Origin of the sequence: Sphingobacterium sp. xlx-96 (assembly GCF_011007365.1) — a bacterium.
GTDB classification, from domain to species: Bacteria; Bacteroidota; Bacteroidia; order Sphingobacteriales; family Sphingobacteriaceae; genus Sphingobacterium; species Sphingobacterium luzhongxinii.
Genome location: NZ_WFKM01000004.1, coordinates 57,672 through 115,172, shown reverse-complemented (window position 1 = coordinate 115,172; position 57,501 = coordinate 57,672). Strand labels below are relative to the sequence as shown.

The 57,501-nt window shown below is 39.3% G+C and carries 57 protein-coding genes and 1 tRNA gene (2 of these 58 running past the window's edge); 37 read left to right on the top strand and 21 right to left on the bottom strand.

All coding sequences use genetic code 11. The features are described 5' to 3' along the window. The 13 genes in view from G7B20_RS08845 to G7B20_RS08785 are tightly spaced (at most 31 nt apart) and all read right to left on the bottom strand, a layout consistent with a single transcriptional unit that may run on beyond the window. Positions 1-25, bottom strand: the 5' end (the start) of a protein-coding gene (locus G7B20_RS08845) for a HesA/MoeB/ThiF family protein (RefSeq protein ID WP_164110375.1). Its footprint begins 1,046 nt before the window's first position; the window shows 25 of its 1,071 coding nt (coding positions 1-25); its start codon is at positions 23-25; its stop codon lies beyond the left edge, outside the window. A gap of 12 nt (positions 26-37) precedes the next feature. Beyond that, positions 38-265 (bottom strand): MoaD/ThiS family protein, encoded by a 228-nt coding sequence (locus tag G7B20_RS08840; protein WP_164110373.1) that lies wholly within the window; start codon positions 263-265, stop codon positions 38-40. Next, complete coding sequence (locus tag G7B20_RS08835) at positions 243-806, bottom strand: molybdenum cofactor guanylyltransferase (RefSeq protein WP_164110370.1); 564 nt, start codon at positions 804-806, stop codon at positions 243-245. Before G7B20_RS08835 ends, G7B20_RS08840 begins: the two co-directional genes overlap by 23 nt. Positions 807-823: 17 nt before the next feature. After that, complete coding sequence (locus G7B20_RS08830; protein WP_164110368.1) at positions 824-1,549, bottom strand: TSUP family transporter; 726 nt, start codon at positions 1,547-1,549, stop codon at positions 824-826. A 6-nt stretch (positions 1,550-1,555) separates the two neighbouring features. Further along, a complete protein-coding gene (glp, locus tag G7B20_RS08825) occupies positions 1,556-2,728 on the bottom strand; it encodes a gephyrin-like molybdotransferase Glp (RefSeq protein ID WP_164110366.1) in 1,173 nt (390 codons plus the stop codon). 12 nt (positions 2,729-2,740) lie between these two features. Further along, complete coding sequence (locus tag G7B20_RS08820) at positions 2,741-3,406, bottom strand: molybdopterin-dependent oxidoreductase (protein ID WP_164110364.1); 666 nt, start codon at positions 3,404-3,406, stop codon at positions 2,741-2,743. 18 nt (positions 3,407-3,424) lie between these two features. After that, positions 3,425-3,730 carry a winged helix-turn-helix domain-containing protein gene (locus G7B20_RS08815; protein ID WP_164110362.1) on the bottom strand — a complete coding sequence of 102 codons (306 nt, stop codon included), beginning with the start codon at positions 3,728-3,730 and terminating at the stop codon, positions 3,425-3,427. A 9-nt stretch (positions 3,731-3,739) separates the two neighbouring features. Continuing rightward, the gene (gene moaA / locus G7B20_RS08810) at positions 3,740-4,717 is read right to left on the bottom strand and encodes a GTP 3',8-cyclase MoaA (RefSeq protein ID WP_164110360.1); all 978 of its coding nucleotides are present in this window, start codon (positions 4,715-4,717) and stop codon (positions 3,740-3,742) included. After that, the gene (locus G7B20_RS08805) at positions 4,718-4,957 is read right to left on the bottom strand and encodes a DUF6755 family protein (protein ID WP_164110358.1); all 240 of its coding nucleotides are present in this window, start codon (positions 4,955-4,957) and stop codon (positions 4,718-4,720) included. Beyond that, the gene (locus tag G7B20_RS08800) at positions 4,954-5,454 is read right to left on the bottom strand and encodes a Rieske (2Fe-2S) protein (RefSeq protein WP_164110356.1); all 501 of its coding nucleotides are present in this window, start codon (positions 5,452-5,454) and stop codon (positions 4,954-4,956) included. The genes G7B20_RS08805 and G7B20_RS08800 overlap by 4 nt, the downstream gene beginning before the upstream one ends. 25 nt (positions 5,455-5,479) lie before the next feature. Continuing rightward, positions 5,480-6,046, bottom strand: coding sequence for a 4Fe-4S dicluster domain-containing protein (locus G7B20_RS08795; protein WP_164110354.1), 567 nt, complete (start codon positions 6,044-6,046; stop codon positions 5,480-5,482). 11 nt (positions 6,047-6,057) lie between these two features. Beyond that, the gene (locus tag G7B20_RS08790; RefSeq protein WP_164110352.1) at positions 6,058-8,274 is read right to left on the bottom strand and encodes a molybdopterin oxidoreductase family protein; all 2,217 of its coding nucleotides are present in this window, start codon (positions 8,272-8,274) and stop codon (positions 6,058-6,060) included. 31 nt (positions 8,275-8,305) lie between these two features. Next, a complete protein-coding gene (locus G7B20_RS08785) occupies positions 8,306-9,370 on the bottom strand; it encodes an MFS transporter (RefSeq protein WP_164110350.1) in 1,065 nt (354 codons plus the stop codon). 145 nt (positions 9,371-9,515) lie between these two features. Between G7B20_RS08785 and G7B20_RS08780 the strand changes: the two genes are divergently transcribed. The 6 genes from G7B20_RS08780 to trxB all read left to right on the top strand — a co-directional run bounded on the left by G7B20_RS08780 (position 9,516) and on the right by trxB (position 16,208). After that, the gene (locus G7B20_RS08780) at positions 9,516-10,988 is read left to right on the top strand and encodes an MFS transporter (protein WP_164110348.1); all 1,473 of its coding nucleotides are present in this window, start codon (positions 9,516-9,518) and stop codon (positions 10,986-10,988) included. Between the two features lie 28 nt (positions 10,989-11,016). Next, the gene (locus G7B20_RS08775) at positions 11,017-12,348 is read left to right on the top strand and encodes an MFS transporter (protein WP_164110345.1); all 1,332 of its coding nucleotides are present in this window, start codon (positions 11,017-11,019) and stop codon (positions 12,346-12,348) included. A 45-nt stretch (positions 12,349-12,393) separates the two neighbouring features. Further along, entirely contained in the window at positions 12,394-13,680 is a 1,287-nt protein-coding gene (locus G7B20_RS08770) for an alginate export family protein (RefSeq protein ID WP_164110343.1), read from the top strand. 11 nt (positions 13,681-13,691) lie between these two features. Beyond that, positions 13,692-14,165, top strand: a complete 474-nt coding sequence (locus G7B20_RS08765; RefSeq protein ID WP_317164261.1) for an RrF2 family transcriptional regulator — start codon at positions 13,692-13,694, stop codon at positions 14,163-14,165. A 121-nt stretch (positions 14,166-14,286) separates the two neighbouring features. Further along, entirely contained in the window at positions 14,287-15,228 is a 942-nt protein-coding gene (locus tag G7B20_RS08760) for a 3'-5' exonuclease (RefSeq protein WP_164110339.1), read from the top strand. Positions 15,229-15,245: 17 nt separating this feature from the next. Beyond that, complete coding sequence (gene trxB / locus G7B20_RS08755; RefSeq protein WP_164110337.1) at positions 15,246-16,208, top strand: thioredoxin-disulfide reductase; 963 nt, start codon at positions 15,246-15,248, stop codon at positions 16,206-16,208. Between the two features lie 56 nt (positions 16,209-16,264). On the opposite strand, the gene G7B20_RS08750 is transcribed toward trxB, so the two are convergent. The 3 genes from G7B20_RS08750 to clpB form a co-directional block, all read right to left on the bottom strand. Continuing rightward, complete coding sequence (locus G7B20_RS08750) at positions 16,265-16,675, bottom strand: hypothetical protein (RefSeq protein WP_164110335.1); 411 nt, start codon at positions 16,673-16,675, stop codon at positions 16,265-16,267. A gap of 29 nt (positions 16,676-16,704) precedes the next feature. Further along, the gene (locus tag G7B20_RS08745; RefSeq protein WP_164110333.1) at positions 16,705-17,070 is read right to left on the bottom strand and encodes a DUF4180 domain-containing protein; all 366 of its coding nucleotides are present in this window, start codon (positions 17,068-17,070) and stop codon (positions 16,705-16,707) included. Between the two features lie 112 nt (positions 17,071-17,182). After that, entirely contained in the window at positions 17,183-19,792 is a 2,610-nt protein-coding gene (clpB, locus tag G7B20_RS08740) for an ATP-dependent chaperone ClpB (RefSeq protein WP_164110330.1), read from the bottom strand. Between the two features lie 296 nt (positions 19,793-20,088). Between clpB and G7B20_RS08735 the strand changes: the two genes are divergently transcribed. From G7B20_RS08735 to G7B20_RS08710, 6 genes are all read left to right on the top strand, one after another. Then, a tRNA-Thr gene (locus G7B20_RS08735) sits at positions 20,089-20,161 on the top strand. Positions 20,162-20,387: 226 nt separating this feature from the next. Next, positions 20,388-21,089 carry an ABC transporter ATP-binding protein gene (locus tag G7B20_RS08730; RefSeq protein WP_164110328.1) on the top strand — a complete coding sequence of 234 codons (702 nt, stop codon included), beginning with the start codon at positions 20,388-20,390 and terminating at the stop codon, positions 21,087-21,089. After that, entirely contained in the window at positions 21,082-22,329 is a 1,248-nt protein-coding gene (locus tag G7B20_RS08725; RefSeq protein WP_164110325.1) for an ABC transporter permease, read from the top strand. Before G7B20_RS08730 ends, G7B20_RS08725 begins: the two co-directional genes overlap by 8 nt. 1 nt (position 22,330) lies before the next feature. After that, positions 22,331-23,599 carry an ABC transporter permease gene (locus G7B20_RS08720; RefSeq protein ID WP_164110323.1) on the top strand — a complete coding sequence of 423 codons (1,269 nt, stop codon included), beginning with the start codon at positions 22,331-22,333 and terminating at the stop codon, positions 23,597-23,599. A 51-nt stretch (positions 23,600-23,650) separates the two neighbouring features. Then, positions 23,651-24,748 (top strand): efflux RND transporter periplasmic adaptor subunit, encoded by a 1,098-nt coding sequence (locus G7B20_RS08715; protein ID WP_164110321.1) that lies wholly within the window; start codon positions 23,651-23,653, stop codon positions 24,746-24,748. A gap of 55 nt (positions 24,749-24,803) precedes the next feature. Beyond that, a complete protein-coding gene (locus G7B20_RS08710; protein ID WP_164110318.1) occupies positions 24,804-26,174 on the top strand; it encodes a TolC family protein in 1,371 nt (456 codons plus the stop codon). Positions 26,175-26,220: 46 nt separating this feature from the next. Here G7B20_RS08710 and G7B20_RS08705 read toward each other — a convergent pair whose 3' ends face one another. Continuing rightward, positions 26,221-28,137 carry an ABC-F family ATP-binding cassette domain-containing protein gene (locus G7B20_RS08705; protein ID WP_164110316.1) on the bottom strand — a complete coding sequence of 639 codons (1,917 nt, stop codon included), beginning with the start codon at positions 28,135-28,137 and terminating at the stop codon, positions 26,221-26,223. Positions 28,138-28,341: 204 nt separating this feature from the next. Between G7B20_RS08705 and G7B20_RS08700 the strand changes: the two genes are divergently transcribed. From G7B20_RS08700 to G7B20_RS08685, 4 genes are all read left to right on the top strand, one after another. Then, positions 28,342-29,376 (top strand): quinone-dependent dihydroorotate dehydrogenase, encoded by a 1,035-nt coding sequence (locus tag G7B20_RS08700; RefSeq protein WP_164110314.1) that lies wholly within the window; start codon positions 28,342-28,344, stop codon positions 29,374-29,376. Positions 29,377-29,458: 82 nt separating this feature from the next. Beyond that, positions 29,459-30,334, top strand: coding sequence for an OmpA family protein (locus tag G7B20_RS08695; protein ID WP_164110589.1), 876 nt, complete (start codon positions 29,459-29,461; stop codon positions 30,332-30,334). 112 nt (positions 30,335-30,446) lie between these two features. After that, on the top strand, positions 30,447-31,205 hold the full coding sequence (locus G7B20_RS08690) for a hypothetical protein (RefSeq protein WP_240452739.1): 759 nt from the start codon (positions 30,447-30,449) through the stop codon (positions 31,203-31,205). After that, positions 31,202-31,816 (top strand): hypothetical protein, encoded by a 615-nt coding sequence (locus G7B20_RS08685; RefSeq protein ID WP_164110312.1) that lies wholly within the window; start codon positions 31,202-31,204, stop codon positions 31,814-31,816. Before G7B20_RS08690 ends, G7B20_RS08685 begins: the two co-directional genes overlap by 4 nt. Positions 31,817-31,839: 23 nt before the next feature. On the opposite strand, the gene G7B20_RS08680 is transcribed toward G7B20_RS08685, so the two are convergent. Beyond that, entirely contained in the window at positions 31,840-32,973 is a 1,134-nt protein-coding gene (locus G7B20_RS08680) for an acyloxyacyl hydrolase (RefSeq protein ID WP_240452738.1), read from the bottom strand. 71 nt (positions 32,974-33,044) lie between these two features. Between G7B20_RS08680 and G7B20_RS08675 the strand changes: the two genes are divergently transcribed. From G7B20_RS08675 to G7B20_RS08625, 11 genes are all read left to right on the top strand, one after another. After that, a complete protein-coding gene (locus G7B20_RS08675; RefSeq protein ID WP_164110310.1) occupies positions 33,045-33,959 on the top strand; it encodes an AEC family transporter in 915 nt (304 codons plus the stop codon). 97 nt (positions 33,960-34,056) lie between these two features. Further along, the gene (locus tag G7B20_RS08670; protein ID WP_164110308.1) at positions 34,057-35,025 is read left to right on the top strand and encodes a formylglycine-generating enzyme family protein; all 969 of its coding nucleotides are present in this window, start codon (positions 34,057-34,059) and stop codon (positions 35,023-35,025) included. Positions 35,026-35,059: 34 nt separating this feature from the next. Beyond that, positions 35,060-36,373 (top strand): Gfo/Idh/MocA family protein, encoded by a 1,314-nt coding sequence (locus G7B20_RS08665; protein WP_164110306.1) that lies wholly within the window; start codon positions 35,060-35,062, stop codon positions 36,371-36,373. Positions 36,374-36,383: 10 nt separating this feature from the next. Then, on the top strand, positions 36,384-37,415 hold the full coding sequence (locus G7B20_RS08660) for an FAD:protein FMN transferase (protein ID WP_164110304.1): 1,032 nt from the start codon (positions 36,384-36,386) through the stop codon (positions 37,413-37,415). A gap of 31 nt (positions 37,416-37,446) precedes the next feature. Beyond that, entirely contained in the window at positions 37,447-38,364 is a 918-nt protein-coding gene (locus tag G7B20_RS08655) for a hydroxypyruvate isomerase family protein (RefSeq protein ID WP_164110302.1), read from the top strand. A gap of 127 nt (positions 38,365-38,491) precedes the next feature. Beyond that, positions 38,492-39,739, top strand: coding sequence for a nucleoside permease (locus G7B20_RS08650; protein ID WP_164110300.1), 1,248 nt, complete (start codon positions 38,492-38,494; stop codon positions 39,737-39,739). A gap of 43 nt (positions 39,740-39,782) precedes the next feature. Further along, positions 39,783-41,471: a GMC oxidoreductase gene (locus G7B20_RS08645; protein WP_164110298.1), complete on the top strand. Its 1,689-nt coding sequence runs from the start codon at positions 39,783-39,785 to the stop codon at positions 41,469-41,471. 21 nt (positions 41,472-41,492) lie between these two features. Next, positions 41,493-42,917 (top strand): Gfo/Idh/MocA family protein, encoded by a 1,425-nt coding sequence (locus G7B20_RS08640; protein WP_164110296.1) that lies wholly within the window; start codon positions 41,493-41,495, stop codon positions 42,915-42,917. 10 nt (positions 42,918-42,927) lie between these two features. After that, on the top strand, positions 42,928-43,557 hold the full coding sequence (locus tag G7B20_RS08635; RefSeq protein WP_164110294.1) for a gluconate 2-dehydrogenase subunit 3 family protein: 630 nt from the start codon (positions 42,928-42,930) through the stop codon (positions 43,555-43,557). 129 nt (positions 43,558-43,686) lie between these two features. Then, positions 43,687-44,250, top strand: coding sequence for a DUF1003 domain-containing protein (locus tag G7B20_RS08630; RefSeq protein WP_164110292.1), 564 nt, complete (start codon positions 43,687-43,689; stop codon positions 44,248-44,250). Between the two features lie 5 nt (positions 44,251-44,255). Beyond that, positions 44,256-44,543: a hypothetical protein gene (locus G7B20_RS08625; protein ID WP_164110290.1), complete on the top strand. Its 288-nt coding sequence runs from the start codon at positions 44,256-44,258 to the stop codon at positions 44,541-44,543. A gap of 413 nt (positions 44,544-44,956) precedes the next feature. Here G7B20_RS08625 and G7B20_RS08620 read toward each other — a convergent pair whose 3' ends face one another. Then, on the bottom strand, positions 44,957-46,588 hold the full coding sequence (locus G7B20_RS08620; protein ID WP_164110288.1) for an ABC-F family ATP-binding cassette domain-containing protein: 1,632 nt from the start codon (positions 46,586-46,588) through the stop codon (positions 44,957-44,959). Between the two features lie 399 nt (positions 46,589-46,987). Here G7B20_RS08620 and G7B20_RS08615 point away from each other — a divergent pair, with 399 nt between their 5' ends. After that, positions 46,988-47,308 carry a hypothetical protein gene (locus tag G7B20_RS08615; protein ID WP_164110286.1) on the top strand — a complete coding sequence of 107 codons (321 nt, stop codon included), beginning with the start codon at positions 46,988-46,990 and terminating at the stop codon, positions 47,306-47,308. Positions 47,309-47,539: 231 nt separating this feature from the next. Here G7B20_RS08615 and G7B20_RS08610 read toward each other — a convergent pair whose 3' ends face one another. Then, the gene (locus tag G7B20_RS08610; RefSeq protein WP_164110283.1) at positions 47,540-48,028 is read right to left on the bottom strand and encodes a hypothetical protein; all 489 of its coding nucleotides are present in this window, start codon (positions 48,026-48,028) and stop codon (positions 47,540-47,542) included. Positions 48,029-48,494: 466 nt separating this feature from the next. On the opposite strand from G7B20_RS08610, the gene G7B20_RS08605 reads away from it, so the two are divergent. The 8 genes from G7B20_RS08605 to G7B20_RS08570 all read left to right on the top strand — a co-directional run bounded on the left by G7B20_RS08605 (position 48,495) and on the right by G7B20_RS08570 (position 56,209). Next, positions 48,495-49,358 carry a substrate-binding domain-containing protein gene (locus tag G7B20_RS08605; protein WP_240452737.1) on the top strand — a complete coding sequence of 288 codons (864 nt, stop codon included), beginning with the start codon at positions 48,495-48,497 and terminating at the stop codon, positions 49,356-49,358. A 31-nt stretch (positions 49,359-49,389) separates the two neighbouring features. Then, positions 49,390-50,280, top strand: a complete 891-nt coding sequence (gene pstC, locus G7B20_RS08600) for a phosphate ABC transporter permease subunit PstC (protein ID WP_164110282.1) — start codon at positions 49,390-49,392, stop codon at positions 50,278-50,280. Beyond that, positions 50,270-51,127: a phosphate ABC transporter permease PstA gene (gene pstA, locus G7B20_RS08595; RefSeq protein WP_164110280.1), complete on the top strand. Its 858-nt coding sequence runs from the start codon at positions 50,270-50,272 to the stop codon at positions 51,125-51,127. Before pstC ends, pstA begins: the two co-directional genes overlap by 11 nt. Next, positions 51,117-51,863 (top strand): phosphate ABC transporter ATP-binding protein PstB, encoded by a 747-nt coding sequence (gene pstB, locus G7B20_RS08590; protein ID WP_164110278.1) that lies wholly within the window; start codon positions 51,117-51,119, stop codon positions 51,861-51,863. Before pstA ends, pstB begins: the two co-directional genes overlap by 11 nt. Positions 51,864-52,436: 573 nt before the next feature. Continuing rightward, positions 52,437-54,170, top strand: coding sequence for an amidohydrolase (locus G7B20_RS08585; protein ID WP_164110276.1), 1,734 nt, complete (start codon positions 52,437-52,439; stop codon positions 54,168-54,170). Beyond that, positions 54,167-55,126: a transporter gene (locus tag G7B20_RS08580; RefSeq protein ID WP_164110274.1), complete on the top strand. Its 960-nt coding sequence runs from the start codon at positions 54,167-54,169 to the stop codon at positions 55,124-55,126. The genes G7B20_RS08585 and G7B20_RS08580 overlap by 4 nt, the downstream gene beginning before the upstream one ends. A 498-nt stretch (positions 55,127-55,624) precedes the next feature. After that, the gene (locus G7B20_RS08575; RefSeq protein ID WP_164110272.1) at positions 55,625-55,861 is read left to right on the top strand and encodes a hypothetical protein; all 237 of its coding nucleotides are present in this window, start codon (positions 55,625-55,627) and stop codon (positions 55,859-55,861) included. Between the two features lie 153 nt (positions 55,862-56,014). Continuing rightward, positions 56,015-56,209 carry a hypothetical protein gene (locus G7B20_RS08570; protein WP_164110270.1) on the top strand — a complete coding sequence of 65 codons (195 nt, stop codon included), beginning with the start codon at positions 56,015-56,017 and terminating at the stop codon, positions 56,207-56,209. A 71-nt stretch (positions 56,210-56,280) separates the two neighbouring features. Here G7B20_RS08570 and G7B20_RS08565 read toward each other — a convergent pair whose 3' ends face one another. Continuing rightward, positions 56,281-56,646 (bottom strand): winged helix-turn-helix transcriptional regulator, encoded by a 366-nt coding sequence (locus tag G7B20_RS08565; protein ID WP_164110268.1) that lies wholly within the window; start codon positions 56,644-56,646, stop codon positions 56,281-56,283. A 194-nt stretch (positions 56,647-56,840) separates the two neighbouring features. Between G7B20_RS08565 and G7B20_RS08560 the strand changes: the two genes are divergently transcribed. Beyond that, on the top strand, positions 56,841-57,501 hold the 5' portion of the coding sequence (locus G7B20_RS08560) for a YceI family protein (RefSeq protein ID WP_164110266.1). It continues 17 nt past the right edge of the window; 661 of the gene's 678 nt are visible here — the first part of the coding sequence; its start codon is at positions 56,841-56,843; its stop codon lies beyond the right edge, outside the window.

Here is a 57,501-nt window from a genome sequence, read left to right as displayed (position 1 = left end):
TTATTTGTCTGGAATATCGTTGCATATCTTCTTAATTTTATCCTCCCGAAAACGGGGGCAAAAGAGCTATGGTTTTGGGCTGTTCTATAAGGGTTTCTACATCGTTAGCCAACTCGCCATCTATTGCAATCGTATAGCTTATGGTGGAGAGTGTCAGAAAATTTTCTTCCAATATTTTCTTCAATTCGGATAATGTGAGCGGAAATGGAATTTCAATATTCCTGTCGATAATTTCCGTAATTTTACCAAAGGTTTGAATTTTCATTTTGTAACAGTTGTTCTGCCGAAAACAAATCTTCCGGGGTGTTGAGGTTTAGTCTTTCTAATGGATTCATTTCTATAGATAAAGCTTGTAAAGCTACAGTTTCCAAAAAATCAAATAACTTAAGTTGGTTGTCTTTTATCCGCTTTTCTATTCTCTCTTTCAAACCTATTGAATATACGGCGCACAAAGGAAAGTTTTTTCCATTATTCTCCAAAAAAAGAACTTCCCGTTTATTTTGATCTTTCAGAAGTTTCATCAGGTTTTCTTGGGAGATAAACGGCGTGTCAACACTGATGATCATTGCGTCTTCTTTTGTATGGGAAAGAGCGGTGAAAATTCCACCCAAAGGACCTTTGTCTTTATAAACATCTTCGATAATGGGGACGCCAAAGTCTTCATAACCTTTATTATGGGCGATGATAACAATATCTAATGAAGGAATTTTTCGCAAAGTCAGCAGAAGATATTCTATTAGACGGATCTGATTAATCATTTTTAGGCCTTTGTCTTTCCCCATTCTGGAACTTTTTCCTCCAGCCAAAATATAGATCTTGGTAATCATGTCGTAAACAGTTTGAAGCAAGCGATTAACAATACCACGGCCAAAATATTTTTAATCCACTGCACCCGGAATTTTTTGGAGCCTAAATAGCTTCCTATAAGTCCTCCTATAATCGTAAATATTAGGATGGGAAGTATGTTGCCCGAAAGATGCAGACCATCCGTACTTTTCCCCAATAATCCTGATAAGGAATTAACGAAAATAAATATGGCACTTACTGCACTGGTTTGCTTCACGCCACACCATCCGAGCAAAATTAAGATTGGACTTAGAATAATGCCTCCGCCAATTCCCAATAATCCGGAAAGTAACCCTATGGTAATTCCTAAAACTACGGTTAAAGGAATATTTTGTTTTACATTAAAATTATAGTTGGGGATAAGTCCTAGAAATTTTGCGACAGGAATTAACAGGATAATTCCTAAAATAACTTTGTAAACTTTATCATTAAGCGTCCACATGCCTCCTAAAAACGCCATGGGGATAGAACATGCAACGAGCGTAAAAAACAATTTATAAGGAAAATATTTTTTTTTGTAGTACTGGGAAAATGCGATAAGCGAAACGAAGAGGTTCAAAAATAAAGCATTGGTTTTGATTTCGCTTTGTGGAAAGGCAAACAGAGCCATCAGCGCAATATAGCCACTTGCGCCACCATGTCCTACCGAGGCGTACAATGCGGCCACCGTGGCAAAAAGAAGGTATAGTACAATAGGTTCCATCTTAGATTAAAGTTTTATGATTTCAATATTTTCACCGATTTGAAAATAATCCTGTTCTTCTCTGAGCACCGCAAGGGCATTTGCTTTGGAAAAAGAATCCATTTGATAGGACGATTGATTTTGCAGGATTTCCACCTTATTGTTTTCTGCAAAAGCTTTTACAAAATGGGTAAGTCCAGCTTTTTTCCGATACTCGTTTAGCAGGATGGCTTGTTCCTTTTTGGTCTTTGCAACGCCCATCATTAGTGAAAGATAGGGCTTTACGTAGATATGAAAGCATGTTGCCACCGCAGCAGGATTTCCGGGAAGAGCAAAAACAGTGGTTTTATCCAAGAACCCGAAGTAAAAGGGCTTTCCGGGTTTTTGCTTGATTTTATAAAAATACTCCCTGACCCCTAATTGTTCCAAAACTGGCTTTATAAAATCATAATCGCCTACGGAAATACCACCGGTAAAGAGCAATACATCTACATTTTTGGCGTGTTCTGCTACCATCATTTTTAAGGAAACTGCTTCATCATCTGCCCAGAAGGAAAATGAGGTTTCTATATCTAGGGTTTGTAATGCTGCCCGCAGAAACACGGAATTACTTTCATAAATCTGGTAAGATTTCAATTCTTTTCCCAGCGGAACCAATTCCTTGCCAGTAACGATTATGCCTACCTTGGGCTTGGAAAATACAGGCAGCTCGTGAATTCCCAGCGTGGCAAGAAAGCCAATGATCTCTGCCGTTATTTTTGTATGTTTTTTTAAAGCCAAATTTCCTTTTTTGGTCTGTGTTCCTTTTTTGCGAATGTTGGCTCCTTGCTGGATTTCTTTTTTCAGGAATAAAAATCCATCTCGGAGGGTTACATCCTCTTGGGGGACCACGGTATCTGCGTTTTTCGGAATCGGAGCACCCGTTAAAATCCGAATGGCGGTGCCTTCTTCTAGTTCGGGTAACGAGGCGACGCCCGCCTGAACTTCATCTTTTACTTTAAGTTTCTGAAATTTTTCCAAGTTTTGTATCCGAAATGCGTAGCCGTCCATCGCCGAGTTATCGAAACTCGGGACTTCTATGGGCGAACGAATATCTTCCGAGGCAACCCGGTTCAGGCTTTCGTAAAGGGAAACTATTTCTTCGGGACAGGGGAAAATGTTCTTATCTAGAATTTCGAATGCTGTATGTATCGATATCATTTTTTTTAAATTTTATTTTACCCGATATACTTCTATGGATTTCAACCAGCTTACATGTCTGGGACCAGTTTTAAGGTCGTTTTTGGAAATGAGGATCATGGCACCCTCATCCTGTATGGGTTTTTCGTTTTCTTCGTACATCACGTATGTTTTCTCACCATTGACATTGTTGAATAATTCCGCCCAGGAAAAGGTGGCCATATAATCGTCACTGGCTCGGGCTACGATGTAGAAGTTTCGATCCCTATGATGATGCTGAATGATTTTTGCCTTACTTAGAATATCTTTCAGAAGCACCCCTTTATATGATTTGCGTACACTTGTCTTAGCACCGTTTTCGCAGATGATGTCCACGTTGTTCAGGTTATTTTGGTTCATTTTCTTCAAATCATCGACGGTAAGTACCAGCTTGTTTTCTACTTCGCCTGTCACCTCAATACTCTTGGAGAAATATTTGGCTTTTTCATCCCAATTTTTGCATGCAACACGTTCTTTTTTTTCGATATGCTGATGGGGTACCGTTTTGTGGTTGATGTTATCTTTCGTCTTGTTTTCACTGCATCCGCTTAGTAGAAGAGCTAGGGCCAGCACATAGAAACATTGCAAGGAGGATAAATACAGTATGCTCTGTAAGGAATACTGAGGGGCAAATTTTTTAAAGTTTAAAATGAATTTCATCTATATTTAGTTTCGATTTTATGAGGTTTTCCAGCAGTAAAACTGCTGGACGGCTGCTTCTCCTTCATTTGTAAGCTCTGCGCCGCTACATTTGCTGCCTCCGATTATTTTATGCACTAGGGGTTTTACAGATCTTTCTTTTAATACATTTACCAGCTCCCAGGCTTTTCTGTAAGACATGCCCATTTCTTTGGCGGCATTTGTTATAGAACCAATCTTCTGAATGTTTTCCAATAATTTCACCTTGCCATAGCCCAAGAATGGCTCATTATCTTCTTCAATCCAGATCCTTACTTTTATGGTATAATTTTTTTGTTGCGCCATTGTTTACAGTTAGCCTCCTATTTTTATCATGCTTCGGTTTGTCATCGTATTGGGATTCAAATGCTGATAATCCTCAAACTGACCACCCAGTTTTGCGTGCTTTTTTAGAATTGCTTGCTGTACAATGGGAACAATATCGTTCCCTTTACGAAGATTTTCTAAAATATCGAACTCATCTTTCCCAAAAAGGCAATTTTTAATTTTGCCATCCGCAGTAATCCGGATCCGATTACAGTTTCCGCAAAAAGAATCGGACAGCGTAGAGATGAAGCTGATAGTTCCGCTGTGTCCAAAGATTCCAAATTTCTTGTCGGTATCGTGATTTCCATCCTGAAGCTTGAAAAGTTCAAAATGATTTTGTATTTTTTCCAAAATCAGGTGATTGCTCACTACCTTCTCTTTGTCCCAATTATTATTTTCAAAAGGCATAAACTCTATGAATCTCACATGCAGCGGCAAGTCTTTGGTAAGATGTACGAAGTCTAAAACCTCATTTTTATTAAATTTATTGATGACGACTACATTTAGCTTTACATGCAGGCCTCTTTTTTCGCAAAGCAGAATATTATTCCAAACTCTCCCCATAGAATCTCGTTGGGTAATGGTTTTGAATTTTTCTTTTTGAAGAGAGTCAATGCTTATGTTCACGACGTTCATCCCTGCCTGAATGAAGTCTTCTATGTATTGATTGATCAAAAGGCCGTTGGTTGTAATGCCAAGCTGAACGGGGAGTAGGGATAATTTTGAAATAATTTCTGCAAAATCCTTTCGTATCAAAGGTTCGCCTCCCGTAAGCCGTATTTTTTTTACCCCCAGATCCACGAAGGTTTTCGAGATGTCGAAAATTTCGTCGGGCGTCATTAGGAATTTCTGGCGCAGAAAAGAGATGTTTTCATTAGGTATGCAATAGGTACAGCGAAAGTTGCAGTTATCGGTAAGGGATATCCGCAGGTAATCGTGTGGTCTATCAAAGCGATCTTTTAGCATTTATTTTACCTTTTTAGGAAGAAAATATAACCATAAGACACCGGCAATAAATAGCAGCGTAGAAGCAATGAAGGTACTGTATGCTACCTCTGGGTGTCCATCAAGTGCGTTATTTAATGCGGTGTATAACAGCCATATCTGTATCAGTAAATTGGCTAGCAACACAACTATAAGTGTTGACATAATCATACTTTTTTTCTGAGGATTGGATTGCTCTTGTCCGCTTCTAAAATTGCTCATATATCTTCGGATTGCGGGTATTGTACATAAATATCTTCTCCTTGAAGGACAACGTCTAATTTTTTCAAAGCTCTTGGAGGAGGTCCTTGTAATACGTCTCCTGTCTTAACATCAAACCATCCATTGTGACATGGACATTCAATTTTCATCGTACCCGGTTTGTAATAGACCGCACAGGAAAGATGAGTACATTTCTGTTCATAAGCATAAAACTTACCTTCTTCTGTATGAATCAATATATAGGGAATTGTACTGTTTTGCATAACGAAAGACTTAGTCCCTCCAATCGGGATGTTGTTGACAGTACATATCTTTTGTTTTTTTATTGGTTTTTCATTATCTGATAATAATGCATTACCTGCAATCACAGCGTTGCCAAGTACCATACCTCCTGATACGACGGTCAATAATTTCGCGAAATCACGACGGCTAACCTGATTGGCCTCGGATCTGTTGATCGGGAAATCTTTTTTCCAATGTTTATCTTCGGTGCTCATTTTGATCTTTCTTTTCTGTTTTAATTTATAGGACCTTTAACTCTTCTTTTCCTTTAGGCATCATAATGTTGACTTTTGTATTGACGATTTCTTTACCAAAGATAAAGCGATTGACAGGTGATGAATTAGGGCGCATTGCAGCCATCTCTTCTTTGGTCCCGTAAAAAAGTGCTCCACTAGGGCAGACCGTAGCACACATTGGTTTTTTTCCCACGCTGGTCCTATCGTAACACATATTGCACTTCATCATCAGGTCGTATTGCTCCATTTTTTTTGGTACACCAAAAGGACATGCTATGACACAATTGGAACAGCCGATACAACGTGAGGTATTGGCTGTATGTACAATTCCAAATTCATCTTTGCTGATAGCATCTGCGGGGCAAACGTTGGCACATACTGGATCCTCGCAATGCATGCAGACCTGTACTGTGGTTTGGATTGTATGGCTTCGATCTACATAGTTGACATGTATCATAGGCTCTTCACCATTGGTCTCGCACTCTGCACAGGCCGCCTCGCAGGATTTGCATCCTATACAGCGTTGCATATCAACGAAAAACTCTTCTTGTAATTTGTAATATGTAATCATATTTTATTGAGCTAGCTACTTTTATAGTCTAAAGACTCCTTCTCTACCGTGATTAACTTGCCAGTAGGTATGAGATTGCACGCACTGACTTTGAATTCCGGTATTTTGGAAATAGGGTCTAAATGTCCACTCGTAAGCTGGTTAGCTGACTTCTTTCCTGGCCAGTGGTAGGGAATAAAAACAGTGTCTGCACGTATGGTTTCGACAATATTGGCAGGGAAGTATGCTTCTCCTCGCTTTGTAATAACTTTTACCTCTTCATGCTGGCTGATACCGAATTTGGCTGCTAGGATGGGGTGAATCTCCAATAGCGGTTGTGCAAACTGTTGTACCAGTTTACCTATCCTCCGGGTTTGTGTGCCACTCAAATATTGGGATACTACCCGGCCTGTAGTTAATATGATCGGGTATTGATCATCTACGGGATCTTTGCTGGGGTGATACTGTACCGGGTTAAAATGTGCCTTTCCGTCGGCCGTTTTAAACTTGCGGTCTTCCCAGAGCCGTGGGGTGCCCGGATGATCCAGATCAGGACAAGGCCAAAAGATCCCCATATTTTTCTCGATCTTGTCGTATGTAATTCCGAAATAATCTGCCGTACCACCTTTGGAAGCTATTCTTAACTCGTTAAAAACGGCTTCGCTATCGGCATAGTCAAACTTATCACCATGTCCTAGACGACGAGCCAATTCTTTGAGAATGTCTGAATCGGTTCTTGCGTTTTGCGGTGGGTCAATGGCCTTTCTAACACGTACCACACGACCTTCGGCGGTGGTGACTGTACCGTCTTCTTCTTCATGTAACGAACCTGGAAGTACAATATTGCAGTGCCGCATAGTCTCACTCATAAAGAAATCTATTCCTACATAAAATTCAAGCTTTTCTAGTGCTTCTCTTACATAATTATTATTTGGTAAGGATACCAAGGGGTTAAAGCAGATGGATATTAATCCGCGAATTTCGCCTCGGTGGATTGCTTCAATGATCTCATAGGCTGATAGTCCCTTGCCGGGTAGATCCTTTTCTTCAATACCCCATATATTGGATATGTACTGGCGATGTTCCGGATTTTCGATATCCCTGTTGCCCGGGAGTTGGTCACACTTATGGCCATGCTCACGTCCTCCCTGTCCGTTACCTTGTCCCGTGATGGTGCCATAACCACAGTAGGGCTTGCCGATTCTACCAGAGGCTAATACAATATTGATACAGCTTAGTACATTTTCGACTCCCTTGGTATGGTGTTCAATTCCTCTAGCGTGTAGAAGAAATGATGTTGATGCTTTACCCCAGAGTTTGGCAGCAGCTTCAATTTTTTCCTTTTTCGCACCTGTAATTTCTTCTGCCCATTCCAATGTGTAGTCTTTTACAGCTTCAATGGTATCTGCAAAACCAGAAGTATAATTGTCAATAAAATCGTGATCCAACATGTCGTGTTGTACCATATAGTTGAGAATAGTACTAAATAGCGCCGAATCTGTCCCTGGTCGTATATCTAAATGTATATCAGCCGTCCGCGCTAAGGGAATCATCCGGGGATCTACTACGATGATCTTAGCTCCATTGTCCCGTGCCTGCCATAACCAATAAGTTAATGTAGGGAATGTTTCTGATACATTAGCTCCTGTTACAATGATGACTTCGGCATGTGCCAAATCCGAGTAGTTATTGGATGTCCGGTCTAGACCAAATGCTTTTTTATTGCCTGCCCCTGCAGATACCATGCATAAACGTCCGTTATAGTCTAGATTTTTGGTCTTTAATGCTGTTCGTGCAAACTTGCCGACCATATAGGATTTTTCATTGGTTAATGATACTCCAGATAGCATAGCAAAGGCGTCATTTCCATATTGGGATTGTATACGCTTGATCTCTGATACGGTCTTATCCATCGCTTGATCCCATGAGATAGGTATATACCCTATATCAGACTTATTCAGGAGAGGAGTGAGAAGACGATCTGGATGATTATTTTGCATATACCTTAGTACACCCTTAGGGCATAACCTCCCTTGATTGAAAGGGAACTCCATCCACGGCTCAAAACCAACGATCTTATTGTTTTTGGCAAGAAGCTTAATACCACACTGCATACCACAAAAGCAACAATGGGTCTCAACGATTTTGTCGGGCTCATCTCTACCAGGAATACCTTCTGGATTTGGGAAATTAAGTGTAGGGCCAAATTTCTCGATAATATCTTCTACAGAAATAGGTATTTTTGCCATGGTTCTTATGTTTGTCTTTTAAGTTGGAGTGTTAACTGAAAAATTTGCCAGACTCTTCTCGAGCTTTCAGATGGGCCAAAGCCAGTAAGTCCCGCTTTCCTTCGGGACTGTAATTTAAGATTGAATTACCGTCTTCCGTGTTGAGATTAAAACCTACTTCTTTGACTATTTTCTTTAAGTCAGCGACGTGCAGTCTGCTTGTATATTCCTTTCCTGTAAATTTGCATAACTGCATTCCTTTTTTTTCCCCAACCTCCTTGTAGATATGTGCTCCTATTTGGGCCGGCCGTTGTATGATATGGAAAAACTTGCCAAAGGGCATCCACACCAAAAATACTATCACAAAAAAGGCGTGTGTGACTGCCATAAACTCATAGGCCTTGCCGTGCATAAATTCATAATCTAGTGTAAGCCCCAATCCTGTAATGGAGACCAATATCAATAGTAAAAGAGGTAGGATATCACCGTCAAAGGTTTGTGTGGCTATAAAACCTGGGGTTTTCAATCGTTTCTGTAGAAAATATGTGGCACCGGCAATGACCGACAGAGAGCACCAATTGAGTGCGCCAAAAGTAAAAAAGCCTATGACGGATTTGACGGGAAACTGCATAATCTCAAAGCCGAAAAAATTAGCAGAATAGACGGTCTCAGCCATGGGGTCTAAGCCTGTGTCGGGAACTAATGTAAAATGGATCCATCCAAAGGTAAGGGGTATTGTAATAGCAAAGGCTATCGTACAACCAATAGCCATCAATAAGTGTGCTGCCCCACGTTTTGCGCTACGTCGGAAAATGAAGCGCTGTAAGAAGATATTCTTGATAAAATCCCGGACAGAAAAAATAAAAAACTGCAAGAAATCTTTTGAGAATAGAATTTTCAAACTGCGCCAAAAATAAACGCGTGTGGGTGGGCGCTGGATCCACACTGAATAACGATATACGATTCCAAAGATTGCAAATAATGTCCCGAATAAATAGGCTACTAAAGCTGCGTCAAAATTTTGTAGACTCCTAGATCCGACTAAAATAAGAATCAAGGTTATTATCATGGTTAGGAAAGCTATTCCAAAGGCTCTGATATTTACTAGTTTTAACATATTGTAAGGAGTGAATCTTTAATCAAAGGTAGAAAAAAAAAACTAATTCGGACATCAGTGTCCGAATTTAAATATATTTGCAGAGAGAAATATTTAACCTCCAATTCGGATGTTTTTTGTTGGAGAAATATAAATAACTTACTATATGCATTACGGTCTCTCTTCTGCGCATAAAATCCTTTTCTTGAACACGCTGGCTTTTACAGTTTGCTTTGCCTGTTGGACATTAAATGGGGTATTAGTTACTTATCTGGTAGATCACAATATTTTTAACTGGAATGTGGTCGAGACAGGTTGGCTTTTGGGTATACCTATATTGACAGGTTCTGTAATGAGGCTTCCTTTAGGTATATTGACTGACCGGTATGGTGGTAAACCTGTATTTATCATGTTGCTACTACTGTGCAGTATACCTTTGTTTCTGCTTTATTTTGTGCAATCATTCTGGTCCTATTTTATATTGAGCGCTCTTTTTGGAATGGTAGGAACCAGTTTTGCTGTGGGGATTACTTTCACTTCGGTGTGGTACCCACAGGAATGGCAGGGTCGGGCACTGGGTATTTTCGGGATGGGTAATGCCGGAGCCGCTTTGACAGCTTTCTTTTCACCAGGGTTGTTAAATCAGTTTTCGCAAAGCGACGCCGAAAATGGTTGGCGCTTACTTCCTGTTATTTATGGTGCAGGGCTGACCGTTATCGGTTTATTGTATATTTTCCTGGTAAAGAACAAAAAGATCGAAAGTCGTGACCGAACAATAAGGCAACTTCTCGGGCCCTTGAAGAAAATCCGTGTTTGGCGGTTTGGACTGTATTACTTTTTAGTGTTCGGTCTATTTGTAGCCTTTTCTCAATGGTTGCTTCCTTATTATGTAAATGTTTATAAGACATCCTTAGTATTAGGGGGGATTCTGACATCTGCCTTCAGTCTTCCCAGCGGTCTTATACGGGCTTTGGGAGGGTATTTGTCGGATAAGCTTGGTGCCCGTAAAGTAATGTATTGGGTTATGTATTCTTCGTTAATACTGAGTGGGTTATTGATGTTGCCTAAAATGGAGATTTTAACACCCGGTAAAGGGATTCCTGCAAAAAAAGGGGGAGTCATCACTGAAGTAGGGCGTGAAAAGATATTCTTGAATGAAGAAGCCATAGCGATAATGCCAAAGCCAGAGATACCAACAGAGACCACCATTTTTCCGAAGTCATTTTCTTGGCAGGAGGTGCTTGTTCAGCAAAATGAGCGGGTCGTAAAGAAGCAATTGTTAGCCCGTGGTCATACACTAATAAAATTTGAGGCGCATATAGGTGTCTTCACGCTATTGGTCATCCTAATCGGGTGCATGTGGGGAATTGGAAAAGCAGCGGTATACAAACATATTCCGGAATATTTTCCAAATGAAGTCGGGCTAGTGGGTGGTATGGTGGGGCTTATCGGTGGGTTAGGCGGATTTGTGGGGCCTATACTGTTTGGGTATTTGTTGGACTATTCGGGCTTGTGGACAAGCTCTTGGATATTTGTGTGCTTTGTCTCTGCAGGTTGTTTGTATTGGATGAACAGGGTGATCAAAAAAATAACACTTAACGCGGCTCCGCAGATTAAAAATAAAATAGAGCATCAATAATCATTTAAGAAATTAAAATAAGAAAGAAATGGATAATAAACAATGGTATAAGAATTACGATCCTACGAATGAAGTCTTTTGGCAAGAGAAAGGAAAGAAAATAGCTTGGAAAACGTTGGTTATTACGACTATTGCGTTGACCATGTCATTTGCGACTTGGTTTCTTTTTAGTGTAGTTGTAATCAAGCTACCACAAATAGGGTTTGAGTTTACAGACTCACAGCTATTCTGGCTGGCAGCAATGCCTGGGCTGGCAGGAGGTCTTCTGCGTATGTTGAATACCTTTTTGATACCTTTGTTTGGAACAAAAAAGGTGATCACCTTGACAACCTTACTCAAAATCATCCCACTTGTGATGTTAGGGTTTGCGGTGATGAGTCTAGACACCTCATTTGCGTATTTTATGCTTATCGCATTTTTATTGGGAATTGGTGGTGGAGATTTTTCATCTTATATGCCTTCGACTTCATTGTTTTTTCCTAAAAGAGAATTAGGGACTGCATTGGGAATACAAGCTGGAATAGGAAACTTCGGCATAAGTCTGGTTCAATTGCTTTCTCCTCTAATCATCGGTTTATCTATGTTTTCTTTCTTAGGTGGCGGAGAAATTATTGCGGAAACAGGAAAAAAGATCTATTTGGAGAATATAGCGTTTATCTACATTGTTCCCTTGTTGGTTATTGGGATATGGTCTTGGGTATCTTTAAAAAGTATTCCAGTAAAAGCTTCGTTTAAAGAACAGTTGGATATATTCGGCGATAAACATACGTGGTATTGTACAATCACTTATATCATGACCTTTGGAACCTTCGCGGGTATGTCAGCAGCTTTTCCAATGATTATAAATAATATTTACACGCCATTGGACCCGCTTATTGATCCGCTTCAGTTTGCTTTTTATGGTCCTCTAATAGGCTCATTGACGCGTGTGGTGTTTGGGAAAGTAGCTGATAAAATGGGAGGAGCAATTTTGACACATATTACGGGGATAGCGCTTATCGTATTGTTTTCGATACTTATTTTGGGAGGCTACTTAACTCCTTCGTCGGCAGACAAATTTTCGGCTTTTGCTGGTATCGTAATGCTGATATTCTTCTTTACAGGTGTGGGAAATGCGGCTACTTTCAAACAGTATCCTGTTATTTTTGCAGAATCTCCAAGGAAGGCTGCAGGCGTCATCGGTTGGACTGCCGCCATAGCGGCTTTTGGCCCATTTGTCTTCAATGTACTAATATCTCAATCCAAATCAATTACTGGAGATACTCGCCTTTTCTTTTGGTATATGGTGGTATCTTGTATAATAGCGACTTATATCAATTGGTACTTCTATACCCGAAAGGGATGTGAACGACCTTGTTAGAGTTTGCTTTGGCTTCTTAAATTTAAATATGCTAAACGATTGAATATGAAATTAAAAATAGGTATGGTAGTCGTGTTCGCTTTTGTTGCTTGCGACCAATTAAATGCACAGGTTGATAGTTTGAAAATGAGCCTAGATTTTAGGACACGAGGAGAATTGGATAATGGGGTCAAAACACTGATTAACAAAGATAAAAATGCCGAGGCCACCATTTTTTCCCGAGCTCGCTTTGGATTGGATTATTATTATCAAAATCTAGAGATTTTCTTTTCAGCTCAGGATGTTAGGATTTGGGGAGAATTGAGCTCTTCGGCCACTAAAAATCAGAACTTTATACTCCATGAGGCCTGGGTAAAGTATCTTTTTACAAAGAATGTCGCATTGAAAATAGGTCGACAAGCGCTCGTCTACGACAACGAGAGGTTGCTGGGGGGGGTGGATTGGACCATGCAGGGGAGGAGTTTTGATGCGGTGAAAGGGATATTTAATCTTAGTCCTAGTTCTAAAATGGAAGCTGTAGTTACCTACAATAACGATGATAATGATGCTAATGATACGGAATCCAGAGAGATTTATACTATTAGCGAAGCTGGCGAAACCACTAAGTCCATGCAGGTATTGCATTATGAATACAAAGGGGTAGGTAAATCGAGATTTTCAGCAATTGTACTGAATAATGTGTTGCAAAGCCAATCGGGCCTTCATTACGATATGTTCACTGTTGGTATCAATACTTCGAAGTATTTTCGCCGTTTTGGTATTTTTGGTTCTATCTATTATCAGGGAGGTAAAAATACACAGGCCCAACGCAAGTCAGCCTATCAAATTTCGGTAAACAATCATTTTATTTTTAATCCTTCATTTGATATGATCGTGGGTACAGAGTGGCTTTCGGGTGCAAGCTTTGACACCCCGATAGATCAAAATAGATCCTTTAGTCCGCTTTATGGTACCAATCATGCTTTTAATGGATTTATGGACTATTTTTATGCAGGAACCTATTTTAATAGTTTTGGTCTCAATGATTATTATTTAAAAATGATGACCAAATTATCTTCCCGTGTAGCTTTGGCTACAAATGTACATTCGTTTACGTCAAATGGAAAACTTGCTGCGCGTGAAAACGGAAAGCAGCCGTCTTCTTATTTGGGAACAGAGTTGGATCTTGTTCTAAATAAAAGATTCGGTAAGCTGTTTACGCTAACTGTAGGTCATTCTTTTATGTTTGCAGGTCGTTCGATGCGATACATAAAAAATGTATCAGAGCCTAAAGAGATGCAGAGTTGGTCTTGGATAGGGCTCAAATTCAATCCTTCCTTTGATCTGCTTTAAATGTGGGATAGATGCTGTTAAACTGTAGATATTATTTTTTACTTTTGTTACTTGTTTATTCGAATATGATTTTTACACAATCTTGTCAGTATGCGATAAAATCGTGTATTTATATGGCGAAACGAAACGAAAGGGTAGATGTTGTTGAAATAGCTGAGTTTATTGGATCGCCTATATCTTTTACGTCTAAGATTTTGCAAAAACTGGTCAAAGGAAAATTTATATCCTCTTCTAAAGGTAGAAATGGTGGTTTTTACCTGAGCGAAAAACAACTTGAGAGCCTGACGATTTCTGATATTTTTTTTGCTATCGAAGAGAAGGAGGGATTGACAAGTTGTGCTTTGGGGCTCGCTGAGTGTGGGAGTCTAAATGCATGTCCCATACATTACTTGGTGTTAGATCTTCGGAATGATATAAAGAAAATTCTGGATTTAAAGGTTGCTGAGATAAAGGATTATGGAATTATTAAAGGACTTTCTTTTTGAGGGGCGTCGAATAAAAGGTTTTAATTGTTGTCGAGCGATTTAGCTATTAATTGAATATTGGTATTGTAACGATTTGGATTCAGTGTTTTTGTATGTACAGATTAAGAATTATCTTTAGCCCATGGAATTAAATTTGAGAAGACCGTTAGCCTTTTTTGACTTAGAAACTACAGGTGTAAATATCGCTACGGATAAGGTTGTTGAGATTGCTATTGTAAAAATATTGACTGATGGGACTGAGGAGGTGTATACTAAAAAAGTTAATCCTGGAATTCCGATTCCCCCGGATTCGTCTTTATTCCATGGTATTTATGATGAGGATGTAAAAGATCTCCCAACTTTTAAAGAGTTGGCGCAAGAAATCACGGAATTTATAGGGGATGCGGATTTAGCGGGGTATAATTCCAATAAGTTTGATGTTCCGATGTTGATGGAAGAGTTTTTAGCTGCTGGGGTTGATTTTTCGTTGGAAGGACGCGCTTTTATAGACGTTCAGAATATTTTTCACCAGATGGAACAACGTACATTGAAGGCAGCCTATCGTTTCTATTGCGATAAAAATCTGGATAATGCGCATCAAGCTGAAGCGGATGTCCGTGCAACATATGAGGTGTTGAAGGCTCAATTGGATAAGTATAATGGTATTGCTTTTGCGGACAAACATGGTGCTGTGTCTTATCCTGTAATCAATGATGTAGAAGCGTTACATACATTTACTAATCTTTCTAAGCCCGTTGATTTTGCGGGGCGTCTAGTTTATGATGAAGATGGAGAGGTTGCCATCAATTTTGGAAAGCATAAAGGTAAAAAAGTAACGGATGTTTTTGACGTTGAACCGAGTTATTATGCCTGGATGCAAAATGGAGATTTTCCACGTTATACAAAAAAGGTGTTAGAAAATATCTGGAATTCGTATAAAACACAAAAGAAGGAGAGTAAAGGTAAAGAGGTTGCTGTAGGAAATGAAAATGTGAAGCGGGAGTTTAAGAAAAGGGAAGATGAACCAAGCAAACCTATAACGACGGATATGCTAAAGAGCTTGCAGGATAGATTTGGGAAGTAATATAGAATAATATATAAATGAATACACAACAAGAGGTTGAACACGTAAAGTGTCTGATCATTGGCTCAGGTCCAGCGGGATATACTGCAGCCATTTATGCGGCGCGTGCCGATTTAAAACCTGTAGTATATACAGGTATAGTGCCTGGAGGTCAGCTAACGCAGACTACTGAAGTAGATAACTTCCCGGGGTATCCAAATGGAATTACCGGTCCGGTAATGATGGAAGATTTACGTGCACAAGCGGAGCGTTTTGGTACACAAGTACGTTTTGGTTATGCTACTAAAGTAGACTTCTCTAAGGATGGCGGTGTACATAAAGTAGAAATCGATAATATCAAAACGATTACTGCTGATACAGTTATTATCGCTACAGGTGCAACAGCTAAGTATTTAGGGTTGCCTTCTGAAGAAAAATATAATGGTTTTGGTGTTTCTGCGTGCGCTGTGTGTGATGGTTTCTTTTTTAAGGGACAGGATGTAGCTATTGTTGGAGCTGGCGATACAGCTGCTGAAGAAGCAACTTACTTGGCTAAGCTGTGTAACAAAGTACATATGTTGGTGCGCCGTGACGAGTTCCGCGCTTCAAAAGCGATGGTACACCGTGTGATGAATACAAAAAACATCGAGATACATTATAATACGGAGACTGATGAGATTTTGGGGGATGGACAGGTTGTGACAGGAGTTCGTGTAGTAAACAATCAGACTAAAGAAACAAAAGACTTAGATGTTACGGGGTTCTTCGTAGCTATCGGACATCAGCCAAATACAGAATTATTTAAAGGTGTTCTGGATATGGAAGAAAATGGTTATTTGATTACTAAGCCCAATGTTACGGCTACTAATGTTCCAGGTGTTTTTGCTTGTGGGGACGTACAGGATCACGTTTATCGCCAGGCTATTACAGCTGCGGGGACGGGATGTATGGCAGCCTTAGAAGCGGAACGTTATTTGGCTGCTAAGGAAGACGGCGAGTAAAAAATGTTGTTGAGGACAAAAAGGGGGGAAAGGACATTCCCCTCTTTTTTTGTTTATTAATTCGTTGGTTGAAGCGTATTTTTTTTACTAATGTCCAAAACGGGTACAAGGCCTTCTGATGGCATATAGATAATTTGGGGGAGATCTCCTTTGTCTGCCAGTTTTTCTAATGTTCGTATAAATAGATACTGGTTATAGGTACTGTTAAGGGTTCCATTTTCTAATTTCATGGCTTCGGCCATCCCTTTTGCCCGTTCGATTTCGGCCTGGGCATTCAGTTTTTCTGCTTCTAACCTAGCTTTGGCTTCTTCAATGAGTATTTTTCTGTTTTGTTCTGCTTTAGCCATTTCGGCCTTACCAGCCATTTCTTGTTGCCATACATTGTAACGCGGCAGGCCGAACATTAAAATTATGACAATTACTGCTACAGCTCCGAGGATTATACCGATTGGTTTTGATGTGTTCATATGTTTGTTTGATTAATAATGTTACCGTATTAATGTAGTCCACCAAAGATTTCGAGTGCTTCTTCTCTTTTACTGACAAAATTTATATGTTTTGTGCGGTTGCTCTCTCTTATAAAATCTTTTAAGCTTTTGCTGTTGTAAAGGGAAAAGTCTCCGACTATGGCCAAACGGACTTGATAGGTAGAGAATTTTTGTAGGATGTCACCTGCAAGCTTAGTTCTTAGGTTGAAAAAATCGGAGGTAATGTTGGTTTGGTGTAAGATCAATTTATCTGCACCACCGTATAAAGAGTTCATCATTAAGTTCAGGGCGTCATCTTGATTCCGAATAAAAACACTGTCTCCGGTTATCTCTGCGATCTGTCCTTGTCTGCTGGGGATGTACTTGATTTGCATAGTTTTATTATGTGTTTCTATCGTAAATATAGCAAATTGGTCTGCTATACTACTAAAAACAGATCCTCTTTATCTTAAAAAGGACCTGTTTTTAATGGAAGTTGCGTTATTTTTAGGATGGATTTCCTGTATTCTTATTGATGAATACGAATTTTCCATCAAAAACATCCAATTGAATAATGGAGTCGCTCATTACATTACCTGCGAGAATTTCTTTGGATAGCTCATTTAGTATCCGTTTTTGAATGACGCGTTTTAACGGGCGGGCACCGTAAATCGGATCATAACCCAACTGTGCTAACCAGTCTAAAGCATCTTCGGAGGCTGACAAAAATATATTTTGCTCTGCGAGCTGTTTTTGTACACGATCAAACTGCATGCGTACAATGCTGCCGATTTCGTTACGGCTCAATGGTGTGAACATAATGATCTCGTCAATACGATTGAGAAACTCTGGTCGTATTGATTTTTGGAGAAGTTCAAATACTTCGTCTTTTGTTTTAGCGATGACTTCATCCCGGTTATTATCTGTCAATTCGGCAAAGTTTTCTTGTATCAAATGCGATCCTGTATTTGATGTCATGATAATGATGGTGTTTTTGAAATTCACTACCCTTCCTTTATTATCGGTAAGGTGACCATCGTCTAATACCTGTAACAATATATTGAATACATCTGGATGAGCTTTTTCTATTTCATCAAGAAGAACCACCGAGTATGGGCGACGTCTTACGGCCTCAGTGAGTTGTCCACCTTCATCATAACCAACATATCCAGGAGGCGCACCGATCAATCGAGATACAGCGTGTCGCTCTTGATATTCGGACATATCTATTCTTACCAATGCGTGTTCGTCGTCAAATAGAAACTCTGCAAGTGCCTTTGCGAGCTCTGTCTTACCGACACCTGTAGTTCCTAAGAATATGAATGATCCTATCGGTTTTTTTGCATCACTCAATCCGGCGCGGGAGCGACGTATGGCGTCAGATATAGCTTCAATGGCCTCTTCTTGTCCAGCTACCCGTTTGTGCAATTCCTCCTCTAGATTCAGTAGTTTTTGACGCTCTGACTGAACCATTTTATTTACCGGTATGCCTGTCCATCTCGATACAACATCAGCAATATCTTCTGATGTGACCTCTTCTTTCAGCATGCGGCTGCTCTGTTGTTTCTCATTGAGTTCGGCCTTTAGCTTTTCGACATTATCCTGCGCTTCTTTGATTTTTCCGTAACGCAGTTCGGCTACCTTTCCATAATCACCTGCCCGTTCGGCCTGGTCGGCTTCGAGTTTGTAGTCTTCAATATTCTGAACCTCCTGATTGACGCGATCTACTAATGTTTTTTCCGATTGCCATGCTGCCTTTAAAGAATCTCGTTCACTTGATAAATTAGCTATAGTTTCTGATAGCTCTGCGACTTTTTTGTCATCGTGTTCTCTTTTGATAGCTTCGCGTTCGATCTCCAGCTGCATAATTCGACGTTCTAATTCATCTACGGCTTCCGGTACAGAGTCCATTTCCAGTCGCAGTTTGGAGGCTGCTTCGTCAATTAAGTCAATTGCTTTGTCTGGGAGGAAGCGGTCGGTAATATAACGTTGAGAAAGTTCCACAGCGGCGATGATCGATTCATCGAGTATCCGTACTTTGTGGTGTGTTTCATAACGTTCTTTGAGCCCTCTTAAGATGGATATGGCATCTTGAGTGTCGGGTTCTTCGACCATTACTTTTTGGAAACGACGCTCTAAAGCCTTATCCTTCTCGAAGTATTTTTGGTACTCGTTGAGTGTGGTGGCTCCTATAGCGCGCAGTTCACCTCGCGCTAATGCTGGTTTTAATATATTTGCAGCATCCATGGCACCTTCTCCGCCGCCGGCACCGACAAGTGTATGTATTTCGTCAATAAATAGGATGATCTCACCATCGCTATCCGAGACTTCTTTGACAACAGCTTTTAGACGTTCTTCGAATTCTCCTTTGTACTTTGCACCAGCTATTAGTGCTCCCATGTCGAGCGAAAATACGGTTTTGTTTTTCAGATTTTCAGGAGCATCGCCTTTGATGATCCGGTGAGCAATACCTTCGGCTATAGCGGTCTTACCGACACCTGGTTCTCCTACTAAGATAGGATTGTTTTTGGTCCGACGGGATAGAATCTGCATAACACGTCTTATTTCTTCGTCTCTACCTATGACAGGATCTAATTTTCCAGATTCAGCATACTCATTCAGGTTGCGCGCGTATTTTCCAAGAGCGTTGTATGTCGCTTCGGCATTTTGATCAGTTACTCTATTGTTGCCACGTAATTCTTTTATGGCAAGTTTTAGATCTTTTTCGTTGACCCCTTGGTCTTTAAGTAGGGTAGAAGTTTTGTCATTGGCGGACAGTAAGCCTAAAAGAAGATGCTCAACGGAGATGTACTCGTCGTTAAACTCTTTGAGGTAGCTTTGTGCTTTCTGTAAAACCGTTGATGCTGGATTGGATAAGTACACATTTGTGCCGCTTACCTTTGGTAAAGACTCGATGAGTTTGTCTACTTCGGACGTTACATATCCTATATTTGCGTTTAGTTTTTTTAAAAGATGACTTATAACATTTTCATCTACTGTTAGAAGTGCCTTTAGTAGGTGAGCCGGTTCTATAGCCTGTTGCTGATTGCCTACCGCAATTTCGGAAGCTTTCTGTATCGCTTCTTGTGCTTTGATTGTATAGTTATTGAAATTCATTTTACAAATTTTTAAGTCAAACGTTTCAAAATCAGAAACCATTGAGGTCAGTTGTTTCCGACTTGTGTTAATGACTAAACAAATTAAATGCCTTAGGGTTTTTGAAGGTGAAAAAACGGAAATTTTGTCTTGTTTGATAGGTTTGCGCTGTCAAAATTTCCGATTTTCAATAAAATGAAAATTTTTATATTGAATTTCAAAGTATTATGTGTATTAGCGGCGTTAAGTGTATTTAGGTATTGCAAAATAAGGGAAAACTTCCCATATTTGCATTGTTGAACCCGAAAGGGAGTTACGCCTCCTTAGCTCAGCTGGTAGAGCAACTGACTTGTAATCAGTAGGTCATTGGTTCGATTCCGATAGGAGGCTCAACAAAACTCAAGTGCGATTGCTCTTGAGTTTTTTAGTTTTATTAGGTCTCCTATTTGTTGTAGCCAATTATTGTTATTGTGTTGTTCTCGTTTTAAAGCAATCAGTTTTATAGAAAATATTTTGAAAATAACTCTTATTTTCTTGCAAAAGGTAAGTAAAATGAGTATTTTCATTCAACTTAAACCAAGTTATAATTGCTTAACCGGTATTTTAAAGAAAGCACATGATAGAAATTAAAGATCTTCAAAAATCATATCAGATGGGAAAAAACTCCCTGCATGTTCTTAAGGGGATTGATTTCTCAGTTAAAGAGGGGGAATTTGTTTCTATTATGGGGAGTTCGGGATCAGGTAAATCTACGCTTTTGAATATTATCGGAATTCTTGATGAGGCAGATAGTGGATCTTACCTTTTGGATGATGTGGCTATTAAGAACCTTAACGAGACTATTGCTTCTCGGTATAGAAATAAGTTTTTGGGTTTTGTATTTCAATCTTTCAACCTTATAAATTATAAAACTGCATTAGATAACGTAGCATTGCCCTTATATTATCAAGGTCTAGGTAGGAAGGAGCGTATGGAGCGCTCCATGTATTATCTTGAAAAAGTAGGATTGGCAAACTGGGCGAAACACTTGCCTAATGAAATGAGTGGTGGACAAAAGCAGCGTGTAGCTATAGCAAGAGCTTTGGCTTCTGATCCTAAAGTGTTATTGGCTGATGAACCTACAGGTGCATTGGATACAAAAACATCGTATGAAGTAATGGAGCTGATACAGCAAATTAACGATGAAGGAAAAACGGTACTTGTCGTCACACACGAGCCCGATATTGCAGAGATGACAAAGCGAATTGTATATCTCAAAGATGGACAGATAGAATCGGATAAAGTCGTTAATCAAGTAAGAGCCTCCTCATATGTTTAGTATCGAAAGTTGGCAGGAAATATTCGAAGGATTGTTCAAAAACAAACTTCGAACAGTATTAACTGGGGTTTCTGTGGCTTCAGGTATCTTTATTTTGGTGATACTTTTGGGGGCAGGTAATGGTATTCAGAACGGGATTCAAAAACAGTTTGAACGCGATGCTGTAAATCAGATTTCAGTCTGGCCCGGTATTACGCAAAAAGAATACAAAGGACTGGGGATTGGTCGCGAAATTCAACTTAATAATGCCGATTATTTGATGTCAGTCGAAATGTTGGCTGATTATATTGAATATAAATCTGCGGTTTATTCTGTTTGGAGTGGAAATATGGTATTTAAGAAGGAAACGGGGAATTATAGGGTGGAGGGGGTGCATCCTGATTATCAGTTTATCGAAAATACTTCTGTTGTGAAAGGGAGGTTCCTTAATCCAGCAGATATCAGCAATTACGAAAAGCATGTGGTCATCGGTAAGAAAGTTGCAGATGATCTCTTCAAGAATGAAGATGAGTTGTTGGGGCAGGAATTGAATATTTCGGGTACAATTTATAAAGTAATCGGTGTTTTTACCGATCCGGGTGGTGAGCGGGAGGAAAGTAGGGTATATATTCCTATTTCTACGGCTCAACGTGCATATAGCGCGGGGGATAAGCTCCGTAGTATCGCCTTCACTCTTAAGAAGAATGTTGATTTTGATAATGCGGTAGCTGAATCGCATGAATTTACACAAAAGTTGGAAACCTTTCTTAGGGCAAGACATACTATTGCGCCCGATGACCAAGGTGCTTTGCATATCAATAATTCATTAGATCAAGCAAAGAACATTTACGTTATAACCGGGGGGGTCAAGGCATTCTTTTGGTTTGTAGGGATATGTACCATCATAGCTGGAGTCGTGGGGGTTGGAAATATCATGCTAATTATTGTAAAAGAAAGAACAAAGGAAATCGGGATAAGAAAGGCTTTGGGGGCTTCTCCTTTCTCGATAATCACCATGATATTGCAGGAAGCTGTTTTTATTACCGTAGTCGCCGGATTTTCGGGACTCATTTTTGGTTTACTCGTGTGGGAGCTTGTAGGTCCTTCGATTGAATCGGACTTTTTTACGCGCCCTGAGGTTGATTTCGACGTCGCTATTACTACATTGGTTATTTTGGTAGTAGCGGGTGCTTTTGCGGGATTTGTTCCTGCCTATAGGGCTGCTAAAATTAGACCAATTATTGCATTAAGGGGAGATTGATATGTTCAATAGAGATAACTGGAATGAAATAATCGAAGCACTTTCTGCTAACCCATTCAGGACATTGATAACTGCTTTCGGTGTGTTTTGGGGAATTTTTATTTTGATCATACTGCTATCCGCAAGTCAAGGGTTGCAGAATGGCATTAAAAGACAGATGGGAGGGCTGTCTACCAATACGATGTTTATGTGGGCTAATTCGACTTCTAAGCCTTATAATGGGCTTCCTCAGGGAAGAAGTTTTAATTATAAAAATGGGGATGTAGCGACTATAAAGGAGCGGATAGATGATTTGTTGTATGTTTCACCAAGAAATCAGTTGGGTGGATTTGGTGGGAATAACAATGTGGTACGAGGAACTAAAACCGGTGCATATAATGTGTATGGTGACTATCCTGAATTTATTTTGCAACAGCCGATGGATATTTTAAGTGGGCGCTTCATTAATTACGGTGATATTGATAGTAGGCGGAAAGTTGCTGTTATTGGTGAGGGAGTAATTAGGGAGTTATATATGCCAGGGGAAGAGGTTTTAGGGTCGTATATAAAAGTCCAGGGTGTGAATTTTATGGTTGTAGGTATTTATAAAAGTATTTCGAATATGGGTGGGAATGCAGAGGAAAGTCAGAAGCAGCTTTTTATACCTTTTACCACATTTCAGCAGGCATTTAATTATGGAGATGTCGTGGGATGGATGGCAATAACCGCGGATGATGATATACCCATTACGGATATAAAACCACGTATTTTCGAGTTACTAAAACAGCGGCACGGTATCAGTCCTGATGACGATCGGGCAATTGGACATTTTGATTTATACCAGGAATTTAAAAAGATAAATGGTTTGTTTTCGATCCTAACAGCGGTTTCGTATATCGTTGGGATTTTTATCTTAGGTTCTGGTATTATTGGAATTGTAAATATCATGCTGATCATCGTTAAAGAACGTACACAGGAGATAGGAATACGAAGAGCTTTAGGGGCAACTCCTTGGACGATAATTAAGCAGATTCTAACCGAATCGGTCGTGCTATCGCTTATCTCAGGGATGGCGGGGATTATTTTTGCTTCGTTTGTGCTGAGTGTCATTAACTTGGGGCTTGAAAATGCGCCCAATGCAGATAGTATCCCAATTGTAAATCCAAGCGTAAATTTGGGTGTGGTCCTTATTGCTTTACTGATATTGGTTTTAGCGGGGCTTTTGGCGGGATTAATTCCAGCTATTACAGCGGTGAAAGTAAGGCCAATCGATGCCTTAAGGGAGGAATAAGTATATTAATGAATAATAAAGAGATAGAATTTTAATAATAGAAAATATAAGATGAAAAAAGGCTGTACGATTTCAATTTTAGTTTTTTTAGCAATTGCTTTTGTAGGTGCTTTGGCTTGGTTATATCTGAAGAATAAGCAGCCAGATGTCATTTTCGAGACTGCACAAGCTGAAATCCGTTCTATTTCCAAAAGTACGGTCGCTACCGGAAATATCAATCCAAAAGAAGAGGTTTTGATCAAACCCAATATTTCTGGAATCATAGACGAGGTTTATGTGGAGGCTGGTGATTATATCAAATCTGGTGATTTGATTGCTAATATCAAAGTGGTGCCTAATGTCTCTAGTTTAAATCAGGCTAACAATCAAATTCAAACTGCGAAGATAGATTTGGAAAACCAAAAGCGGGTCTTTGAACGTCAAAAGGTACTTTTCGATAAAGGTGTGATTTCTGCAAACGATTTTGATGCTGCGCAGACTGCATTCAAGCAGGCGCAGCAAACTTACAATTCACTGCTGCAGAGCGCGGAAATTATTAGAACAGGTACAACATCTGGGCTAGCGAATATTGCGCAGACCCGAATTCGGTCTACAGTATCGGGCATGGTGCTAGATGTTCCTGTAAAAAAAGGAAATCAGGTAATCGAAGCAAATAATTTTAACGAAGGCACTACGATTGCAAGTCTAGCGGATGTCAGTAATATGATTTTTGAAGGAAAATTGGATGAGGCTGAAGTTGGGAAAATTAGGCTGGGACTTCCTTTGGAAATAACTGTCGGCGCAATTGAGAACAAAAAGTTCAATGCTGTTTTAGATTATATTGCACCTAAAGGTGTGAATGAGAACGGGGCAATGCAGTTTCCGATAAAAGGAAACCTTATCAATAAGGATACGACATTTATTCGTTCGGGACTAAGTGCTAACGCTTCTATTATTTTAGAAAGTGTGGATAATGTGCTTGCGCTTAAGGAAGGCCTAGTACAGTATGATGAAAAAACTAAAAAGTCCTTTGTCGAAGTGGAAGTAGCCCCGCAAAAATTTGAACGAAAGGATGTACAATTGGGCGTAAGTGATGGTATTTATGTTGAAATTAAGAATGGGATTTCTAAAGCTGACAAGATCAAAGTTTGGAATCAGGTTAAGAAATAAATAGCCTCGGCTAATAAGAAGATAACCGTAACTAGAATAGGTTGAAGAACAAGATATGAAGATTGTATCAAAAATAATTGCTATTGTTTGTCTTTTTTTTGGACACAATACAATCGCCCAAAAGAAATGGACATTGGAAGAATGTGTATCATATGCTATCGAAAATAACGTTTCCATTGGACAGATAGAACTGGATAATAAGCTTGCAGAGATTGATAAGAAAGATGCTTTCGGAAGTTTTTTGCCGAATGTGAATGCGAATGCTTCACATTCTTGGAATAGGGGGCTAAACACCAATATCACCACGGGAATACTAGAAAACCAAACGACACAGTTTACTTCGATGGGTGCTTCTTTGGGGGTCGATATTTATAAAGGAATGCAGAATCAAAACCGTTTTAGAAGGTCTAAGCTGGCACTCATTTCTTCCCAATACCAGCATCTTAAAATGGAAGAGGACGTATCCCTGAATGTTGTGAATGCTTATCTGCAGGTTCTGTTCAACAAAGAAGCTATAAAGGTTCAGAAGCAGCAGTTTAATGCGGATAGCTTGCAATTGTTGCGTTCGGAAGCTTTAGTGGATGCCGGCATGATTCCGCGTGGAGATTTGTTTGATATGAAAGCCACTGTGGCTACGGACAGACAGCGGATTATAGAGGCCGAATATGCACTGCTTATTTCGAAAATGAGTTTAGCTCAATTGCTTCAGATGAAAGATTTTAAGGATTTTGACATTGCTGATGTGGAATATGAATTTCAGATTAGCGCTATTTTATTGGAGGGGCCTGAATCTATTTATGGGAAAGCCAAGAATGAGCGAACCGAATTAAAAATTGCGGAAAACAACGTTAAAATAGCTGAAAAAGATATCGATATTGCTAAAGGAGCCTATTTGCCATCACTTACAGGTTTTTACGGTTTCAGTTCGCGTGTTTCTTACGCTAAGGTTCCGGATGGGCAAGGTGGTGTCAAGAATCCACCTTCATTTTTTGAACAGTTTGACTTGTACAAAGGGCATAATTTTGGACTGCAGCTAAGTATTCCCATTTTTAATGGTTTTTTGATCCGTAACAATGTAACCAGATCTAAAGTGAATTTAGATAAAAGTAAATTAGCGCTGGCACAGACCGAACTTGATTTGGAGCGTAATATATATACGGCGTACGCAGATGCTAAAGGAGCCTTGGAAACCTATCAGGCAACCAAAGAGATGTTGAAAGCCCGAGAAGAGGCTTTTCGTTATACTAAAGAACGCTATGAAAATGGAATGGCGACAGGTTTTGATTACAACCAATCACAGACGCTATTAGTAAATACCCAGTCAGATTTGCTGAGAACAAAATATGATTATTTGTTTCGTACACGGATACTGGAATTTTATTTCGGCATTCCGATTATTAAGAGAGAGAGCATAAAGGCCAATTAATTCCTTCATGTTTATCCAGTAGGAAGGATAAACATGAAGGATAATCTTAGTTTTCTAGTTCGATTATTTCTTCAGCTACCTTTTCCCATTCTGTCTGCAGTTGTTCTAACTCTGCTTTTGCTGAATTGTAATTACGCGTGGATTCTCGCAATTTTATTTCATCAGCGTATACTTCTTCATTAGCCAATTCTAGTTCGAGCGATTTAACTTGAACTTCTTTGTCTGCTACTTTTTGTTCTAAGACAGCAAGCTCTTTGTTTTTTTTGCTTATTAATTTGAATTTGTCGTCAGAAGGAATCGAAGTTTTTGTTTTCTTTGGTTCTTCTTCAATCTTTTTTACGACTGATTTCTCTGCGGGTTTGATTACTCGTTTCGCATTCCAATCTTCATATTCTTGGTAAGTGCCAGGGTATTCTTTTATTTGCTTATCTTCAATATACCATATCTTATTGGCGACATGGTCTAAAAAATATCGATCGTGTGATACGACAATTAAAGTGCCTTCGAATTGCTGAAGCGCTTGAATTAGAATATTGACCGATTGCATGTCCAAATGATTCGTTGGCTCATCCAAGGCCAAGAAGTTGGCATCAGCAGTTAAAGCCTTTGCTAATGCTACACGTGATTTTTCTCCACCGGATAGTACTTTTATCTTTTTGAAGGCATCATCACCTGTAAAGAGAAAACAACCAAGTATGGAGCGTAATTCTGTTTCTGTATGTTTAGGTGCGAAAGCTTGCATTTCGGCAATAATGCTGTTTTCTAGATGTAATGCTTCGAGCTGATGTTGGGCGAAAAATGTTTGTGAGACATTATGTCCGTGTTCGGATTTTCCCTCAAAATCGTTATCTGCACCGGCGACGATGCGAAGCAAGGTTGATTTTCCTTTTCCATTGGCACCGATGAGCGCAATCTTATCGCCCTTTTCAATAATACCATCTGTGTTGCGGAGTATTTCTAAATTGGGGTAAGATTTTGATACATTCTGCAAGGTGACCACGTGGCGACCAGAGGGTTTTGAAAATTTAAATTTGAAATTGACCGTAGGATTATCATCATCAACATCTTCTACGCGTTCCATGCGGTCCAAAGCTTTAATCCGAGACTGTGCCATCTTCGCTTTAGAAGCTTTGGCTCTAAAGCGTTCAATTAGGCGTTCTTCCTGTTTAATCTTTGCTTGCTGATTTTTAAACTGGCCGGCCTGTATTTCGCTGCGTAGCGCTTTCTCCTCCAGGTAAAAGGAGTAGTTGCCAGCATAGAGGGTCAACTTACCTTTTCTTGATTCTACGGTTTTTTTGATAATACGATCTAGAAAATACCTGTCATGCGAAACAATAACAATCGCCCCTTCAAAAGCCTGTAGGTACCCTTCGAGCCATTTAATAGAGGGTAAGTCCATATGGTTTGTAGGTTCGTCTAACAACAGAATATCAGGAGTTTGTAATAAAATACGAGCGAGCATGACGCGCATACGCCAGCCTCCTGAAAAGGTCGCTAATGGGCGTTTTTGTTCTTCTTCGGAGAAGCCAAGACCGGCAAGGATTTCGTGTGCACGAAACTCAATGCTGTAGCCGTCTAATGCTTCAAATTCCATTTGTTTATCACTCAGCTTGTTTAAGATGTCATCTGAATAATCAGTTTCTAGCTTATGAAGTAGCTTTTCAATTTCTGTATGCAACTGATTTTGACGCTCGAATGCCTCCATCGCTACATGTAAGATGCTTTTGTCCGAATGATATGATAGTAAATCTTGATTTAAGTAGCCTATCTTTAGATCTTTAGCCATAGAAATGCTTCCTGATGTTGGGGTATATTGCCCGACAATCAATCGCAATAAAGTAGACTTTCCGGCGCCGTTTGCCCCGATTAAGCCCACTTTGTCTCCTGGTTTAATATGCCAGTTGGCCTCGTCGTATAACGCTCGAGAGCCTATTTCAAATGTTAAATTGTTTATTGATATCATTTCGTATGTGTACTATTTGACTTTTAAAAGTCACACGGAATATCTAAATTTTAGTTCTTTCGTATTGTATAACGCGAGCTTTGGATATTTCGATAGCAAAAGTAGTGATTATTTCTGCTTCTTTTCTACCTTTGTAGAGATATGCCAAATGCGGTTTTAGTTCTCTATTTGGTGAATTATCTTCAACGACTTTTATAAAATATCATGTATAAATTTGTAAAGCCAATTTTCTTTTCGATGAATCCTGAAAAGGCGCACTACACAGTGACTGGAGGACTTAAGACTTTTTCAAAGATTTGGGGAGCCAAAGCTTTGCTTAAATCTATTTATAGTGTGTCTGATCCTCGTTTAGAGCGTGAGGTTTTTGGACTTAAATTTAAAAACCCTGTAGGATTGGCTGCTGGCTTCGATAAGAATGCTGAATATATTGAGGATATGGCCAGGTTTGGTTTTGGCTTTATTGAGATCGGGACGGTAACTCCGAAACCTCAGCCAGGCAATGATAAACCCCGGATGTTTAGATTAGTTAACGATGAGGCGCTAATAAATAGGATGGGATTCAATAATCAGGGAGCTGATGTGGCTGCTGGTCGATTGAAACATTTAAAAGATAGGGAGGGAGTCATAATCGGTGGTAATATTGGGAAAAATAAAGTCACGCCGAATGAAGAGGCCGTGAACGATTATATTTATTGTTTCCATGCATTGTATGATTATGTGGACTATTTTGTTGTAAATGTTAGTTCTCCGAATACGCCTGGGCTACGTGATCTACAGGAAAAGGAGCCATTAATGCGAATTTTGGATACGCTACAACAGCTTAACTTGGGAAAACCTAAACCTAAACCGATTCTATTAAAGATAGCGCCAGATTTGACGGATAGCCAATTGGATGATATCGTAGAGATTGTTAATGAAACGAAAATTGCGGGGGTTATTGCGACTAATACTACGATTTCTCGTGCCGGCCTGAAGAGTGATCCTAAATTACTGAATGAAGCTGGTGGTGTGAGTGGAAAGCCTTTGACTAATCGGTCTACTGAAGTTATTCGTTACTTGTCACAGAAGTCGAATCAAGCCTTTCCTATTATAGGTGTAGGGGGGATACACTCTGGCGCAGATGCGCTCGAAAAACTTAATGCTGGAGCTTCTTTGATTCAAATTTATACTGGTTTTATCTATGAAGGCCCGGCCTTGGTGGGCGATATTTGTAAACATATCCTTCAAGGGGGAAAATAGGATAATCTATTTTTTTACTATTTGTAACAAAGCTAAGGCACTTTATTTGCTATCTTGTATTTAATAAATTTATAGAAATATGATGTATAAGAAACGCATTTTGCCAATTACGATATTATTGGGTGGGATTGTAATGAGTAGCTGTGTAAGTAATAAAAAATATTTGGCCTTAGAAACCCAGCATAAAGATCTCGCAGAACTGTATCAAAAAGGACAAATGGATCTTACTGAAAGTCGTGCTAAGATCAAGAGTTTGGAAGATCAGTTGGAGTATGAACGTAAGAATAATGCTTCTCTCAAAGAAGCATATGCTAAGTTGCAAGCTACATTGGATAACAGTATTGCTCAAAACTCTCAAGGAAATGTTAACATTTCTAAGCTGGTGGATGAGATTAACGCATCCAATAAGTACATACAGCATCTAGTTAATACGAAAAACAAAAGTGATTCGCTTAATATGGTTCTGACAAACAATCTGACACGGTCTTTAAGTCGAGAAGAACTTAAGGATGTTGACGTACAGGTATTGAAAGGTGTAGTTTATATTTCCTTGTCAGACAATATGCTTTACAAATCAGGTAGCTATGAGGTGTCGGATAAAGCAGGAGAAACATTGAGTAAGATTGCAAAGATTATTCAAGATTACAAAGATTACGATGTATTGATTGAAGGTAATACGGATACAGATCCTATTTCTAAACCAAATATCCGTAATAATTGGGATTTGAGTACATTACGAGCTTCTTCTGTTGTACAGGCTTTGCAAAATTCCTATGGAGTAGATCCGAAGCGTTTGACTGCAGGAGGTCGTGGAGAGTATAATCCAATTGCAGATAATACGACAGCGAATGGTAAAGCTAGAAATAGACGTACGCAAATAATTATCACCCCAAAATTAGATCAGTTTATGGAACTGATTGATAAAGCGCCAGAAACGGAGGAAGTTCCTTCTAATTAAGCTCGTAATATAGAGATAAAAAAGTCCTTGAAAAATGTTTCAAGGACTTTTTTATGCTTTATAAGAGCAGTGTTTTGTAAAAATTGGCATGATTGTTTAGGTAGTGCAGGTTATGTTCAAGATTCATCGTGTAGTACCTGTTCTGATTCTGCTTGTTACTTTAATCTTCGTTGGGTGTAGTTCCATTTATATGCCCAACGTACCTGCAACTCCTATGTTTAGAGGACAGGGTGAGGGATATTTGTCCGCCCATGCCAATCTGAAGGGGAATATTTCTGGAACGGCGGGAGTAGCTCTCAGTGATCATGTTGCCGCAATCGGAAATGCGTCGACAGTTAATAATGGTTCAAATTCAAATACCCACTTTAGGCAATGGTTGGCTGAAGGTGCAGTGGGATATTTTACGCAAATCGGAAAATCTAAAAGGCAGGTTTTAGAAATTTATGGTGGATATGGTTTAGGGAATTCTAGAGAAACGGATAAGCGCGCATCTATTCACGGATATGATGTTGTGGAGTCACGAAAGATGGATTTTGACAAAGTATTTCTTCAGGTAAATTATTCATCTACGACAAAGAGAAAGATGAATTTATTTGGTGCTAAGAGAGAGTTGAATTATGGGACAGCTATCCGGGCCAGTCGGATAGGTATGACAGATTTTTGGATCAATGGAGTTGAAAGCATGAAAGAAGATAATATTTTTATTGAACCTGTGTTTTTTACACGTATGGAGTTGGTAGATGGGTTACAACTTCAGTACACCACGGGCTTTAATGTTGGGTTTGTAAATAATTCTTATCTAAAAGCAGGAAATTCTATTTTTACATTGGGAATAGTGTATAACTTTGGGAAATTAAAAAGTAAAAAATGAATAAATTTAAAATAGTGTTTTTGTCGCTATCCGTATTAATCTTGTCGAGCTGCGCCATAAACCAAAAGGCTCAAGTGGAGGCGTTGAGTAAATTTAATTATAGTGTAGAGTCGGTTGACCAGATACGGTTGGCTGGACGGGATATTAATTCTTATCAGGCAGGTGGAGGAGCTTCTTTGGCAAGTCTTCCAGGGATTGCGATGGCACTGTTACGTCAAGATCTTCCCTTGGAGGCTAGGGTGAATCTGAAAATTAGTAACCCGACCACTACGGTAACTAAGATCAATGAATTTAAGTATATTATTGAGATGGGCGGAAAGCCTTTGTTTGAAGGTTCTGTAAATGAAAATATAAACCTGTCTAATGGTCAGAGTATGGTAGTTCCTTTGAGTTTTTCGGCCAATATCTTTGGTGTAGCGAAGGAACAGGGCTTTGACAAGGTACTGAATGATATTTTTACTAGAAAAAGTAATGGCTTCTTTGCACTTAAAATAAAGCCTTCTATCAGGATCGGCAATACAAATGTCTTTTATCCGGGTTATATCACTGTTGATAAAGATTTTGGTAAAAGTATAAGTAAGGCTGTTGAAAAAGGCCTTGATAAGCTATAATTGAGTATGGGCTAGGTTATACATTATCTATTAAATGTATAACCTAGTGTCCACTCTATAAAATCAGCTTTGCCTTTGTGGGCTTTGATGGATATTCCCGCATTAATATTCTTGTAAACGTAGTAACGGAATCCTGCTCTTAGGAATATTCGATTTATTTCACCGTTGAAAGATTGATTATGAATGTAGTAGCCTACATTTCCATTAAGTACCAAGTCGTTATTTAAAACGTGCACTAAATAGAAGGCGGGCCCTCCTGATAGTTTTGCACTAAGTTTCCCGGTCTTGTCCTCAGCGATCTCCTCGTTGTTTCCGGAACCCGAATAGAAAATATCTACACCACCTCCAATTCTCCATTTGTAACTTACGTGTTTACTCGCATACATGCTGAGTGTGGATTTAAAAAACTTTTGATCCATATTCCGGGCAACTTGTTTTAGGCCCGCTCCGATATTTATGTGGTAGAGTATTTTCTTTGGGTAAGGCTCCAAGCTACTGGTGTCTTTTTTATAGGATTTTCCGTCGGGTTGGTATGTGATGGAGGCCGTTAATGGAAACAGATTCACCCCTTTGTTGGGTAGCTTTAACGCTCCGTTGGAAAAGTGGTGGAAGGATAAACCTACCCCGGCTTTAAATTTTTGGGACAATTTGTATTGACTACGAATTCCAAAGTCTATATAAACATTGTTTTTGGTTGCAATAGCTAGATTTAAAGGGTTTTTTTCTGGGTGGTAAGGTTTGAAATTGCCTGACAGTCCTAAACCAATGCGGTAATCAAAAGACCATTTTTCATTATTAATATTACCAAAGGGTGTTTGGACAAAACCATATACCGCATATGGGCTTCCTACGATATCATTATTGAATGTACTGCTGTAAAAACCTATTCCATATATTGGATTGTTATACAGTTTGAAATACTGGTCACTTTTGGCAATCATTTTCCATCCGACTTTAAGATTGAAGCCATTGTAATAAGCGTCTTTAAAAGTTGTGTTTTTTAAGTCTCCCGTCGCCAAGATTCCTCCGTTTTCAATTTCGGCTTCTATTATCAATGAATTCTTGATGGGGGTAGTTGTCAATGTATCTGTTAGAGCCCATAAAAAGTTTGCTTGTAGAAATAGCGCTAAGAGGATGACGAGGAATTTAGTTTTCAAGATGATGGATAATTAAATATCAAGTTATAAATTTGGGCAAATTTATCAAATTATAACTAATCCCGAACTGAATGGTTAACTTTTTCATTATAGTTATTTGTCTTTTTGTAGGTTTTCTGTTTCGTCGCTTTAAATTAGCCTCGAGAGATAGTTACAAGATTGTTAATAACTGGATTATCTATGTTGGATTGCCCGCTATTGCACTTTTGTATATTCCGAAGATTGATTGGAATTTAGGCTATCTTTTTACGGCTTTATTGCCGTTTTTTATTTTTGGACTCTCGTATTTGTTTTTCCAGATCCTCCAGTACAGAATCGGTTTTTCATCCAGAACACTCACCACTCTTATTATTGTATCGGGATTGAGTAACACCTCTTTTGTGGGTTTTCCGCTTATCATCAGTTTTTTTGGTAGCGAGCAATTGAAGGTCGGTGTGGTTAGTGACCAAGCTACTTTTTTCGTGCTTTCTTCTTTTGCTGTGCTTTTGGCGACAAACACGAGAACCCTGAGGCTTAATTCGAATCAGAAATGGCAGCTTATTTTGAGACGGATAATAACATTTCCTCCATTTCTAGCTGCGGTGATTGCATTAGTGTTCCAAGAGGTATTACAGCAGATGTATTTTGAAGTTTTTTTTTCTAGTCTAGCAGCCACCGTAAGTCCTTTAGCCTTGTTTTCAATAGGCTTGCAGCTACATTTTCAGCGTGTACATAAAGAAATGAAAGCAATAAGTCTCTCGTTATTTTATAAATTACTATTTGCTCCGGCGGTAGCACTTTTGATTGCTTTTGTGATGGGGTGGAAAGGCGTGTTTTTTCAGGTTTCGGTTTTCGAAATGGCTATGCCAAGTTTGGTCGCCTCAGGTATTGTTATTCAGAATTTTGGTCTTAATTCCAAACTAGCGAATACAATTATTGGTGTGAGTATTTTACTAGGGCTAATTCTTTCATTTTTATGGCATAGTGTAATTATTACACTTCTGTAACATAAATGTTATAGAGAATTGGGTTTATAATTTGATTTTACTTTTACCTTTATTAAAAGATTAAAGACAATTAGCTTATAAACCCCTTGTGATACATATGAAGATACTTTTTTCTGCATTTCTTATTTTCAGCGGTACCATCGTTGTAGCTCAAAATAAGGACCACAAAAACTACACTCAAGAAATAAAAGGCACCTCGCTTTCGTTTTCGATGCAAGCCATACCTGGCGGAACTTTCGATATGGGAAGTAATAATTCCGCTCATCCGGAAGAACAACCTGTGCATCAGGTTAAGATAGCTCCATTTTGGATGAGTACTTATGAGGTTACATGGGATATCTACGAACCTTTTCTTTACAAGGATTACGAACAGTCGAAGCAGACTGAAGGGATTGTTCCGACGGATGTCGATGCGGTGACTCGGCCTACCAAACCTTATTTAGATATGACATTCGGTATGGGCAAAGAAGGTCATCCCGCTTTGGCAATGACACATTACAATGCGATTCAGTTTTGTAAATGGCTTTATAAACGTACCGGTATTTTTTATAGATTACCTACAGAGGCGGAGTGGGAATATGCATGTCGGGCAGGATCAAAAGAAGATTATTTCTTTGGTCAGGAGTCTTCCAAAATCGGAGATTATGCTTGGTATGGACAGAATAGTGGTGAGCATACGCATAAAGTTGGTGAGAAAAAGCCGAATGCATTTGGACTGTTTGATATGTTAGGTAATGTTTCAGAATGGACCTACGATCAATATCTAGCGGATACGTATAAGACGCGTTCTGGCAAAGTGTCCGACAATCCTGTAGTGGTGCCGACTGAATTGTATCCACATGCGGTACGAGGCGGTTCGTTTAATAGTGAAGTAAAGGATTTACGTTCTTCTGCGAGATCGGCTTCTGATCCGCTATGGAAGCAGTTGGATCCTCAGATGCCTAAGTCGAACTGGTGGTTTCCAGAAGCGCCTTTTGTAGGTATGCGTCTGGTGCGTCCTGTAAAAGTACCTTCTCACGAAGAGATTATGAGCTATTATGATAAAGCTCCGATAGAAGATTTTTAGTAATTTTATTTACCAGTTATAAATAGTTAAAACTATGAATAGTTTCAATAGGAGAGATTTTATAAAGTCTACTTCAATTATTGCAGGAGGGGCTGCTATGAGTGCTGCTCCCGTTAGCTCTATATTTGCGGCAGGGACTGATGTTATCAAAGTAGCGTTAATTGGTTGTGGTGGTCGAGGGACCGGTGCTACTGTCGATGCTTTGGAGTCAGGCCAGAATATCAAAATCGTAGCTATGGCGGATGCGTTTAAGGATAATCTGGATTCTGCCTATACCAATTTACAGAAGAAATATGCAGCTAAAATGGATGTGCCTGACAGTCGTAAATACGTTGGATTTGACGCTTATAAGTTAGCTATCAAAGATGCAGATGTGGTAATTTTGACCACTCCTCCAGGATTTCGTCCGATGCATTTTGAAGAGGCAATAAAGGCTGGTAAGCACGTGTTTATGGAGAAACCTGTGGCTGTAGACATCCCTGGTATCCGTAAGGTCCTCGAAGTAGCTGCCGAAGCAAAGCGTAAAAAGTTAAATGTAGTAGTAGGTCTTCAACGTCGCTATCAGACAAATTATCGTGAAGCTATAAAGCGTATTCAAGACGGTGCTATCGGCGATGTAGTGGCTGGTCAGGTTTATTGGAATAGTGGTGGTGTATGGGTTCGTCCGCGTAAACCAACACAGACTGAAATGGAATATCAGATGCGTAACTGGTATTATTTTAACTGGTTGTGTGGTGATCATATCGTAGAGCAGCACGTACATAATATTGATATTGCAAATTGGGTGAAGGGTAAGTATCCGGTATCTATTGAAGGGACGGGATCACAAGCACATCGTACAGGTAAAGACTATGGTGAGATTTATGATAACTTTGCTATTGAAATGACATACGATGATGGTTCTGTCGTGTATAGCCAATGTCGCCACTATGAAGGTACACATAACCGTGTCGATGAAACTTTCCAAGGAACGAAAGGTCGAGTGTATTTGTCAGCAGGTAATCAAGCTGTTTTATGGGATGCTAAAGGAAATGAAATATACCGTCACGATGCTAAAGGGAATCCTAATCCCTACCGTCAGGAGCATGTTGAGTTATTTGCAGCTATTGCTAATGGCGAGTACAAATTTGATAATGCGGAATATGGGGCATACAGTACGTTGACAGGTATTATTGGACGTTTAGCATGCTATACAGGAAAAGTGATTAAATGGGATCAGGCTATTCAATCTAATATCAATATTATGCCAGATCGCTATGCTTGGGATGCTCTTCCGAAGCCTCTTCCAGACGAAAATGGTTTATATCCAGTTGCTGTACCTGGAATTAATACACAGATCTATATATAGACTATTGTAAATGGCTTTTTTAAATATCCACAGACTGCTATTGTGTTTTTCAAGGTATGTTTATATCTGTGGATATTTTTTTTCTATAATTTTTTTTTCGTGGGGGTGTTGTGTATATGCGCAGCATCCCTATGTATTATCTGGTAAGGCACAGGGAACTACCTATCAAATTAAATATTATGCAGATAAGGAAGTCCCTAAAAGTGAAATCGATAATATTCTGCGTATAATCGATCATTCTATGTCTTTGTATGATATGTCTTCTACGATTTGTCAGTTTAACAAGCCGGGTACATCGCAGGTTGTTATGGACAGGCATATGAAAAAGGTTATAGATGCCAGTATGAAAACCTATAAAGAAACTTCCGGTTATTTTGATGTTACGGTCTATCCATTGGTTCAGCTTTGGGGATTCGGCGCGGATGGGCCTAGGGCGGCTCCAAACCTAAGGGAGATCGATAGTGTACGACAGATTATCGGCATGAATAAATTGCGGGTTAAAGGTAATCGTTTGATGAAACTCGAGCCGAATGTGTCAATAGATTTGAATGGTATTGCGCAGGGGTACTCTGTTGATGTTGTTGCTGAATATTTGAAAAGCAGGGGGGTAAAAAACTTTTTGGTTGAGTTGGGAGGTGAGATTAGGTCTCTGGGGGCTAAACCTAATGGCGCATTTCTAGTGGAGATATACAGGCCTGATGGGATCAGCGACGGACAGATCCTTAAGGTAAGATTAAATAATAATGCAATTACCAGTTCGGGCACTTACGAGCGTCAGCGTAATATTGGAGGAAAGATGATATCACATCATATGAATCCACTTACAGGGCAGCCCTTAGAAAGTACTGTTGTGAGTGCGACTGTGATTGCTAAGACGGCTATGGAGGCCGATGCATTGGACAATTATTTCATGAGCATGTCTCCACATGAAGCTATTGAATTTGCTAATAAGCGTAAGGGTATAGAGGTGTATATAGTTTATTTTGATGGGAATACTTTTAAAGAGTTGCAAAGCTCGGGATTTAATAACTATATTTATTAATTAATCAACGAATAAACCTTGTAATTAAATAATGAAAAGATCTGATTTTTTGAGAAATTCTGGATTGATAGCTGGCAGTAGCCTGTTTGCTCCTTTTGTTTCGAATGCTTCGACAGAGGATGTGAAAAATGGCGTGATAACCACTTTCAAACTTGACTATGCGCCACATCAGGGGATGTTTACTTCAAGCGTAGGAAAGAACTTTCTTGATGAAATAAAGTATATGCATGATCTTGGATTCCGTAGTATTGAGGATAACGGGATGGTCGGAAGGACTCCTGATGAACAGGTGAAAATTGGAACGCTTCTAGCGAAGCTGGGTATGCGTATGGGCGTTTTTGTTGTGCCTAAAGGTGGTAATGGGGCGAATACTCTTGCAGCAGGTAAGCAAGAACATGTAGATATCTTTTTAAAAGGTTGCCGCGAGTCTATTGAAGTCGCCAAGCGGGTTAATGCAAAATGGATTACTGTAGTGCCGGGTGATTATGAACGTCGTCTTCCTCTCGGCGTGCAGACTGCGAATGTAATAGAGGGACTGAAACGAGGAGCTGAACTATTGGAACCACACGGTATCACCATGGTTTTGGAGCCCCTAAGTGATACTCCTGATTTATTTTTACGCTTTACAGATCAGGCCTATGAAATATGTAAAGCTGTTAATAGCCCATCCTGTAAGATTTTGTATGATGCTTATCACCAGCAAAAAAATGAAGGTAATTTGATTAACCTGATGGATCAATGTTGGCGTGAGATTGCTTATATACAGGTAGGCGATAATCCTGGTCGTAGGGAACCAACGACGGGAGAAATCAATTATAAAAATGTGTTTAAATGGCTCTATAATAAGGGGTACAAAGGCATCGTGGGAATGGAGCATGGTATGTCCAAAGGAGGGAAAGAAGGTGAGGATGCTTTAGTTAAGGCTTATAGGGAGGTCGATAATTTCTAATTACTTAAATCTATGAAATATCCGTACAGTACAGGCTACACAAACAGCGATGAGTTTAGTTTGGATATTCCATATGACAGCTAAAAATCAAACCGAGCTTGCGAGCTCATGAAATAATTATAAACTTATGAATTCAACTACGAAAGTTAAACTATCGTTTATGATGTTTCTCGAATTTTTTATTTGGGGAGCATGGTTTGTTACATTAGGGACATTTCTAATCAAAAACTTGAACGCAAGCCAATTTGAGATAGCGAATGTCTTTTCTACACAATCGCTCGGAGCTATTATTGCTCCCTTTATTATTGGGATGATTGCGGATAGATACTTCAATGCGGAGAGAATACTGGGGATATTACATGTAATAGGTGCAGTCTTGATGTATCAGATGTATCAATCTTCCGATGTGACTGTTTTTTATCCTTACGTATTGTCGTATATGATTTTGTATATGCCGACACTATCTTTGGTTAATTCGGTTTCGTTTAGACAGTTGTCTAATCCTGAGAAAGAGTTTTCAGCTATTCGTATCTGGGGTACTATAGGTTGGATCGTTGCTGGGTTGTCTATCAGCTATTTGTTTAAATGGGATAGTGCTGATGCTTCAGGCCAAGGGGCGTTGAAAAACACATTTCTAATGGCGGGAGTTGCTTCTCTTGTACTTGGGCTGTTTTCGTTTTTTTTACCCAAAACACCTCCGGTTAAAGTGTCGGCTGGTGAAAAGCCTTCTTTTGCCTCAATCATTGGATTGGATGCAATCAAATTATTAAAAGATAAGAATTTTTTGATTTTCTTTATTGCTTCTATATTGATATGCATTCCTTTAGCTTTCTATTATCAAAATGCTAATCCGTTTTTAGATCAAATCGGATTAGAGAATCCTACAGGAAAGATGACCATTGGCCAAATTTCGGAAGTAGGCTTTTTGTTGCTTTTGCCTTTATTCTTTACAAGGTTTGGATTTAAGAAGACAATTCTTGTGGGGATGTTGGCTTGGGCATTGCGTTATCTGTTATTTGCTTACGGAAATGCAGATGAGCTGTCCTACATGTTAATTTTAGGAATTGCTTTGCATGGTATCTGTTATGATTTCTTTTTTGTGTCTGGACAGATTTATACGGATAGTAAGGCAGGAGCGAAGTATAAAAGTGCTGCACAAGGCCTGATAACGTTGGCTACTTATGGTATAGGGCAGCTTATTGGATTTTGGGTGGCTGGTTATGTCGGGGAGATGTACAAAGGATTACAAAATACTGATGTTATGGCTTTTTGGCAGCAGACCTGGATTATTCCTGCAGGTATTGCTTTTGTTGTAATGATCATTTTTATGTTGTTCTTTAAAGACGAGAAAGTAGGGACAACGCGTGAAGTTTAGTTAGTAAAAGAGAGCGAATTTGTTAATAAAATATTGAAATGTCATGGTAGAAAATAATACATATGATGCGATAGTAATAGGTTCAGGTATAAGTGGTGGATGGGCAGCGAAGGAGTTGACTGAAAAAGGGCTTAAAACTATTATGTTGGAGCGTGGACGCAATATCGAACACGTTAAAGATTATGTGGCTGCAAACAAACACCCATGGGAGTTTGCTCATGCTGGTGGAAGAACCCAAGAGATGATTGCAGATCATCCGGTGTTAAAGCGTGACTATCCATTAAACGAAAAAAATCTCGATTATTGGGTAAACGAAAAAGAGAGCCCTTATACGGAGATTAAGCGATTTGACTGGTATAGAGGTTATCATGTCGGAGGTCGTTCATTGATGTGGGGAAGACAATCTTATCGTTTGGGAGATCTGGATTTCGAAGCAAACTTAAAAGATGGACATGGTGTAGATTGGCCCATCCGTTATAAAGATATTGCGCCTTGGTATAGCTATGCGGAAAAATTTGCGGGTATTTCAGGTAGTCGGGATGGTGTTCCTTCATTGCCAGATGGAGATTATATGCCGGCTATGCCGATGAACATTGTTGAGAAAGATCTAGCGGCTCGCTTAAAGCAGCAATATGGTGGCAAGCGTCATTTCATCATGGGACGTACCGCTAATATTACAGTTCCTCATGAGGGGCGTGTCAATTGTCAGTTTCAAAATCAATGTTGGTTAGGATGTAACTTTGGGGCTTATTTTAGTACGCAATCGGCTACGCTTCCTGCGGCTGTGAAGACTGGAAACCTTACATTAAGACCTTTTTCTATTGTTACTAAAATCATTTACGATAAAGATACGAAGAAAGCGAAAGGGGTTGAAATCTTAGATGCGGAGACAAATCAAACGTATGAATACTATGCGAAAATTGTTTTTGTATGTGCTTCCGCAATGAATTCTACCTGGGTGTTGATGAATTCGGCTACAGATGTTTGGGAAGGTGGATTAGGTAGCAGTAGTGGCGAGTTGGGACACAACTTGATGGATCATCATTTCCGTTGTGGTGCAGGAGGTACTGTGGAAGGTTATGAAGACAAATATATTTTTGGACGACGTCCTACAGGCTTATATGTGCCTCGTTTCGTGAATGTGGAAGGCGACACAAAACAGCGTGAATACGTGCGCGGTTTTGGTTATCAAGGTGCTGCCGGAAGAGGTCGTTTCTCTGGTTCTGTAGAAGAAGAGGCTGTAGGCGGAACATGGAAGGATGCTATATGTGAACCTGGTTCTTGGAGTGTAGGTTTTGGTGCTTTTGGTGAGATGCTTCCTTACCACGAAAATCATATTAAACTAGATAAGGATAATAAGGATAAGTGGGGATTACCTACATTAGCTATCGATGCGGAAATCAAAGATAATGAGATCAAGATGCGTGGAGATATGCAGAATGAGATGAAAGAGATGCTGGAAAGTATCGGAGTGAAGGATGTGAATACGTATGATAATGTGTATGGATTAGGTCAGGGGATCCATGAGATGGGAACTGCCCGTATGGGTAGAGATCCGAAAACATCGGTATTAAACGGCAACAACCAAGTGTGGGATGCATTAAACGTGTTCGTTACTGACGGGGCGGCTATGACGTCTGCAGGCTGTGTCAATCCATCATTGACCTATATGGCATTGACAGCTCGTGCGGTGGATTTTGCTGTTGCTGAGCTTAAGAAAGGAAACTTATAGTATACTGATAAAAAATATATTATGAACAACGAGAGTAGAAGAGATTTTATAAAAAAGGCAGCTGTTGCTGCTGCCGGAATCACTATAGTTCCACGACATGTGCTAGGTGGTAGCGGATTTCGCGCGCCTAGCGATATGTTGCAGGTTGCATCAATTGGTGTTGGTGGTATGGGGGGAGCTGATGTAAATAATATCTTTAAAAGTAATAAAGCTAATATTGCCTACTTATGTGACGTAGACAAAGCGCGCGCTAAAGGTTCTGTTGAGAAGTTTCCTAAGGCTAAGTTTTATACGGATTTTAGAGAGATGTTAGATAAAGAGCAACAACATATCGATGCTGTTTCGGTGTCTACACCCGATCACAACCATGCTATCCAAGCTTTGTCAGCGATGCAACTGGGCAAGCATGTTTATGTTCAGAAACCATTGGCCCATGACGTGTGGGAAGCAAGGGCTTTGACTCATGCGGCGAAGAAATATAAGGTCGTTACACAGATGGGCAACCAAGGAGCGTCAGGAGACGGAGTCCGTCAGATGCGGGAATGGATCGACGCGGGACTTATTGGTGACTTGGTTGAAATTTATGCTTGGACAGACAGACCTGTATGGCCCCAAGGTATAGCATGGCCCACTCAGAAGGCTTCTGTGCCTTCCACTTTAGACTGGGAGAAATGGCTGGGAACTGCTCCATATACCGACTATTTCGATAAATTGGTGCCTTTCAATTGGAGAGGTTGGTGGCCCTATGGTACGGGAGCATTGGGAGATATGGGATGTCATAACCTAGAGGCCCCATTCAGCATTTATGGTCTTCAGTACGTTAAAGATGTTCAGGCCAGTGTAGGCTCTGTATATGTAGATGAGTTCAAACGGGGCTATTTTCCTGAGTCTTGTCCTCCATCGAGTGCAGTGACGATGACTTTTCCGAAGACCGCTAAAACCAAGGGAGATGTGAAAGTACATTGGATGGATGGTGGGATACAACCTCCTCGTCCAGATGAATTAGGTGCAAATGAGAAGTTTGGCGATGGTGGTAATGGTATCCTGATCATTGGTAAAAAAGGAAAAGTATTGGCAGATACGTATGCTGCTAATCCTCGCTTATTACCGACAACGAAACAACATAAAAAAGTTACTGAGAAATATCAACGGGTACCTAATGGTGCTAATGGGCATTGGGCGCAATGGGTAGAAGGCTGTATTGCAGGTTATGGTAATATGGAGATGTCGTCACCTTTTGAGATTGCGGGACCTTTAACGGAAGCATTATTGATGGCGAACCTTGCTATTCGCGGTGCTGATTTAAAAATAGATAATAAATATCCTGGTCGAAGTTTGAAATTGCTTTGGGACAATGACAATATGCGCGTAACAAACTTTGATGAAGCGAATCAGTTTGTAAAACGTACATATAGATCAGGTTGGGAAGTAAATTACACCTTTTAAATACAAAGAGATGAATAGAAGAGAAGCATTACAGCGTGTAGCCATGATTTTAGGAGGCTCAGTAATTGGAGCTAATCTGTTTTTAGAGGGCTGTACACGGCCTGCGTCAAAAGATGTAGCAGGTCTTTTTGAAAAAGATATTATTGAACGACTTGGTGATTTGGCTGATGCTATTTTACCGCCAACGTCTACTCCAGGGGCAAAAGAAGCCGGAGTAGGTAGTTTTATTCCAGTTATGGTAAGAGACTGCTATACGGAGAAGCAACAAAAGGCATTTATGGAAGGATTTACTTCGTTGGATAGTAAAGCTAAAGAAGTTAAAGGGAAACCTTTTGCAGAGTTATCTATTGGAGATCGTACAGCATTAGCCGCCGTACTTGATAAAGAGGCTGGTGAGTTTAATAAAAAGCAGTCGGAAGATCAAAAGGCGATCCGTGAGAAAAACAAGGTCAAACAAAATGAGCTTTATCACTCGGAAGAGAATGATCCACCACATTGGTTTACTATGTTCAAACAATTAACACTTACAGGTTTTTTTAATTCGGAAATTGGATGTACAAAGGCCCTGCGTTACGTTAAGATACCTGGTAAATACGACGGCGAATTTCCGTACAAAAAAGGAGATAAAGCCTTCGCTTAATGTTAAGCGAGTTGCTAAAAATAGGGTGCAGTTTAATAGACTGCGCCCTATTTTTTTGTGTTAAATTATTATCTTTAGCTAGTGAAATCGAAAGTATTCATCAATTTTATATTTAATAGGGGATCGGGAATGAACAGTCGTAAAGAACTTGATGCTATTATTGAGAGAAATAATGATAATGTGCGTAGACTCCATGAGATAGTCAAAGAGACTATGATGGAGGAGGCTTTGATTGTGGATCGATTGGTCCATCCTCCGAAAGAGGTTCTAAGCCGTGGGCAACGTATATCAGATAAAGTCGCACAATTTGGTGGAAGTTGGCGCTTTATTATCCTTTTTGTCTTTATTCTCGTGGTTTGGATTGCTTACAATACATTAGCGCTGAAAGACGATCAATTTGATCCTTACCCTTATATTTTGATGAACCTTGTTCTTTCTTGTATTGCAGCGTTACAAGCTCCGATTATTATGATGAGCCAGAATAGGCAAGAGGAGAAAGATCGAATGCGGGGGGAAAACGACTACTTGGTAAATCTAAAAGCAGAATTAGAAATACGAAGTCTTCACCAAAAAATAGATGTTCTGCTTGAGGAACAGATTAAAGGATTATATGAGTCTCAGAAAGAGCAATATAAGCTTATAAAGGAGTTGTGTAATAAAGTAGAGAAGTTAGAACGTAAGTTGCGTAGTTAACATCTATGATGAACAATAGATTCAAGGATTTTAATACGCTGTTTTCTTTGCTATGGTTGGTTATTGCTACAGTAATCTGGGCGGTAAGTGATTATCGTCAACATGATCTATTTTCGAAAGCTATTTCTGTGATGGTTCCTCTTGGCGCTTTTATCTTATCCACGTATCTTCTTTGTAATCTGTTATTACCTCAAACCCTTTATAAAAACAGGGGATACAGGACTGTCTTTGTTTTTGTGGAGTTGAGTACATTCGACTATACTGTGTTTTGTTTGCAATCCAGTGATATCTAAAGCATATAGTGCTAGCATTGGTATATTCGATGAAATCGTCAATGTGTATGTCGAGGAAATTTTCTGTCGGCATATTTCTTGATTTTTATCCAATTGATGCAGCGCTGGAATAGCCTGTCGGGCTACACCATAACCAATCAATCCTCCAGCTATTAAAAAAGGTTTATAGCGAGTTGGAGATACTACTTTTAGTTGAATAGGATTTACAGAATTTGTGGTGCTATCGGCTTTTAATTGAAATGTAAATAGGCAAAATAGTAGAATATAGGATAGGATAAGTTGAATGAGTTTGTACAGTATCTTTACATTTTTCGTAAAGATGTTTGTTAAGGGAAGAGAGATTAAAAAAAGTTTGACCACTGTATCAAATGTGTTGATAAGTGGTCAAATATATGGGATAAGTGGAAATAGGGTTAGCGCTCTATGTCCTTTAGGCTATTCATTTTTTTGTATTCCAAGAAACCTTTGATGTCTTCGAAATGTTCTCTGACGCGTTTATTCCCAAATTCAAAAACTTTAGTTGCCAGTCCATCCAAAAAATCTCTGTCGTGAGATACTAAGATAAGCGTTCCATCAAAATCTTGAAGCGCATCTTTTATTATATCTTTGGTTTTCATGTCCAAATGGTTGGTTGGCTCATCGAGAATTAAGACATTGACAGGCTCCAACAAGAGCTTGATCATCGCAAGTCTGGTTTTTTCGCCTCCAGAAAGCACCTTAACTTTTTTTGTTGTGTCGTCACCGCTGAACATAAATGCACCGAGCATGTCTTTTATTTTGACGCGAACATCGCCTATTGCAATCTGGTCTATGGTTTCAAATACCGTTAATTCTTCGTCGAGTAAAGCTGCTTGATTTTGGGCGAAGTAGCCTATTTTAGCATTATGTCCTACCTTCAAGGATCCTTCAAAATCAATCTCACCCATGATAGCTTTGATCATAGTTGATTTTCCTTCTCCATTTTTACCCACAAAGGCGACCTTTTCACCACGTTCGATAACCATCGCTGCCTTTTCAAATACGACATGGTCACCGTATTTTTTAGTTAGGTCTTCAACCATCACAGGGTATTGTCCCGAACGGGGCGAGGGAGGAAATTTTAAACGTAGAGCCGAGGTGTCTAACTCGTCTATCTCGATTATTTCCAGTTTTTCCAACATTTTAACACGGGACTGTACCTGGAGCGTTTTGGAATAGGTTCCTCTAAAGCGGTCAATAAACTCTTGGTTGTCCGCTATAAAGCGTTGCTGCTCTTCGTATGCTTTTAGCTGATGTAAGCGTCTGTCTTTACGGAGTTCGAGATAATGGCTATATTTAGCTTTGTAGTCGTAGATACGTCCCATCGTAACTTCAATGGTACGGTTGGTAATATTGTCTACAAATGCTCTATCGTGGGAGATGACAATAACTGCTTTGGCTGAATTGATCAAGAATTCCTCCAACCATTGAATACTCTCGATATCCATATGGTTGGTCGGCTCATCGAGAAGGATTAAGTCTGGTTTTTTTAACAAAATTTTAGCTAACTCGATGCGCATGCGCCATCCTCCAGAGAATTCGGAGGTCTGACGCGTAAAATCTGTACGTTCGAAACCTAATCCTTTGAGAACTTTTTCAACTTCGGCATCGTAGTTTGTCTCTTCTATAGAGTAGAATTTTTCACTTAGTTCGGACACCCGTTCGATTAGCTTCATGTAATCGTCAGTTTCATAATCGGTGCGTACGTTCAGCTGTTCATTGAGCATTTCTAATTCGTCACGCATCTGGTATACTTCTTCGAAGGCTTTTGAGGTCTCTTCGAAGACAGTCATATTATCTTGGGTGAGTAGGTGTTGCGGTAAGTACGCGATAACGGCATCCTTAGGTCCTGATATATTACCAGACGTAGGTTTACCAGCCCCGGCAATAATTTTTAAAAGGGTGGATTTACCTGCACCATTTTTGCCCATGAGTGCGATTTTATCATTTTCATTGATTGAAAATGATACGTCACTAAAAAGAGTTGTGCCTCCAAATGATACAGAGACATTATTTACATTGATCACTATAAACCGATATTAAAATAAGTTGCAAAGATAGCATTTAGATGTTAGATGTAAATCATCAGATTGGAGATAGTTGATAGAGATTCATACATGTTTTCGAAGCTGTATTTTAAGAGTTGGTTTTATCGTCAATAGGTTGTAAGTACAACCCGATGGTTTGTGATAAAGACAAGGATCTTGATTGATATTGTTACGATATTTTCTCTTATATATTACTCCTGCGGTAGATAGTGTCATTTTTGGGAGGTTTTATAACTTGGTTATTTTTGGTGTATTTAATATGTTTGAGTGTCAATTTTTGTTATGCGTGATTCTTTAAATTCTTTAAGGACTGTTTTTACAGCTTAGCTTTTAATGTTTGTTTGCTCTTCTAAAGCACAGACGAAAATTCCTTATTTGATGATATCAGCTATGCAAGTTGATGAGGCTTTTGAGCATCTCCAGTCGTTTTTATTGGAACAGGATTACTTTATAAAGACAATGGACAGTAGACAGAGATTTCTCCAATTTAACATAGTCGCTAAAGAAAAGGGATCATTTAAAGCGGATAGAAGATATATTTTAGACCTTTTTGTGGTGGAAAATGGAGATTCTGAAAGTAAAATACGTTTAGAGATTAATTCTGAGAAACTCGAGTGGAATGGTGAGGTGGGTAATGCTGTATACTATTATAAGGACGCAGGTATACTTAAGAATCACGATCTCTTTATGATGAAGTAATAGCCACATTAAGCAATTTTACGAAGCTATCTAATACATAATTTTACTGGAGTGGCATTTCGACCTTTTTTGTCAGCGTATTCCCTTTTTCCAATCTTGAAAAGTACTACTGGACCTTTCTCATCTAGAACTTTGACAACTTGTATAGATCATCTAGATAAAAATACAAATGTATGTAAAAGACCTAGTAATTTAAATATTGTTTCTGTTGTAATTTGGATAGCTGGTGACTTAGTTTTTAAAGGAGAGTCGATTATAGGTACCCGGGGAGGCATGATCCCCTTCCTGGAAATCAAAAGTCACATATTTTATTCCCGTTTGTTCTGTCAAAGTGAAAGTGGCTAATGCCAAATATGCACGGGCACCGGCGGATCCCATCTGTTCTGTTAAAAACTGTGATTGTTCTATTTTAACGATTAGGGTATCTGTATTTTGTCCAACAAACTTTAAATTGACTTTACCTTCATAGCTTTTATTAATTATGCTTATTGCTTTGTCAATAGAATGAAGAATATTTTGATTAGAATCGATACGGATAAGTGTATCTGCTTGATAATCATACTCCCATAAGGGGGCATCTGTATTGCTACTATCGCTGTAAGGAGATTGTTGTGTAGGAACTGTACGTGATTTAGTGTCGGTTTGATTATTACAGGACGCTAATAATAGGTATAGCAAAACAGAAGCCGTTTTAAAGAATATATTCTGAGGTGTTTTCATGCTCTATTCATTGATTATTAATAGATTAATATTTTTTAAATATAAGCGAAAAAGATATTTAAATATTATTATAAATTAAATAAAAAAAGGCGGTTGTTACAAAATGAACAAGTAAAGCTGTATTTTGTTTTTCTAAGTCTTTGGAGATGCAGCTTTATAGCAGGGAAATTTCTTGCGTAGCCTTTGACTATGGCCTGATAGAGATATTTTAGTATTCTTAGCACGACTTAACTTAATTTTTATTTATACTATTGGAGATGATATCCCATAAAAAGTCAATGAGATAAGACTGTCTTTTATTCTATGATTACAGTATCGAGATTGTGTAGTGTGACCCAATGAAATCGTGATATTAAATTTAATTCATTTAATGTTTTTTTTACATTTTTTTAACACAAAGTAAGCTGCTTAACACTGACTTAACATGTTATTAAAATTTTCTTTATATTAAAGTGTCACTTTTGTGATGATGAAAAGAATCAGACATACCATTTTTGGCGCTTGGGGAATTCTGGTATTGACTATCGTTAATAGTTGTTCTCCTAAAGACCATTCGATAAAAATGAAAGGGTCGGACACAGAGGTGAATTTAGCGGTTAATCTCGCTGAGAAATTTACGGAAATTGACCCTAGTTTTAGTATTGCTATATCGGGAGGGGGATCTGGATTGGGTATTACCTCATTGTTAAATGGGCAGGCAGATATAGCGAACTCTTCGCGTCCATTATCTGAAGAAGAAATCCAACAGTTCAAGGATAAGAATATACCGATTAAGACAGTGGTCTTTGCGGAAGATGCTACGGCTTTTATTGTTCATAAAGACCTGCCGTTGGAAGAGTTGGATCTAGAAACTTTAGGAAAGATTCTGGATGGGACAATTAAAAACTGGAAAGAATTGACGCCTCTAGATTTGCCGATTAATATCTATGGAAGGCAAAGTAGTTCGGGCACCTATTCTTTTGTGAAGAAGAAGCTCAAAATTGAATTTTCACCTGCTGCTAAGGAAATGACAGGCAATGCCCAGATTATCGAAGGTGTTAAGGTGGATAAGTCAGGAGTGGGGTATATTGGTGCAGGTTACTTGTCTGAGGATCCAGCGGGTAAGCAAGGGATACGACTTGTCAAGATAAAAGAGAGTCCGACAGCTATTGCCTATTCGCCGAATGACCTTGAGGCCATTAATAATAATAAGTATTTTTTTCAACGTCCTTTATATCAGTTTGTAATAGAGCGTTCTTGGGATAAGGTGCGGCCTTTCATTGAATTTGAACAAAGTGATAAAGGCAAGAAAATGATTAAGGAACATGGTTATTATATTAAAGACAAGTAGTCTTTGTATCTAAAAGACATAATATATTCTAATGAAGTATAAAACACGATTATCCCTGGATGTAGCATTCAAGTATATTTTCAAAATTACAGGGCTGCTTGTACTGGCAGCATTGGGTGGAATATTGGCCATGCTTGTGTACAATTCATTTTCGTTCTTTTTGGATGTGAAGCCTTTAGATTTTATTACTGGAATGGAATGGAATCCAACAGGCAAGACTCCGAAATACGGCATGCTACCTTTGATATTAAGTACGACGTTAGTGACCTTCGGAGCAATGTTGATTGCGATCCCGTTGGGTATAGGTACTGCAGCTTTTATAGCGGAGTATGCCAGTCCCCGATTAAAAAACATTTTAAAGCCTGTTATCGAGATGTTAGCAGCGGTTCCGTCTGTAGTTATCGGTTTCTTGGGTATTGTCCTAGTGGGGCCAGGTATAGCCGATCTTGCTAGTCTACCTAATGGTTTGAATGCATTGAACGGGGCAATTCTTCTAGCTGTTATGGCCTTGCCAACAATTATTACAGTAGCTGAAGATGCTATTCATGCTGTTCCGAAGACTTATAAAGAAGCTAGCTACGGCGTAGGAGCCACCAAGTGGCAGACATTGTGCCGAGTGATCATTCCTGCTGCAGCTCCAGGAATTATCGCTGCTGTGATGCTGGGTGTGGGACGTGCTATAGGCGAAACAATGACCGTACTTATGGCCACAGGAAATGCTTCTTTACTACCCGAAGGAATGTTTGACTCGGTGAAGACGATGACAGCAACTATCGCTATTGAAATGGGGGAAGTGCCTTATCGTACAACACATTATTTTGCGTTGTATGCGATTGCTACCGTTCTCTTTTTTATGACATTGATAGCCAATTTGGTTGGCGAATTTTTTATTAACCGTTTTAGAAAATATCATGCAGCTTAGAAAGTTTAATTTTACATCGATAGTTGAATGGGGTACATTGCTATTGTGTACAGGGCTTGTTTGTTTTTTTCTGATTGTTATCCTTTGGGAAATTATAGCAAAAGGAACGGGCACGTTATCTTGGGAGTTTATTGTTGACGTACCGCGAGAAGGGATGACTAAAGGAGGGATTCTGACCCCTATTTTGGGAACGGTATTGCTTACGTTGTTGACGGCATTGTTCTCCATTCCTTTCGGTGTATGTTGTGCCATTTATTTAAATGAGTATGCTGAAGACAATTGGTTGAATCGTATAATACGTGCAGCCATACGTAATTTATCTGGAGTTCCGTCAATAATCTATGGTTTGTTTGGATTAGCTTTGTTCGTTCAGGCTCTGCAATTTGGAACCTCGATGTTAGCGGCAGGACTTACCTTAGGTTTATTATCATTGCCTTATATCATTACTACGACAGAAGAAGCACTGATGCGTATTCCGGCAAGTACGCGTGAAGCAGCTTTGGCAGTGGGGGCTACCAAGTTTGAAACAATAAAAGATGTTGTACTTCCATCGGCGATGTCTGGCATTTTAACGGGCGTAGTACTCACATTATCAAGAGCGGCAGGAGAGACTGCCCCCATTTTATTTACGGGCGCTGCATTTTACATTAATGGATTAGGGGGAGCTGTTAACAATGAGTTTATGGCATTGCCTTATCATTTATACATGTTATCTACTCAACATCAATCGATAGAGGAGGTGCGGCCTATTGCTTATGGTACAGCGTTGGTATTAATTATTGTTGTCTTTTTATTAAACTTGACAGCTTTCTATATACGTTACAAATACAGGAAAAATGAAAACTAAGTTATCTGCAGAAAATCTAGAGATAAGTTTTGGAGCTAAGGAAGTCTTGAAAAAGATCAATGTTTCATTCCAAGAAAATGAAATTACAGCCCTAATAGGACCGTCTGGATGCGGCAAGAGCACATTGTTACGGAGCTTTAACCGTATGCATGATCTTTCTCCTGATGCTAAGATTACAGGAACGCTCAAATTAGAAAATCTAGACCTTTATGACAGAACTATTCCTGTTACAGAGATTAGAAAGCGAATAGGTATGGTTTTTCAAAAAGCTAATCCGTTTCCAAAGAGTATATTTGAGAATATCGCATATGGCTTAAAAATTAATAATCTCCCGCACGGAAAGGACGTTATAGAGAAAGCACTTAGAGAAGCGTTTTTGTGGGATGAAGTTAAGAATGATTTAAAAATGCCGGCAACACGACTTTCGGGAGGGCAACAGCAACGACTTTGCATTGCTCGAGCAGTAGCTTTACGTCCTGAAGTCATTTTAATGGATGAACCTTGCTCTGCATTGGATCCTGTTAGTACTTTAAAGATTGAAGAACTGATATCGCACTTAAAAGAGAAATATACGATTGTAATTGTCACGCATAACATGCAACAGGCGCAGCGGATTGCAGATAAAACAGTTTTTATGTATTTGGGAGAAGTTAAGGAAGAAGGGCCAACGAGTCAGATATTCAATGCACCAAAAAATGAAATGACATTAAATTACATTAATGGTAATTTTGGCTAGCGGGTAGGGGTACGTTAGAATCCGACTTTGAGATCTACTTTTGGATCATGCTGAAGCGTGTACTCTGATTAATATGACAGATTACACGCTTTATATTTCAGCGACAAATACTTTTTGAAGCCAAAAGATAATCTATTCTGTCTGAAAGGATTTTTAACATACGTTATTCGATATATCCGGTCTTTTTACATGATCTTGTTAGTGGTTTTACCTTGAAAGTCTACTAATAATTCCAACCCTATTACAGGACTGGCTGTTAGTAAATAGTTGTTTGTTATTAGGATAACATTTGCAATGATAGCTTAGCCGTATTCTTCTGTAGGATGAATCCTTTTGAAATCTTTGCCTCTTGTTGGCGTTTATCACTATAAAAGGTATAATTCGGCTGTATGTTTGGGCTTCAGAATCTTTGTCAAATAGCAACGATTGTCCGTTGGTGAGTGGAGGCGTAGTGTTGATCGAAAATTTACTTTTCATCTATTTTCAGATCACTTTGTATAGATAGCTAGTTATATCCAAACAATTGTAGCCTATAATTGTTGTTGAGTTAATGTAATCGCAACCCATTAGATTATGAGAAATTTCTTATGTATAATATCAAACGTATTACTTTTAACCACGATCGGTTGTAACTCGATCCCCAAAGAGGGGGATACAATTTATTTTGGTGGACCTATTTTAACAATGGAAGATTCGCGTCCAGAGGTGGAAGCTCTCGTTGTGAAAGATGGGAAGATTGTTTTTGTCGGCGAAAAAGCTGAAGCACTCAAATGGTCAGGAAAAGGTACATTAGAAGTTGACTTAAAAGGTGAAACTATGTTGCCTGGTCTTATCGATGTTCACAGTCATATAACTTCCCGGGTGGGAATGTCCCAAGCTGTGGATTTGTCTCCTAGTCCCTACGGAGCGGTAGATGACATACCTCTTTTACAAGAAGCTATCAAGAACTATATTTTAGAAAAGAAGTTACCCAGACAAGCTCCAATATTAGGTAATGGTTATGATGATGCTATTATGAGCGAGCACCGACATCCTACAAGGAGCGAATTGGATGCCATTAGTCAGACCCATCCTATTATTATCGTTCACGCTTCGGGACATGCCAGCGTAGCGAATACAGCGATGTTCGAGTTGTTAGGGATTAATGAAGATGTTAAAGATCCGCAAGGAGGACATTATGGTAGGGATTCAAAAACTCAACTGCTGAACGGTAAAATGGAGGAAAATGCTAGTTTTCAGGCGTTGATGAAGTTGACTAGGTTGCTGCCTAAACCGACAAAGACGGATAGCTTGTCAGATGAGTTAAAGAATTTTATTGCTGCTCAAGATGAATGGCTAAGTTATGGTCAAACAACAATTTGCGATGGGCGTACAATGGGAGTCGGGCTAGATTTATTAAAAGAGGCTGCAGTAAAAAAGATATTAAAGGCAGATATCGTTTACTTTCCGGATTTTGAAGCAAATAAAAAGGATTGGGAGGTCTTGGCAAAAGAATACATGCGTTACGAAAATAGGTTGAAGTTGGGCGGCTTTAAATTTTCGGATGACGGTTCTCCTCAAGGTAAGACCGCATGGCTTACTCAGCCTTATTTGATCCCACCAGAGGGCCAGACCAAAGACTATAAAGGATTTCCTATTTTTACAGACGAATCATTATACGCTGATCTGAAGACTATTTTTTCAAAAGGAATTACGGCTCAACTCCACGTCAATGGTGATGCGGCGATAGACCAGGCCATTCGGGTAATCGGAAAGCTTAAAGAGGAAGGTGTTTATAAACCAGAGATGCGGGCTACTTTAATACATGTACAGAATAGTCGCCCCGATCATTTAGCGAAAATAAAGAAATTGGGAGTTATTCCCTCTTATTTTTCATCGCACGTGTATTTATGGGGAGATTGGCATTACCAAAGCGTATTTGGACCAGAGCGTGCCGCTTTTATAAGTCCTGTTGGGGCTGCGAAAAGAGAAGGTGTGCTTTTCACTATGCACCATGATGCTCCTGTCACTCCGCCGGATTTATGGATGGACATCTTCGCCTCTGTCAATAGGACAACACGCTCGGGAATGATTCTTGGGGCAGATCAAAGGATAAGCGTATGGGATGCGCTAAAAGCAGTTACGATAAATGCTGCTTACCAATATCAGGAAGAGGATAAGAAAGGATCACTGCAGTCGGGTAAGTTGGCCGATCTCATTATAGTGGATCAGAATCCTTTAACCATTGATCCCAAAGCACTAAGGTCTATACGTGTTATGGAAACCATAAAAGAAGGTAATACCGTATTCAAACGCGAAAGACTATGAGAGCATTAATATTACTAGCCGCAGCCTTGATAATTCTTAAGAGCACTTATGGGCAAGGACATTATAATGGATCTTCCTTTAATCCCAATGACTACTTTGCACCTCATGCTGGTATTATTATTCCAGTTTGGTATGGATTTGCTAATATGGATTATTACAATAAGGTGGGTGAAAAGTCTGACCAACTTATTAATCCCGTACCGGGAAACCCCACTACGTTAAATATCAAGCAAAATGTCAAAACACATTCATTTATCCTAATGGCCATTTATGGTGGGAAAGGTAAAATTTTAGGGGCGGATTGGGGGATGATGATCATACCTACGCTTAATAGTCCTACTGCTAGCATTGCATTGGACTATTATACCCAACAAACTGGATCAGGCAATTATACATTTACCAATAAAAGCCTTGGTATCGGCGATATGTATATTCAGCCGGTATGGCTTTCCTGGAAGCAGAATAAAATGCAATATGCTTTAAATTATGGGGTATGGGCACCTACAGGAAAATACGAACCTAATAGTCTAGATAACGGGGGACATGGTTACTGGTCTCAGAATATTCGGGGAGCTGCAAAATATAAACCTATTGGAAAAGTCGGTATCACGTTAGCAGCAACTTTGGAGATAAATCATTGGCAAAAAGATACCGATTTCAAAGAGGGAAGTCATCTTACTGTTGATGGTGGCGGCACGTATCTTTTGAGTTCACGTGGTGACGAAGTTGGTGTTTTTGGTCATTATACGCAACAGATATCTGATGATAAAGGCAATACGGGAAGTTTTTTATCTGATAAGATAGCTGGGATCGGTGGCTTTGTTTCGTATTGGATTGTTCCAAAAAAAGTTGGTGCCATGGCTCGTGTGACCCAGAACTTTTCTACGGAGAGCAGATTTGGTGGTATTGCTTTTCAAACAGGGTTCAATATATTGATATCTACATCTCCCCATTAAGTTTTATCGTTTATTTTTTAAGTGTTTAATATTATGGTCTTTTAGTAGACTTTGCACAGCAGGAGGAAAAGGGTTCCAAACAGAACTCTGTGACAAAAAAATCTTTCTCAAGGAGAAAGCAAATTGCAAGAGATTCGTCGTCAGCAAAGCTAGGATTCGATTCGGAGGAGACTTACCTGGAAAGTCAGATACTTTCCTCTAGACTCACTAATACTCACGAAACAACAAAAGCTCGTCGAAGAGTTAAACTTCCTTAGGAGTAAAGATCCTTTGTTGATTGCTAAAAAGTGGCTTAAGGTCGATTACTTAAGAAATATTAATAAAGTCGTACCGGTTGCTCCTTTTGCAGATATCCTATTTACTTATTTTTAACGCGATAGTTAGCTGCTCTGCAAAGGAGCGTGCTGCAGTTACTGCACAGAATGTATCCAGCAATTGGAAGTCAATTTTGAATTTAAGACAGCTTCTTTGATCATTTAACAAACAGGGGGGAATTGGTTGTTGCTGTGGCGAGATCAGATTATTCTTAGTGTTAATGAGCAAGATGCCATATGGGCAAATAAAGAAGCGAGCGAATTGATTGAAACCTATCGATCGCGTATAGCTGATGCTATAAACCAATATCGGGATGAACATAGCCTTAGCCGATTGTTAACCTCAATAGGGTTTGCCCAGCAGCTAGAAAGTCGTTCATTGGTGATTAACAGTTTTCATCCGGAATTTGGCTATGCCTAGTTACCATATCTTAAGGGTGTTGCTTCTAGCTTTTTTTGTGTTCATATTTGCCCGGCTCAGAGTTGTTTATATTTCAGGGGACTTTAGTCTTTATCGGTGTGTTATTCGCCTTAAGTTCAGCAGGAGCTCTCGGGTAAAATAGTAGCGGGGCTAATGTTGACTTACATGCGCTCTTTCTTAATTCAAGTCAATGCTTATACGAAGCATCTCCATAAGCAGGCTATTATCTATTTTGAGCTACATAAACACATTATGTATGTATTTCATGAAGCGGGTATTGAGATGGTCTTTCCAAAGTATTATGCAATTAGAGATCGTACTGTAAAAGACATACTGAAAAAAATATAGGAGTGCACCAAAGAGTCCTTTTAGAGTGCGGTTCACAACGGAGGAAGATATGAATAAACGAAATGTTTAGATTATGAGCTTTTACAGTGAAGGGTATTTCGGTAATCTATTCCCCACTTGGCGATTTCGTCGATGATCGGGCCCAGGGTGCGACCGTATTCTGTTATTTCGTATTCTACGGTAATAGGTTTCGTATTCAAGACAGTTCTTTTGATCAATTGGTTCAACTCGAGATCCTGAAGTTCTTTGGATAACATCTTAGCTCCAATACCGTTAACTTCCCGTAGCAATTCCATAAAACGGAGTTTGTCGACTATCATTAAGGTGCCTAGAATGTGAAATTTCCATTTTCCAGCCAATATTTCCATGGTATCTCTGATAGCTAATGTCCTTACTTTACAAATTTCAGAAGAGTATCTTGTGGTATCTTTTTTCATTACAAATAAGTCTTTATTTATGCAAAATTAGTAAAGCAAAAGATAGTTTCCAATAGGATACTACTTTCCAATCGGAAAGTAATATCAATTGTATAGTTTGTTGGTGCTACATTTGCAGGATGAAAGGCAGATTTCTTTTTTAAGTTATAGGACATTCTGTTTTGATGAATTTTTTAAAAAAACAACATAGAAAAATGAAAAAAATTACAATTTTAAGCGTTGCTTCAACCATTTTATTCTTTTCTTGCCAAGGACCATCAGGAGACAAAGCTGCGACAGCAGAAACACAAGAGATTGCGGAACAAAAGGGGGATACTTATACACTCGATGCTGCTAATAGTACGTTGAAATGGACAGGATTTCATAAGGGAGGACTTAATCCTAGATTTGGTATCCTAAAGAGTGAAGGTATCCTTACTGCAGAAAGAAACGAAGTAACAGGAGGAACATTTACAATAGACATACATTCTCTTCTTACGGATAGTACTTCGGTAGATCCAGCTATTTCAGGAGGAAAGACTTCGAATGATCTAGATGCACATTTGAAAAATGAAGACTTTTTTGATGTTGGTAAGTATCCTACTGCCAAATTCGAAATAACAAAGGTTGTTGCGTTCGATCGAACAACTACGAGCGTTGTCGAAGGAGCAAATAACACTATAAGTGGAAACTTAACGATTAAAGATAAGACAGTAAATGTCACCTTCCCAGCAAAAATTACTGTTGATGCCAATGGTATAAACATCTTTTCCAAATTTACTATTAACAGGCAGAACTGGGGATTGACTTACGGTACAGAAGGTGATGCTAAAGACTGGATGATTGCTCAAAATGTAGATATTGAGCTTTCTGCCG

What these genes read in the sequence shown, in the direction of transcription:
- G7B20_RS08715 (WP_164110321.1), top strand. Translation starts at nt 23,651, where the DNA reads ATGAAAAAAGGCTGTACGATTTCAATTTTAGTTTTTTTAGCAATTGCT.
- pstB (WP_164110278.1), top strand. Translation starts at nt 51,117, where the DNA reads ATGAAAACTAAGTTATCTGCAGAAAATCTAGAGATAAGTTTTGGAGCT.
- G7B20_RS08615 (WP_164110286.1), top strand. Translation starts at nt 46,988, where the DNA reads ATGATATCAGCTATGCAAGTTGATGAGGCTTTTGAGCATCTCCAGTCG.
- G7B20_RS08690 (WP_240452739.1), top strand. Translation starts at nt 30,447, where the DNA reads ATGTTCAAGATTCATCGTGTAGTACCTGTTCTGATTCTGCTTGTTACT.
- G7B20_RS08710 (WP_164110318.1), top strand. Translation starts at nt 24,804, where the DNA reads ATGAAGATTGTATCAAAAATAATTGCTATTGTTTGTCTTTTTTTTGGA.
- G7B20_RS08815 (WP_164110362.1), bottom strand. Translation starts at nt 3,730, where the DNA reads ATGGCGCAACAAAAAAATTATACCATAAAAGTAAGGATCTGGATTGAA.
- G7B20_RS08785 (WP_164110350.1), bottom strand. Translation starts at nt 9,370, where the DNA reads ATGTTAAAACTAGTAAATATCAGAGCCTTTGGAATAGCTTTCCTAACC.
- G7B20_RS08630 (WP_164110292.1), top strand. Translation starts at nt 43,687, where the DNA reads ATGAACAGTCGTAAAGAACTTGATGCTATTATTGAGAGAAATAATGAT.
- G7B20_RS08660 (WP_164110304.1), top strand. Translation starts at nt 36,384, where the DNA reads ATGGCTTTTTTAAATATCCACAGACTGCTATTGTGTTTTTCAAGGTAT.
- G7B20_RS08695 (WP_164110589.1), top strand. Translation starts at nt 29,459, where the DNA reads ATGTATAAGAAACGCATTTTGCCAATTACGATATTATTGGGTGGGATT.
- glp (WP_164110366.1), bottom strand. Translation starts at nt 2,728, where the DNA reads ATGATATCGATACATACAGCATTCGAAATTCTAGATAAGAACATTTTC.
- G7B20_RS08670 (WP_164110308.1), top strand. Translation starts at nt 34,057, where the DNA reads ATGAAGATACTTTTTTCTGCATTTCTTATTTTCAGCGGTACCATCGTT.
- pstC (WP_164110282.1), top strand. Translation starts at nt 49,390, where the DNA reads ATGAAGTATAAAACACGATTATCCCTGGATGTAGCATTCAAGTATATT.
- G7B20_RS08705 (WP_164110316.1), bottom strand. Translation starts at nt 28,137, where the DNA reads ATGATATCAATAAACAATTTAACATTTGAAATAGGCTCTCGAGCGTTA.
- G7B20_RS08795 (WP_164110354.1), bottom strand. Translation starts at nt 6,046, where the DNA reads ATGATTACATATTACAAATTACAAGAAGAGTTTTTCGTTGATATGCAA.
- G7B20_RS08760 (WP_164110339.1), top strand. Translation starts at nt 14,287, where the DNA reads ATGGAATTAAATTTGAGAAGACCGTTAGCCTTTTTTGACTTAGAAACT.
- G7B20_RS08585 (WP_164110276.1), top strand. Translation starts at nt 52,437, where the DNA reads ATGAGAAATTTCTTATGTATAATATCAAACGTATTACTTTTAACCACG.
- G7B20_RS08745 (WP_164110333.1), bottom strand. Translation starts at nt 17,070, where the DNA reads ATGCAAATCAAGTACATCCCCAGCAGACAAGGACAGATCGCAGAGATA.
- G7B20_RS08780 (WP_164110348.1), top strand. Translation starts at nt 9,516, where the DNA reads ATGCATTACGGTCTCTCTTCTGCGCATAAAATCCTTTTCTTGAACACG.
- G7B20_RS08650 (WP_164110300.1), top strand. Translation starts at nt 38,492, where the DNA reads ATGAATTCAACTACGAAAGTTAAACTATCGTTTATGATGTTTCTCGAA.
- G7B20_RS08830 (WP_164110368.1), bottom strand. Translation starts at nt 1,549, where the DNA reads ATGGAACCTATTGTACTATACCTTCTTTTTGCCACGGTGGCCGCATTG.
- G7B20_RS08730 (WP_164110328.1), top strand. Translation starts at nt 20,388, where the DNA reads ATGATAGAAATTAAAGATCTTCAAAAATCATATCAGATGGGAAAAAAC.
- G7B20_RS08645 (WP_164110298.1), top strand. Translation starts at nt 39,783, where the DNA reads ATGGTAGAAAATAATACATATGATGCGATAGTAATAGGTTCAGGTATA.
- G7B20_RS08635 (WP_164110294.1), top strand. Translation starts at nt 42,928, where the DNA reads ATGAATAGAAGAGAAGCATTACAGCGTGTAGCCATGATTTTAGGAGGC.
- G7B20_RS08765 (WP_317164261.1), top strand. Translation starts at nt 13,692, where the DNA reads ATGCTGTTAAACTGTAGATATTATTTTTTACTTTTGTTACTTGTTTAT.
- G7B20_RS08775 (WP_164110345.1), top strand. Translation starts at nt 11,017, where the DNA reads ATGGATAATAAACAATGGTATAAGAATTACGATCCTACGAATGAAGTC.
- G7B20_RS08700 (WP_164110314.1), top strand. Translation starts at nt 28,342, where the DNA reads ATGTATAAATTTGTAAAGCCAATTTTCTTTTCGATGAATCCTGAAAAG.
- G7B20_RS08625 (WP_164110290.1), top strand. Translation starts at nt 44,256, where the DNA reads ATGATGAACAATAGATTCAAGGATTTTAATACGCTGTTTTCTTTGCTA.
- G7B20_RS08610 (WP_164110283.1), bottom strand. Translation starts at nt 48,028, where the DNA reads ATGAAAACACCTCAGAATATATTCTTTAAAACGGCTTCTGTTTTGCTA.
- G7B20_RS08800 (WP_164110356.1), bottom strand. Translation starts at nt 5,454, where the DNA reads ATGAGCACCGAAGATAAACATTGGAAAAAAGATTTCCCGATCAACAGA.
- pstA (WP_164110280.1), top strand. Translation starts at nt 50,270, where the DNA reads ATGCAGCTTAGAAAGTTTAATTTTACATCGATAGTTGAATGGGGTACA.
- G7B20_RS08840 (WP_164110373.1), bottom strand. Translation starts at nt 265, where the DNA reads ATGAAAATTCAAACCTTTGGTAAAATTACGGAAATTATCGACAGGAAT.
- G7B20_RS08570 (WP_164110270.1), top strand. Translation starts at nt 56,015, where the DNA reads ATGTTGACTTACATGCGCTCTTTCTTAATTCAAGTCAATGCTTATACG.
- G7B20_RS08750 (WP_164110335.1), bottom strand. Translation starts at nt 16,675, where the DNA reads ATGAACACATCAAAACCAATCGGTATAATCCTCGGAGCTGTAGCAGTA.
- moaA (WP_164110360.1), bottom strand. Translation starts at nt 4,717, where the DNA reads ATGCTAAAAGATCGCTTTGATAGACCACACGATTACCTGCGGATATCC.
- G7B20_RS08770 (WP_164110343.1), top strand. Translation starts at nt 12,394, where the DNA reads ATGAAATTAAAAATAGGTATGGTAGTCGTGTTCGCTTTTGTTGCTTGC.
- clpB (WP_164110330.1), bottom strand. Translation starts at nt 19,792, where the DNA reads ATGAATTTCAATAACTATACAATCAAAGCACAAGAAGCGATACAGAAA.
- G7B20_RS08725 (WP_164110325.1), top strand. Translation starts at nt 21,082, where the DNA reads ATGTTTAGTATCGAAAGTTGGCAGGAAATATTCGAAGGATTGTTCAAA.
- G7B20_RS08655 (WP_164110302.1), top strand. Translation starts at nt 37,447, where the DNA reads ATGAAAAGATCTGATTTTTTGAGAAATTCTGGATTGATAGCTGGCAGT.
- G7B20_RS08805 (WP_164110358.1), bottom strand. Translation starts at nt 4,957, where the DNA reads ATGAGCAATTTTAGAAGCGGACAAGAGCAATCCAATCCTCAGAAAAAA.
- G7B20_RS08720 (WP_164110323.1), top strand. Translation starts at nt 22,331, where the DNA reads ATGTTCAATAGAGATAACTGGAATGAAATAATCGAAGCACTTTCTGCT.
- G7B20_RS08665 (WP_164110306.1), top strand. Translation starts at nt 35,060, where the DNA reads ATGAATAGTTTCAATAGGAGAGATTTTATAAAGTCTACTTCAATTATT.
- G7B20_RS08685 (WP_164110312.1), top strand. Translation starts at nt 31,202, where the DNA reads ATGAATAAATTTAAAATAGTGTTTTTGTCGCTATCCGTATTAATCTTG.
- trxB (WP_164110337.1), top strand. Translation starts at nt 15,246, where the DNA reads ATGAATACACAACAAGAGGTTGAACACGTAAAGTGTCTGATCATTGGC.
- G7B20_RS08640 (WP_164110296.1), top strand. Translation starts at nt 41,493, where the DNA reads ATGAACAACGAGAGTAGAAGAGATTTTATAAAAAAGGCAGCTGTTGCT.
- G7B20_RS08820 (WP_164110364.1), bottom strand. Translation starts at nt 3,406, where the DNA reads ATGAAATTCATTTTAAACTTTAAAAAATTTGCCCCTCAGTATTCCTTA.
- G7B20_RS08565 (WP_164110268.1), bottom strand. Translation starts at nt 56,646, where the DNA reads ATGAAAAAAGATACCACAAGATACTCTTCTGAAATTTGTAAAGTAAGG.
- G7B20_RS08605 (WP_240452737.1), top strand. Translation starts at nt 48,495, where the DNA reads ATGATGAAAAGAATCAGACATACCATTTTTGGCGCTTGGGGAATTCTG.
- G7B20_RS08675 (WP_164110310.1), top strand. Translation starts at nt 33,045, where the DNA reads ATGGTTAACTTTTTCATTATAGTTATTTGTCTTTTTGTAGGTTTTCTG.
- G7B20_RS08790 (WP_164110352.1), bottom strand. Translation starts at nt 8,274, where the DNA reads ATGGCAAAAATACCTATTTCTGTAGAAGATATTATCGAGAAATTTGGC.
- G7B20_RS08580 (WP_164110274.1), top strand. Translation starts at nt 54,167, where the DNA reads ATGAGAGCATTAATATTACTAGCCGCAGCCTTGATAATTCTTAAGAGC.